This is a genomic window from Bradyrhizobium sp. MI1.7 (assembly GCF_055811795.1).
Map to the genome: position 1 here is coordinate 1 of NZ_JBVVPO010000049.1, position 57,671 is coordinate 57,671.

General features: G+C 58.6%; 29 protein-coding genes and 6 pseudogenes (1 of these 35 running past the window's edge). 11 read left to right on the forward strand and 24 right to left on the reverse strand.

Annotation, left to right across the window (positions count from 1 at the left end; translation table 11 throughout):
- Positions 1-141 precede the first annotated feature (141 nt).
- A pseudogene (locus AC0L3X_RS33005) lies at positions 142-1,231 on the forward strand (IS5 family transposase).
- A 403-nt stretch (positions 1,232-1,634) separates the two neighbouring features.
- On the opposite strand, the pseudogene AC0L3X_RS33010 reads toward AC0L3X_RS33005, so the two are convergent.
- A pseudogene (locus AC0L3X_RS33010) lies at positions 1,635-2,752 on the reverse strand (IS110 family RNA-guided transposase).
- A 292-nt stretch (positions 2,753-3,044) separates the two neighbouring features.
- Here AC0L3X_RS33010 and AC0L3X_RS33015 point away from each other — a divergent pair.
- A pseudogene (locus AC0L3X_RS33015) lies at positions 3,045-3,251 on the forward strand (FMN-binding negative transcriptional regulator); the annotation flags it as partial.
- A 355-nt stretch (positions 3,252-3,606) separates the two neighbouring features.
- Here AC0L3X_RS33015 and AC0L3X_RS33020 read toward each other — a convergent pair.
- Both AC0L3X_RS33020 and AC0L3X_RS33025 read right to left on the reverse strand, forming a co-directional pair.
- Positions 3,607-9,168 carry a trifunctional serine/threonine-protein kinase/ATP-binding protein/sensor histidine kinase gene (locus tag AC0L3X_RS33020; protein ID WP_439034082.1) on the reverse strand — a complete coding sequence of 1,854 codons (5,562 nt, stop codon included), beginning with the start codon at positions 9,166-9,168 and terminating at the stop codon, positions 3,607-3,609.
- Positions 9,169-10,623: 1,455 nt separating this feature from the next.
- Positions 10,624-10,752: a hypothetical protein gene (locus tag AC0L3X_RS33025; RefSeq protein ID WP_439034081.1), complete on the reverse strand. Its 129-nt coding sequence runs from the start codon at positions 10,750-10,752 to the stop codon at positions 10,624-10,626.
- 1,789 nt (positions 10,753-12,541) lie between these two features.
- Here AC0L3X_RS33025 and AC0L3X_RS33030 point away from each other — a divergent pair.
- From AC0L3X_RS33030 to nolL, 4 genes and pseudogenes are all read left to right on the forward strand, one after another.
- Positions 12,542-13,225 carry a response regulator transcription factor gene (locus tag AC0L3X_RS33030; protein WP_439034080.1) on the forward strand — a complete coding sequence of 228 codons (684 nt, stop codon included), beginning with the start codon at positions 12,542-12,544 and terminating at the stop codon, positions 13,223-13,225.
- 90 nt (positions 13,226-13,315) lie between these two features.
- Positions 13,316-13,705: a response regulator transcription factor gene (locus tag AC0L3X_RS33035; protein ID WP_439034079.1), complete on the forward strand. Its 390-nt coding sequence runs from the start codon at positions 13,316-13,318 to the stop codon at positions 13,703-13,705.
- 995 nt (positions 13,706-14,700) lie between these two features.
- Positions 14,701-15,964 (forward strand): annotated as a pseudogene (gene ectB / locus AC0L3X_RS33040) (diaminobutyrate--2-oxoglutarate transaminase).
- A gap of 921 nt (positions 15,965-16,885) precedes the next feature.
- Positions 16,886-18,007, forward strand: coding sequence for a nodulation factor fucose acetyltransferase NolL (nolL, locus tag AC0L3X_RS33045; protein ID WP_439034078.1), 1,122 nt, complete (start codon positions 16,886-16,888; stop codon positions 18,005-18,007).
- A gap of 6 nt (positions 18,008-18,013) precedes the next feature.
- Here nolL and AC0L3X_RS33050 read toward each other — a convergent pair.
- From AC0L3X_RS33050 to AC0L3X_RS33100, 11 genes and pseudogenes are all read right to left on the reverse strand, one after another.
- A protein-coding gene (locus AC0L3X_RS33050) for an IS630 family transposase (RefSeq protein ID WP_439035712.1) occupies positions 18,014-18,962 on the reverse strand; the annotation gives its coding sequence in 2 pieces (ribosomal slippage) (positions 18,014-18,625 and positions 18,627-18,962; 948 coding nt in all).
- Positions 18,963-19,380: 418 nt separating this feature from the next.
- Positions 19,381-20,570, reverse strand: a pseudogene (locus AC0L3X_RS33055) (IS91 family transposase).
- A gap of 56 nt (positions 20,571-20,626) precedes the next feature.
- A complete protein-coding gene (locus AC0L3X_RS33060) occupies positions 20,627-21,490 on the reverse strand; it encodes a site-specific integrase (protein WP_439034077.1) in 864 nt (287 codons plus the stop codon).
- A gap of 382 nt (positions 21,491-21,872) precedes the next feature.
- A complete protein-coding gene (locus tag AC0L3X_RS33065) occupies positions 21,873-22,412 on the reverse strand; it encodes a pantoate--beta-alanine ligase (protein WP_439034076.1) in 540 nt (179 codons plus the stop codon).
- A 204-nt stretch (positions 22,413-22,616) separates the two neighbouring features.
- Positions 22,617-23,489, reverse strand: coding sequence for a 3-methyl-2-oxobutanoate hydroxymethyltransferase (panB, locus tag AC0L3X_RS33070; protein WP_439034075.1), 873 nt, complete (start codon positions 23,487-23,489; stop codon positions 22,617-22,619).
- Positions 23,490-24,310: 821 nt separating this feature from the next.
- Positions 24,311-25,576: an adenosylmethionine--8-amino-7-oxononanoate transaminase gene (locus tag AC0L3X_RS33075; protein ID WP_439034074.1), complete on the reverse strand. Its 1,266-nt coding sequence runs from the start codon at positions 25,574-25,576 to the stop codon at positions 24,311-24,313.
- The gene (gene bioD, locus AC0L3X_RS33080) at positions 25,573-26,205 is read right to left on the reverse strand and encodes a dethiobiotin synthase (protein ID WP_439034073.1); all 633 of its coding nucleotides are present in this window, start codon (positions 26,203-26,205) and stop codon (positions 25,573-25,575) included. Before bioD ends, AC0L3X_RS33075 begins: the two co-directional genes overlap by 4 nt.
- Positions 26,202-27,356 carry an 8-amino-7-oxononanoate synthase gene (locus AC0L3X_RS33085; protein ID WP_439034072.1) on the reverse strand — a complete coding sequence of 385 codons (1,155 nt, stop codon included), beginning with the start codon at positions 27,354-27,356 and terminating at the stop codon, positions 26,202-26,204. The genes bioD and AC0L3X_RS33085 overlap by 4 nt, the downstream gene beginning before the upstream one ends.
- Before the next feature lie 84 nt (positions 27,357-27,440).
- Positions 27,441-27,794: an aspartate 1-decarboxylase gene (panD, locus tag AC0L3X_RS33090; RefSeq protein ID WP_231144112.1), complete on the reverse strand. Its 354-nt coding sequence runs from the start codon at positions 27,792-27,794 to the stop codon at positions 27,441-27,443.
- Between the two features lie 51 nt (positions 27,795-27,845).
- The gene (gene bioB / locus AC0L3X_RS33095; RefSeq protein ID WP_439035711.1) at positions 27,846-28,841 is read right to left on the reverse strand and encodes a biotin synthase BioB; all 996 of its coding nucleotides are present in this window, start codon (positions 28,839-28,841) and stop codon (positions 27,846-27,848) included.
- A 421-nt stretch (positions 28,842-29,262) separates the two neighbouring features.
- Positions 29,263-29,682, reverse strand: coding sequence for a DUF7694 domain-containing protein (locus AC0L3X_RS33100; protein WP_439034071.1), 420 nt, complete (start codon positions 29,680-29,682; stop codon positions 29,263-29,265).
- Positions 29,683-32,504: 2,822 nt separating this feature from the next.
- Here AC0L3X_RS33100 and AC0L3X_RS33105 point away from each other — a divergent pair.
- The 5 genes from AC0L3X_RS33105 to tcuC all read left to right on the forward strand — a co-directional run bounded on the left by AC0L3X_RS33105 (position 32,505) and on the right by tcuC (position 43,776).
- Positions 32,505-34,079, forward strand: coding sequence for a hypothetical protein (locus AC0L3X_RS33105; RefSeq protein WP_439034070.1), 1,575 nt, complete (start codon positions 32,505-32,507; stop codon positions 34,077-34,079).
- A gap of 3,684 nt (positions 34,080-37,763) precedes the next feature.
- Positions 37,764-38,849: a GDP-mannose 4,6-dehydratase gene (gmd, locus tag AC0L3X_RS33110; protein ID WP_439034069.1), complete on the forward strand. Its 1,086-nt coding sequence runs from the start codon at positions 37,764-37,766 to the stop codon at positions 38,847-38,849.
- Entirely contained in the window at positions 38,830-39,807 is a 978-nt protein-coding gene (gene fcl, locus AC0L3X_RS33115) for a GDP-L-fucose synthase (protein WP_439034068.1), read from the forward strand. The genes gmd and fcl overlap by 20 nt, the downstream gene beginning before the upstream one ends.
- Before the next feature lie 170 nt (positions 39,808-39,977).
- Positions 39,978-41,804: a glutamine--fructose-6-phosphate transaminase (isomerizing) gene (glmS, locus tag AC0L3X_RS33120; RefSeq protein ID WP_231144106.1), complete on the forward strand. Its 1,827-nt coding sequence runs from the start codon at positions 39,978-39,980 to the stop codon at positions 41,802-41,804.
- A gap of 622 nt (positions 41,805-42,426) precedes the next feature.
- A complete protein-coding gene (gene tcuC / locus AC0L3X_RS33125; protein WP_439034067.1) occupies positions 42,427-43,776 on the forward strand; it encodes an MFS transporter in 1,350 nt (449 codons plus the stop codon).
- Between the two features lie 599 nt (positions 43,777-44,375).
- Here tcuC and AC0L3X_RS33130 read toward each other — a convergent pair.
- The 10 genes and pseudogenes from AC0L3X_RS33130 to nodC all read right to left on the reverse strand — a co-directional run.
- The gene (locus AC0L3X_RS33130) at positions 44,376-45,242 is read right to left on the reverse strand and encodes an electron transfer flavoprotein subunit beta/FixA family protein (RefSeq protein WP_231144104.1); all 867 of its coding nucleotides are present in this window, start codon (positions 45,240-45,242) and stop codon (positions 44,376-44,378) included.
- Positions 45,243-45,650: 408 nt separating this feature from the next.
- On the reverse strand, positions 45,651-47,405 hold the full coding sequence (nifA, locus tag AC0L3X_RS33135; protein ID WP_439034066.1) for a nif-specific transcriptional activator NifA: 1,755 nt from the start codon (positions 47,403-47,405) through the stop codon (positions 45,651-45,653).
- A gap of 256 nt (positions 47,406-47,661) precedes the next feature.
- Positions 47,662-48,428 (reverse strand): annotated as a pseudogene (locus tag AC0L3X_RS33140) (SDR family NAD(P)-dependent oxidoreductase).
- A gap of 989 nt (positions 48,429-49,417) precedes the next feature.
- Positions 49,418-50,392 carry a nodulation protein NodZ gene (locus AC0L3X_RS33145; RefSeq protein WP_439034065.1) on the reverse strand — a complete coding sequence of 325 codons (975 nt, stop codon included), beginning with the start codon at positions 50,390-50,392 and terminating at the stop codon, positions 49,418-49,420.
- 193 nt (positions 50,393-50,585) lie between these two features.
- Positions 50,586-52,598: a carbamoyltransferase family protein gene (locus AC0L3X_RS33150; RefSeq protein WP_439034064.1), complete on the reverse strand. Its 2,013-nt coding sequence runs from the start codon at positions 52,596-52,598 to the stop codon at positions 50,586-50,588.
- Positions 52,599-52,791: 193 nt separating this feature from the next.
- Positions 52,792-53,580 (reverse strand): ABC transporter permease, encoded by a 789-nt coding sequence (locus AC0L3X_RS33155; RefSeq protein ID WP_231144100.1) that lies wholly within the window; start codon positions 53,578-53,580, stop codon positions 52,792-52,794.
- A gap of 3 nt (positions 53,581-53,583) precedes the next feature.
- The gene (nodI, locus tag AC0L3X_RS33160) at positions 53,584-54,498 is read right to left on the reverse strand and encodes a nodulation factor ABC transporter ATP-binding protein NodI (protein WP_231144099.1); all 915 of its coding nucleotides are present in this window, start codon (positions 54,496-54,498) and stop codon (positions 53,584-53,586) included.
- Between the two features lie 4 nt (positions 54,499-54,502).
- Positions 54,503-56,215 (reverse strand): nodulation protein NodU, encoded by a 1,713-nt coding sequence (gene nodU, locus AC0L3X_RS33165; RefSeq protein ID WP_439034063.1) that lies wholly within the window; start codon positions 56,213-56,215, stop codon positions 54,503-54,505.
- 12 nt (positions 56,216-56,227) lie between these two features.
- Entirely contained in the window at positions 56,228-56,857 is a 630-nt protein-coding gene (gene nodS / locus AC0L3X_RS33170) for a nodulation methyltransferase NodS (protein ID WP_439034062.1), read from the reverse strand.
- A 26-nt stretch (positions 56,858-56,883) separates the two neighbouring features.
- A protein-coding gene (gene nodC / locus AC0L3X_RS33175) for a chitooligosaccharide synthase NodC (RefSeq protein ID WP_439034061.1) crosses the window boundary here: on the reverse strand, positions 56,884-57,671 show its 3' portion. The gene runs 571 nt beyond the window's last position; the window shows 788 of its 1,359 coding nt (coding positions 572-1,359); its start codon lies off the right edge, out of view; it ends in the stop codon at positions 56,884-56,886.

Below are 57,671 nucleotides of genomic sequence, written 5' to 3' on the forward strand. Positions count from 1 at the left end.
AGAAGTGGAGGCGTCAAGCACCCCCACGATATGCCGCCTTCCCGATTCCCGCCGTCACCAACTTTCGGCGATAGCTCGAACCCATCGCCACGGAGGAGACTTGATGATTCACTTTGTCATCTCGAATCGGCGGAGGCGATCATGCGCGGCAGGTTTGCGGACCAGGGCGGCCTGTTTTCGTACATCGCGCCCGATAAGCGTGTGCCAGCGAACCATCCGCTGCGGAAGGTCCGGGAACTTGTCCGGAATGTTTTGAGTGATTTGAACCGCAGCCTTGGGAAGCTCTCCCCCAGCGAGGGGCGTCCTTCGATCCCGCCGGAGCAATTGTTGAGCGCCTTGCTGCTGCAGGTGTTCTACGGCATCCGCTCGGAACGCCAGTTGATGGAGCAACTGGACTTCAATCGTTTGTATCGCTGGTTCGTGGGACTGTCGCCGGACGATCCGGTCTGGGACCCGACCACCTTCACCAAGAACCGCGAGCGGCTGCAGAACGGCGATGTGTTCACGAAGTTCATGACCAGCCTTCTGAACCATCTGAAGGTCCAGCCACTGCTGTCGGACGAGCACTTCTCGTTGGATGGAACGCTGATCGAAGCCTGGGTTTCACAGAAGAGCTTTCGTCCCAAGGACGGTAGCGGTGATGATGATGACGGCGCCAACTTCCACGGCCGGAAGCGTAAGAACGACACCCATGCCAGCACCAGCGACCCGGACAGCAGGCTTTATCGCAAGGCGGCCGGACAGGAGGCCAAGCTTTGCTATATGGGCCACGCCACCATGGAGAACCGCCATGGGCTGGCGGTAGCCGGCAGGGTCACGCATGCCAATGGCACCGCCGAACGCCGGGCTTCGGAGACCACGCTGAAGGCCAGACGCAAAGCCGCGGGCCGTCGCATCACTGCCGGCGAGGACAAGGCGTCCGATACCGCCGATCATGTCGCCAACCTTCGCGCCATCGGCGTGACGCCGCATGTGACACAGAGCCAGGCCGTCACCAAAACCGGCAAAACCCGCAACAGCGCCATCGACGAACGAACAAACGAACCACACGGCGTCCCGGATATGGCATGTCGCAGTCGCGCCGGGCGATGGTCGAGTGCATCTCGGATGGGGCAAGCAGCACGGCACCATGCGCAAGACCAAACATCGCGGCATCGCTCGCGCCGCCGACTTCCTGCTCAATCTGATCGCCTACAACCTGATCCGAATCCCCAGACTGCTTGCCGCTTAGCCGCCCCGCATCAGGGTACACCAAACACCAGGCTAGAAATTACCTCCAACTCCGCCGCGCCGCCCCAACAACGACCGGTCAGAATAAGAAAAACTCTCAGTTTCAAGGTTTTTCAGCAGACTGCTCTCATGTTTGCTGTCAAGGGACTCGATCAAGCGGAGCCGCTTCCGGCTGAGCGCCCGGACGCTGGACTTCGAAGGTGCCCACGGTAGAGGCAGGGCCAAAGACGACGGTTGATCAAGCTCTCATGCGCGGGTTGGCTACCGCATGACCGTGGTTTCGTCTTGGGGCTGCCTCGGTCTAGGGGGCGAGCGTCGGCAATGCCGGCTCATAACAGGCCACGAGGATTTCCCACCGCGTCCCGCCTCCTGCCCTGGGCACCGATATGGTCGAGCAGCGCCCTTCAGGCGACCGGCCCGAGTTGTACTTGACGAGTGATCGCCCACAGGAAGCCGAACCATCTCGCGTGCAATGGCGGTGGTGACGATCACCTTACCTTGGGTTTGCCGACCGCCGACAAGCGGCGATAGCGGGCGCACAGCCTGACCTGGGCCTTCCAGGCGATATCGCGGATAGCTTGAGGCAGGCGCTCGTTACGGTCATGGAGCTTGCGACTGACGCGAGCTTACATGCGATAGGTCCATGCCCCCTCAATCAGAGCCCGCCTGGCCAGAGCGTTGCCAGCCTTGGTGATGCCGCCGCGTCGGATGGTTGCGCCGCTCGAATACTCCGACGGCACGAGGCCGAGAAAGGCCATCAACTGGCGGGGGTTGTCAAAGCGAGAGAAGTCGCCAACCTCGGCAACCACCGTTACGGCAACGATGAAGGCGACGCCGCGCATGGCCTGCACGGCCTCTACGAATGGCGTCATCGACCATTGTGGCGCCAGCTCCTCGATCCGCTTGGTCAAGCAGCCACACGGGCCTCAGCGTCGGTCACGGCATGAATGTAGTCCTGCAGAACGATTTGGCTCGCCGGGTGATCGAAGCGCACCGTGGTGAGCCAGCGACGATAAGCCAGAGTCCACCCCCTCTTCCCGGCATAGATGCGCCCATGGCGCAGCAGGAAGCCTTGGAGGTGTTGTCGCGCCTTGCCGAGCACACGCATCGCCGTGGCGCGGGCTCTCACCAAGTCGCGCATGGCCTCATGCGCCGCATCCGGAACCCACACGGCTGTCAGCTCGTCGCTCCGGTGCAGCTTGGCCAGCATCGCCGCATCGCGCCGGTCGGTTTTTACCCGATCCCCGGCTTTCGTCGGGATCAGCGAGGGGGCCACCACGATGCAGTTGTGCCCCAGTCCAGTCAGTTGTCGATGCAGGCCGTATCCGCAGGGGCCGGCTTCATAACAAAAACTTACCTGCCGGTCACCCTTGCCAAGCTTCTTTGCCAGCTTGGCGATTTGATCGGCGCGATTAGGGATGATCCCCAAGTTACGAACTTCCCCGCCGCGCAGCGCTTCGGCCACTGCAACCGAAATCGTCGCCTTGTGCACATCCAGCCCCACGAAAATGCTATCGTTCATCAGGCCCGCTCCCCATGCTTGAGGCTCGGCGCCGGACCATCCGGCGCAACCCTCGATAGGAGCTTGCCGCGGGGCGGGCCGCCCGTCACCTCACAGGGCAAACATAGGGTCTAGGTGACAACGCGCGGTTAAGGTCCGCGCCCCTGATGTTGTGTTGATAGCGTCGGCATGCTTTGATTGGAACAGCAAGGGGCCTATCCGCAGGATGCTTGCTTAAGTCATTGAAATGGACCCGCGGAACGGGACCACTTGAGCCGGTTTGTTAGTTGTAAACTGACCGCTCCTGATCAGCTGGACTGTCTCGGACGCCCCTGCCGATTTCATTAAAGCGGAGCTTAAGGGGGTTGTCGGTCTGCGAATGCAAATTACACGGCTCGATGGCACGCGCAAGATGAGCCAGAACCGCAACGCGGCGGATCGCGCCGGCGTCATTGATGGCTTGTCGAAGAGCGACCGTGACGAATCCCGTCGCGTGGCTCACCTCATTCCGAAAGGATGACCAACCCGCACGAGGTATTGTAAACGACCCCGTATCACGTGGATTTCCTCCATTTCCTCTATGGCGATTGCCGTCATTCTCGCGAACACTCCTTCTGCTGCTGTCGTCCGATTCCGCTTGACGGCCCTAGGCTTAGGAGATTTGCAAAGAGCCGGCGAAGCGTCTTGAATCTGACCACTGCGGCCAGATCCGGACTTTTCTGACAATTCGCGACAATTTGCGGTCGCTCCAACATCCCCGACGGGCAGCAAGAAGCGAATGTCTCAAATTCCCAAGTTCACGCCGCTCGCTTCTGTCACGATGATCGGGGCTCCCGGAGCATCCCTGCTCGACATCGAAATCGAGCCCAAGACGTTCAAGAGACCTGTTCCGCCCGATCCAGGCCCTCCGGCGCAACGGGCATGCTGAACTGAAAGACGGCCCCGCGGGGATCATTGGCGCCCGCCCACATCCGGCCCCCGTGCGCCTCAATAATAGAATGGCAAATGGCAAGCCCCATGCCCATGCCTTCGGATTTGGTGGTGTAAAACGCCTCGAACACGCGGTCTGCGCTGTTTGGATTGAGTCCTGGACCCGTATCCCGAAACGTGACCAATACGTTATTCGAGCTATCTGTCCGCGCAGTGATCAGTAGTTCGCGGTCGCCTTCCTTGAGATCGCTCATGGCCTCAATGGCGTTCGTGATCAAATTAAGAATCACCTGCCGGACCTGAACGCGATCTGCTCGAACAAGCGGCAGAGTCTCAGACCGTCGGGTTCGCACCCAGACATCATTTTTTGCGAGCTCCGCGCGAACTAGGGTCAGCACCTCTAAGATCAATTCGTCAAGTGCAAGAAGCTCCGTTTGTATCGGAGCCTTATTCATAAGAGCGCGGATCCGACGGATCACGTTACCTGCGCGCATACTGTCACGGACAATCAATCCGAAGGTCTGCCGAACTTCTTCCAGATTTGGCGGTTGAGCACCGAGCCAATTTAGCCCTGCCCCCGCATTGCTGCTGATCGCCGCAATCGGCTGGTTGACCTCATGCGCGATCGAGGCGGCCAGCTGTCCCATTGTCGTGATCCGATTGGCGTGTGCAAGGCCCATCAGAGTCTCGCGATACCGCCGTTCGCTTTCACGAGCTTCCGCTTCCGCTCTCTTTCGCTCTGTCAGGTCGAGGACGAAGCCAACACCTTGGTCCTGTCGCTCATCGAATACGGCGAGGCCAATTAGCACCGGCACGCGGCTGCCATCCTTCCGAACATACTCTTTCTCGAACTGCTGAACAGCTCCGGTCCTTTTTGCTTCTGTCCGAGCCTCCATTGTGCGCTCGTGCCATTCTGGCGGTGTCAGGTCCAGACCGTTCACCCGCCCTGCGACAAGATCCTCTTGGTCGTATCCAACCATTGTGAGGAAGGCCCGATTTGCCTCGATGATCTCGCCCCCTTCGCGGATGATAAAGATCCCGATGATGTTAGCGTCGAGTAAGCGACGGATTTTCGCCTCCCGTTGCTGCACTTCGCTGTACAACCGGCTGTTTTCCAGCGCGGTTGCAGCTTGAGAGGCAAGCATTTTCTGCAGGGAGCTGCGGGCAGCCGAGAATATGCGCGGGGCGAGATTGTTCTCCAGATAAAGTACGCCGATCAGCTTGCCCTGCGTGATCATTGGCAGGCAAAGAATAGAACGCGCTTTGCGCTCGCGGATATACGGATCTTCCGCAAATGAAGGCTGGGCAGCAGCATCTTCGAGAATGACGTTTTCGCGGACACGTAGGACGAAATGCAGCACGGACTCGGGAAGAGCCATCGGAGTCACGGGCTGTTCATCCACATTTACAAGCAGCGTATCCGCTACCGTTGTGGCTTCCGCCTGGATCCGTGGCTCGCCTCCATCCAGCAGAATCAACAAACCTCGTTCGGCGCCGGCCTGCTCAACGGCAGTCCGCATAAGCTTGTCGATTAGCTTCTGAAGCACAATCTCGCCGGAAATCGCCTGCGACACTTTTGTCACCGTCGCCAGATCAAGATGCTCAACCGGAGCTCCGATCCTCATGCCATTCACGGCAAGGGTGGTCTCCTCATGGCTGAGATGGTGATTCAGTTCGTCGAGTTGACGCACCTTACCATCTGCTCCCCAACGAAGGTAGCCGCGCCGCGCGTCCTGCAGGTAAACCCGGGAGATCCTGTCAAAACCGCGCGCAGCATAAAAGCGCGCTGCAAGTTCACAAGCGATCCCCTCGTGGTGGGGGAAACCGTTACGCCCGGCGGTCTGGATTGAGTGTTCGTACAGTCGCATTGCGTCTACATCCCGGCACTCCAGCCTCGCAATCTCAGCCCCGACCAAAGCAGCCCGATTCTCAAAGTTTTCGGGGCAATTCGTCGCCCATATCTGCAGCTGTCTGTAATGTGCATCAATGATATCTCGATGTTGCTGTTGTTCGCTTTCGCTCAGCCTGTCGCAATAACATGAGTGAGACAGCGCACCATAGAAGTGAAACTCCGCGATCAAGGACTCTGTTGGTATGGTCCATAGTTTGGGCTCGGCCTTCGAGCGAGCACCAACAGCCGCAGCATAGTCGCCGGATAGGAACCGCGCCTGAAGTTTGCGGATCCAGTAGACGGTTTCGCTAGGTGAAGGCTCCGGACTTCCTGCCAACGATCGTTCAACGTCTAGCTCGTCAAATTGCTGGTCATCGAAGCAACCGAGCGAGCGCGTGAGGCCGCGCATGGTTCTGATGACTGCGAGCTGAGCGGTTACGGCATCAGCAGCAAATTGGACCTTTCTGTTCCGGATCGTAGCAGCGCTTTTCTCTAACTCGTTCTGTACCTCTTTGAGGTGATCTCCGGCCAACATCATATTTGAGGTTAGATGAACCAAACTGTACGCCTCATAGATGACATCGCCGCTACTGACCGCAGCTTCGAGCGCTCGCCGGATCCAAACTCGGCCATCTCTAAGGGGCTTCGTCCACGGGATTACGTTGCATCCGACGGCCAAATAGACGGGAGCCCGAAAACGGGAGAACTCACCGCGATCAACCAGATCGCAAGCAAGACGACCAAATTTATCAGCCGCTTGGTAGTCACCGAAGCGTCCGGCCGAGATTCGGCCTAGCCATGCGTAATGGGCACAGGAAGCATCAGTGTTGCCGTATTCGAGGCTGATTCTGACGGCTCTGCAGATGACCAAAGCAGATAAATTGGCGTCCGTGAAACCTGCCGGCGGAAGAATCCGCGTCAAGACGGCAAGCGTGGCAAGCGAGGTCTGGTCTGTCATTCCAGGCAAACCAGCAAGATCCTCGATTGCGTCGGGCAGCTGTGACCACATCCGCTGATATTCGGCCAGTGTTTCCTGGTCCGTCGGACACTGCGACCACTCGATCCCGACGTCGCGAAGATATTCGAGACCTATGGCCACTGCCCGGCCGTGCTGACCGAGCGTCAAGTAAAGATCGACCCGCAAACATGCGACCGTTGCTCGTTGGGGCGCGTTCAAAGCCCGCTTCGACAGTGCGGATAGGAGGCTCTCTGCAATGTCAAGCTGGCCTACTAGGAATTCGCATTCGGCCCGGCTTGTCTCCAGTGCGAATGCGAGTTCGTGGCGCCTTTGCCACGAATCCTGCGCGAGCAGCGCAGCACCGACGGTGAAATATGTGAGTGCCGAGGCGTAGGCCGCCGACGCCCTGGCACGCTGTCCGGCGATTAAATTCAACTCCGCGAGCTGCTCTCGCTCCTGACCGGAAGCGATTAGCGCGACACCTCGATTGAGTTGACTGACAACATCGAAGCTAGTCTCTTCACGTTTGTGCGCAGGGACATGTGCCGCAAGCATCCGACCGATCCGCAAATGGGCAGGAGCGCGCGAGGATTCCGGCACCAGCAAGTAAGCCGCCTCTTGAACGCGATCGTGGACAAAGCGGTAGACTGTTCCCTGGCGCGCGATCAGTTCCTGCCGGATCGCTGGCCATAGCCTCGCATGTACCTGTTCCCGTGACGTTTCGAGCACGATCGCAAGCTCTGCCGTCTCGGCCATGTTGCCGAAACAGGCCAGCTGTTGCAGCGCGTCCTGCGTTTCCTCGGGCAGCCGGATGAGCTTGCCCAGCATCAGATCGACGACGTTCTCGGTGTACGCTTTTGCGTGAATGCGCTCGAGATCCCAACGCCAGCGCGCCGGCTCGTGATCGAACGTCAACAGCTGCTCTTCGGCCAGTTCAGACAAGAATTGAATAGCGAAGAACGGATTGCCCATCGTCTTTTGATGCACCAACTTTGCAAGCGGAGCGGCGCGTTTTGGTCCGCAGCGAAGGGTATCCGCGACCAACTGCGCGACATCGTCTGCAGTGAGCGGCGAAAGCGTTATCTCCTCTAGATTTACGCCGGCTCTCCTGATGGACTCGAGCTTACGTTTGAGTGGATGGCCTGCATCAACCTCGTTGCTGCGATAAGCTCCAATGAGCAGCAGGTGCAGGTCCGACTGCGTCAGAAGATCCTCGATCAGGTCGAGTGTTGCGGCGTCATGCCACTGCAAATCGTCGAGGAAGAGCACCAATGGATGGGTTCGCCGCGCGAACACACCAATAAAGCGGCGAAGCACCAGCTGGAAACGATTTTGCGCTTGCCGGGCTGGAAGCTCAGCAGGCGCGGGCTGCTCGCCAATGATCAGACTCAGATCGGGGATCAATTCGACCATCAGCCGTCCATTCGCGCCGAGCGCCTCCTGGAGCGCTTGCCGCCAGGTCGCGAGTTCACCCTCACTTTTGCTGAGAAGAGGACGCACAAGACTCTGAAAGGTCTGCACTAATGTCGCATAGGGAACATCGCGTTTCAGTTGGTCGAATTTGCCTGATGCCAACAGTCCGCGCGAGGGCACGAGTACTTTGTGTAGCTCCTGGACAAGCGAGGACTTACCGATGCCGGAGTAGCCGGCAACCAGCACCAACCTCGGCGCACCGCTGTTCACCGCGCGATCGAAAGAGCCAAGCAAGGTCTCGATCTCGCGGGCTCTGCCATAGAGCTTCTCGGGGATGAGCAACCGATCAGGTGTGTCGTCTGCGCCGAGCTCAAATGTGTCGATGCGACCGTGGTTGGCCCATGCTGCCAGACAGTGTTGCAGATCGTGCTCAAGGCCAGCGGCAGTCTGATAGCGTTCCTCGGCGGTTTTCGCGAGGAGTTTCATCACAATCTGAGAGATTGGCTCCGGGAGGTTTTGCGATTTCTCGACAGGCGGTGTTGCTTTTCTTGCGATATGACAATGGATCCACTCCAAGGGATCTGAGCCCGTGAACGGGAGCGCGCCGGTCAGCATCTGATAGAATATCACGCCAAGTGAATAGAGATCACTGCGACAGTCGACTGAGCGATTCATTCGTCCGGTCTGTTCGGGCGCCATGTAGGGCAGCGAGCCGGCGATGAACTCGGCAGGCTCAGGCGGCACGCGCTCGCGGGAAAGACGGGAAGCCAGACCAAACCCAGTGAGTCGCACCTGTTCGTCAGGACAATTGACCAGAATGTGAGCGGGTTTCAGGTCCTTGTGGACCAAGCCGTGCCGGTGAAGCTTGCCCACGGCCCTCGTGATACCAACAGCGAGGCGCAGGAAGCGCTTGGGTTCCATGCGGACCCCGAGTAAATTTAGCAGTGGCTCGCCGCATGGATCCTCCAGGACCAGCATAGTCCGACCAGCTTCCCGGATGAGTTCCAACGGCCGCACCGCCCATGCCTCCTCTAGCTCCTCCCTCAGCTCACACTCATGGGCGAGGCGGTCGAGCGTCGCTGGGTGTTCCGCGATGGGCCGCACCACAAGCACGACAGCCCTGCTGCCGTGGATTTGCCGGCGCCACGCACGGCAGAACGCGCGATCACCGTCCTGCCACAGGGGCTGGATGTCACTGTCGACATTTGAGCCGAACAGAGTTCGGTTGATGGGGTCCCGCGGCATTTGCCCGCCCAGTCAAGAGGATTGAGCCAAAATCTGACACATATGGGGCGAGCTTGTGAAGGGACTTCGCAAAACGGCTCGAGTACCGATCAAGGCCGCCAAAGACTGGGACGCGGCGACCAAGATGCGACTTACACACCCAATACGTCACAGCCCGATCGTGTCAATCCAGCCCAATCCTGCGCGCAGGCCGGGCCTGCACAGCATCGGCGGCGGGCGCTCCCGACTAGCACAGTGTGTGGCCGAGGGATTCTTTTTGATAGAGCGGCTCGTGGCCGTTACCGACCACCAGCGGCCCACTGCCCGACGTTCAGCAGTGCTCCAGATCGCGGCTACTGCTTAAGCAGGCAATGACGTATGAAAGCTGATCGGTTTGCCCATGTCGGCGCAACGCGCGAGGCCATTGGACGCCGGCTTCTGACGGCTGCATCGGCCTCAGCGGCCGGGGCGCGATGCGCAATGCCATCCCTATGAGCTATCGCGAAATCTCCTGGCGCGAACTGACCTCCCGAGCTCCACAACTTGCTTCGCACAACGTCGTTCGAGTATGTCTTTCGAGCAAGCGACCATACCGTCGACGCACACAGTCTTCAGCACCGAACTAACATGGCGTTGGGCCGAGAAACGAGTCTTCACAAGTTTTGAGCCGTCCCGGCGCGCGCTGTCGTGGCCTTAGCCGTGCGCCCGGTCCGTCCCGGCGTCACCTGTGAAATCTTGATCATGCTGTCCCCGTGAAACAGGTAGCGCGACGACACTGAGGTCGCCGTACCGAGCTAAGGAAGCACAGAGCCTGTGCATCCAACACGATATTGAAGGAGCTCACCGTACACAATTTTGCACTTGAGGAAGGCCGCCCCTTCGACAACGCCTCTCAGACACTAGTCACGAGCTTGATTCACAAATCGCAGGAGAGACTTAGCTCGAACGAGACGAATCCAATGATGCGGCGGCGCCGTTTGGACTTTGACGATCAACAAACCACAAGGCCTGATCGAGTGATTTGAGCCAAAGAACTGAGGCAGCTTCTTGGTAAGCTTGAGCCCCTCGAAATCGGTTATCCTAAGCTTAGAGCGCTCGGTCTATTGCGGCAAATCGGACAGCTGGACCTTTTCGCCGCCTCGATGGCTACCCCGCGGACATAAGCGCGACCGATATTGCTTTTTCGACCTGAAACTGCACTGGCGCAGTTTCAGCTCAGCCTATCGAGGCCTGCACCAAGCTGTCGATCCCCGGGCGGTCCATAGATCTGAGGTTGATGCCGGCCGAGGAATACCGGACGCCAGGGCGCGTGCCTCTTTACGCTGACCGGCGGAAATGTCGCTTCCCTGGTTGACTATGGTGCGAACCGCTCTGAATTTGATCAGACGATCAGTGAGCTCGGCGATCGCCTCGCTGATATCTGGCGTGTTGAACTACCCTTTCTCACAGAAGCCGGTCCCGAGAATTCGCCCACGCTTAACAGCACTGCCGCCAAAGAAGTTTGCTCCACAATCGGCCATTTTCTAAGCTGAACATAAACGCCGCAAGGACGCTCAGGCTAGAAATCCCGCCGACACCCGCCTTGATGTCGAGATCGACGTTCACTCCTGGCTCCTGGCTCCGTTGTTGGAAGGCGCCACGCAGTCATCGACTCTGAACCACAGCATCAAGGGCAGATCTGAGAGCCACCGTGAGCGAAACCGCGCCCATGACTATTCTCTTCATTCCTGCTCCCATTGATGGGGCAACTGACCCGCGACAACCGCACTCCTGATGCTCACAAAGCGCCCGTACAGGCCCTCACTGATCGGAATGCCGCTCGCTGCGGTTCGCAGGAGGGCGATTGCCGGCCATGCGAAGCCGATATTGCGGCACTAGTTTCTGGGTCGCGCGTCCTCCGCCAGACATAGGCGAGCATCGAAAGGCTTCGATGCTCGCCGAGAGAGTTCTCGCTGCTTAAATCGCTGTTCAAGCAAGACGTAAGCTATCCCAAAACCGGTGAAGAGAATTGCAATTAAAATGGAAAAACAGCGGAACGCCTTCTCCGCGCCACGCGCCCTGTGACAACATTTATCCAACCTTTGCCAACGAGAACTTTGCCGGATCGGACTTTGCCAATTCGATAGATCCACACTGGCATCGAACAACGTGACGCTACGGACGATTCAAGCCCTTCCTGACCGGTACGAAGTAGCAGGAAGTCACGACCTACTCTGCCTTGCTGAGCGAGCCTCAGTTTTGCCACGCTGCTTGCTTCATTGGAGGCAGCATCACCACGGATGTACTGGCGATGTGGGGCGAACCCGACGCACGTTCTCGGCGGAGTGCGTCGGGCCGCCTTTAATGACCCTGCCTGGGTCTCAGGCCCTTAGCGGATCGATAAGCTACTGGCAGGCCTGACAACAGATTCAGGTTGACCGCTCGCGGCGCGTTTTGTCGTTGCTATGTAGGTCAACGAGCGGAGCTTCAACTCCAGGCTGCCCGGCACGGACCCGTGATGTCCGCCAACTCTGGTAGGAGAATGATTCTTTGGCTGGATCAGCGGTTGTTGCCTGATGCAGGAGAGCAAGTGCAGCTGCCTCTTGCCGAGCTGGTCCGCAGCCGGACACCGAATGGAGTGTATCCCGCCTCTCCATTCAGATTACGCCGCCTTGATCTTGGGGTGCGAGCCTGGTGAAGGAAGCAACGAGGCGAACGAACGTGAGCGTCCCTGCAGCAGCTCGAGTTCGAGCATCTTTCCTACAAACATGACGGAAAGGACTTGAATCGCACCTTGCGTCAGGTTGTACGAGGTCGATGCAAGGATGGTTTCCCGAAGCTCGCAAAGACGCAACTCACAGGCGCTCTGACGGCGGAAAAGAAGAGTTCATGTGTTGATGCCGCTGCTACTTGTTCTGATTTCTATTTTCTCTAGTGCGGCTGCGATAGTCTACGCCGCTTGCCGCTCGCAACGCCGGCGTGATCGGCGCATGCACAATCGCGCCAATTCGTTCAGCTCGCGCCCCCGCGTTCAACTACCAAGGCGGCGGGCATTCTGAGCCTTCAGCCGCAAAATGAGTCGTTCGCTGCAGCCCCACTCGCGAAGGCCATGCGACACGCGCCGCCGTGCTAAAGCGAGCGTTTCAAGTCCTGGATTCGGTGCTTCTCGACCGGCTGTTGATCGATGCCGCGGGGCCGATCCAACGCGACGGCGGACAGACGCGAAAGGCAGTTCTCGACCACTCAGGCGGTTTTTGCTAGACTTTCCTGTAGTGGGTCACGCTGGCGCGAATGGCTGACCAGTCACATACCTGGAAAATCTCAAAGATTCGCACTGCGTGAAAGCCTGCGTATCAATCAAAGGTCGTCGTGACGCGACAATTCTACTGTAAATCGTAGAAAAGAGGCTCTTATCGTGACCCAGCGCTCTGAACCGCGGAAGGAAGCCGCAAATGTCGTAGGGCCGGAGGCGAGGCCGAGCGTCTTCGTCGTCGACGATGACATCTCCATGCGCGAATCGCTGGTCAACCTATTTCGTTCGATCGGTCTAGATGTCGTTGCTTACGGATCGGCCCAGGAACTGCTCCAGAGCGAGCTTCCTGATGTTCCTAGCTGCCTTGTGCTTGACATCAGGCTGCCAGGATCGAGCGGGCTAGAGCTCCAGAGTGAGTTAGCCAGACTGAAGATTCACATTCCCATCATTTTCATCACCGCTCATGGCGATATTCCGATGACCGTCAAAGCCATGAAGAGTGGAGCAATCGATTTTCTCAGCAAACCGTTTCGCGATCAGGAACTGCTCGATGGCGTAGTCGCAGCTATCGAACAAGATCGGAACAGGCGGGGTATAGACAAGGTGGTCAGGAGGCTGCAGTCCTTGTTTGAGGCCCTCAGTCCACGAGAGCAGGATGTCTTGAAACTGGTCGCCGCCGGCCTATTGAACAAACAGGTAGCCGCGGAACTCGGACTCGCCGAGATTACAGTTAAGATCTATCGCGGGCACGTGATGAAGAAGATGGGCGCTCGATCGCTAGCCGATTTGATCAGGATGGCTGAGAGGCTGGGAATTGGGACCGACCGTCTCAGGGTACAAACCTAAGTATGATTTTACAATTTCATCGCACACGCGCACCCTTCGACTGGCCGTCATGCTTCGGCCGCCGCCTTCACCCAACTAGAACGGGTCGTCTTGTCAAAGTATCCAACTGTTTCCGTTATCGACGACGATCCTTCGATTCGTGCCGCACTGAACAACCTTTTGAAATCGCAGGGCCACGTCGTTCATACGTTTGCGTCGGCTGAGGACTTCTTGCGGTCGTCTCAATTGAACGACACGTCCTGTGTCATTGCAGACGTGCACATGCCCATGATGAGCGGCTTTGAACTTTTGGAACATATGCGGGCCCAGGGTCACGCTGCGCCATTCATCTTGATTACTGCCTTCGCGGATGATCGCACGCGAGCCCGCGCGTTGAGCGCCGGCGTAACTGCCTTTTTCGCCAAACCCTTTGCCGGTCCGGAGTTGATAGCCTGCCTCGATGAAGCGCTACGCGAGCATCGTGGCGAAACGGACGCGTGAAAGATGGGGAAGCAGTCTGAACCAAACAGCGCCCGCGCAGCGCTTACGATATCGACCAATGTGCCGCTGCCAGTCCTTACCTCGTGCTGGTGGCGACCATCGCCTTTCCATCTTGCCGCATTCCTGTCGCTGTTGTTGTGCTTTCGGCATCTCATCGAAGCACTTGCAGCGGGGGACTCCTGACAAAGCACCTCATCTGGTATGATCGCGTAATCAGACGAGGCGAGGCCCTCCTCGCCCTAACGAGGGTGCGCGCCTGCGACGATGCTGAGCTTAGGTCGAAAGTACCACGGCAGCGGCTTGCCAGGCAGGACTTTGCCGAAAAGGGGTCACCCGACACTTTTGCGAATGCTCCAGCGAAGTCCGGCGCCGGAGCGTGTGGGAGGATGACGCGCCGATCACAGCCAAATCACGCAGCCTTTCAAGACGATCGCTGCATTCACAAAAGGCTGCAGGCCATGTTGGACTTCCGAACCATCCACAGTTTGCACCGCGAGATTCGTGCGATCGATTCCAGCAACCTTCGGCGGGCCGCATCACCCGAAACTTACGCATCCGTACCGCTGGTCGATGTGATCTCAAGCCATGCCTTTGCTACCGACGGGAGCGCATCGGACCATTTTGGGTAACAATGAAAGTTATTCCATTCTTTCTCCTCTCCAGAATCTATCCTAACGCAAGCTACCCGCACGGCATGCGCAAATTCCTCGCGCGCGGCTAAGCAAGCCTGTCCGCGAAAGACGACCTTAGTCAGTGGCGTTCGCTGGATCTGAACGACACTACTAGACATAGTAGCTTTGTTCCGCACGGTTCTCAGGTAAATCGCTGGAGCTGATTTTCAGACGCGCTACGCGCGACCCAAAGGACGTCGAGAGACGCGGAGCCGCGCGTTCACCGTTTGCCTCTCTTGTACGATGTTGGCCGCGCGCATGTTCGTCGGGCAGATTTTCTTGTCGAGGAGACGACCACATGGTTGAGTACACGGGCCGCGCAGAATGAAGACAATCGAAACGCTAGAGTCCAATGTGCGCTCGTACTCACGCTCCTTTCCTGCTGTCTTCGGTAGGGCGCGCGGCTCGATTATGTTCGCAGAGGGTGACCGAAAGGTCATTGACTTTCTGTCCGGCGCTGGAGCGCTAAACTATGGCCACAACAATCAGGAGATCAAAGCGGCTATCAGCCAGTATCTGGAATCAGACGGCGTCGTCCACGCCTTGGACATGGCCACTCCAGCAAAGGTCGAATTCATGGAGACCTTTAGCTCTGTCATCCTTCGTGAACGGAATCTTTCCTACCGCTTTCAATTTACGGGGCCCACGGGAGCTAACGCCGTTGAAGCCGCTCTAAAGCTCTCGCGTAAGATCACAGGGCGTCACAACGTCATTTCTTTCACGAATGGATATCACGGCCAAAGCCTTGGAGCCATAGCTGCGAGCGGAAACCGCTTTTACCGCAAAGCCAGCAGCAATCCCGTTATCCGGCACAACTTTCATGCCGTATGATGGGTATCTTGGCTCCGCTGACAGTCCGGCGGATTACGTGCGAAAGGTATTAATGGACGAGAGCAGTGGTATTGACCTTCCCGCCGCCATTCTCGTCGAAACCGTACCAGGAGAGGGAGGCATTAACGTCGCCGGTAAGGAATGGTTGCAGTCAATTCAGGCTTTGGCAAAAGAGGTCGGAGCTATCTTCATAGTTGACGATATTCAAATGGGCTGTGGTCGTACAGGCGAGTTCTTCAGTTTCGAATTCGCTGCCTTGTCGCCAGACATTGTTGTGATGTCGAAATCGCTGAGTGGGTACGGCTTGCCGTTGTCGATGCTCTTGATAAAAGAAGCGATCGACGCATGGGAACCAGGCGAGCACACGGGAACGTTTCGGGGAAACAACCTTGCACTCGTTTCTGGCAAAGCGGCTTTGACTCTGTATTGGCGCAACAAGACGTTCTCGCAACAGGTCCAACGCTTGGGCGAATTCATGCGGCGTCGACTCGATGCTATCGCGCATCAGCACGGAAACAGGTTTGGTGTTCGTGGACGGGGCATGGTATGCGGTTTCGATTGCAAAACGACCGAGATCGCGGAGGCGACGGCACATAAAGCGTTTGAGAAGGGATTGATTATCGAGCGATGCGGACCGACGGATCAGGTTGTGAAGTTCTTGCCCGCACTTACGATCGACCAAGAAACGTTGGGACAAGGCCTAGACATATTCGAGGAGTCATTGACCGAAACGTTGAATTCAGCCCGAGGAAGCTGATTTGTAGGCACACGAGAGAGAATGTGGCTAGCAACAACATCGCCGCACAAGTGACTGGCGCGAGTCCTCGCTTGCCGCCGGAACGTTCAGGATTTTTGAAGCCATGAATATGGACGTGACGCCTGAACGCCAATGCTATCTGTGATCCGACGAGTCGGCTGATGCGCGAAGAACGCCTGCTGCCCTCCTTGGTCCACAACACCGAGTGCGAGCAGCACCTTTGACCAAAGAACCTCGCAATCGCGAGCGACTCTGGTCGAGCAGGTTCGCTATCAGTCATCCTGCGAGTACGATCCAACTAAGGTCTTCGCGGATGCACACCAAGCCACGAGCTCCACTAAGAGATGGTCCGACGAAAATCGTCAAGGCACGCGCGGTTGACGGCGTCAGTTATACGAAACCGAACAAGCGTCTCAATCAGAAAGGTCGGTGCTCGGCTTTTGCGCCAGAACTGCAGAGCATCGCTATCGGCGTGCGCGCGTAGCACGCTGCCGTACCCCAATGTTGGCGTGATCGAGTTCAGCTATCAGAAGCCCCTATGGGCGTGAACACCTCGGCGTCAAGCGAAGGCGACGGACCAAATGTCGCCTATGCTGGGCCAACCGAGGAAGCCCGACGCATCTGCCGGGTCTGAGATGCGTCGGGCCGAGTGGAAGACTGAGAGGGACAGTCTTCCTCCCACAAAGGCGTCTGCAAGTAGTATGCCGTGCCGATGCTGCTACAGCCGTGTCTCAAATTAGATACCTTGTCGTTGCCACAAAGTTCCCAGGCATTCAGAGACGCTCGGCCCACACCTGGTTCTTGGAAGGCGCTGAGCCTATTCCCCTTCCAAAAACTCCCGCCATGACCTTTCGTTTGGATCAAAAATGAGGCAGAAGAAGCGGACAACGGGCCGCCGGCCCGTCAACAACAGATATCTAGATGTTTGATACATCGCTACCCCTGACTGGAACGATCGTCCCCAGTTCGCGCACCGCAGAGGCAAACGATCGAGATCTAAGTTTAGATTTCGCGAAAGGTGCACTCATTGTTTTGGTGATTGTTGGGCACCTGATCCAGTATGTCATCTACCGAGACGACGGGTTTTGGTATTCGCCGTACTACAAATCGATCTATATGTTTCACATGCCACTCTTTATGGCGATAAGCGGATATCTTTCTTCTCGATCGCTGCTGCAAAAGTCGTTCACTCAAGCCGCCAGCGACCGTGCGAAGCAGCTCTTGCTGCCGATGCTGTTTTGGTGGACGTTCATGGAGACAGCGAAGTTAGCGGCATTGTGGCGCGCGACCAGCCAAACGAGCGGACTTTTGGAATTTGTCGAAGATCTCGCTGGCACTTACTGGTTCATCTGGGCCACGTTTGTTTCCTACCTTCTCATCAAGATTTCTACCAGGCTCAACCACGGATCGTGGGTCATATCTGGCTCAGCCATATTGGTCGCACTCGCACCTCTGACATTCTCCATATCACCCCTGATCAGATTCACTTACCCGTTCTTCTGCTTCGGCTTCTTGCTTGCTCAGTCGCGAGAACGACGGACGAGTACATTGCGACATCACAAGCCGCTCCTGATTTTGTTTCTCTCGATAGTGACTTGCATGTCCTTTCTAACTTGGAGCAAGGACACTTATGTCTACAATAATCTTGGGGTAATTCACGATTTTCGGTCGGCTAAAGACGTGCTTCTGATGTTTGTTGGCTCCGCAGCTGCTTCAGCAATCGCTATCGAACTCCTGCTGCAATGCTGGAGCTTTGGCCATTCAAATCGAATGTCCCGCTTTATCGCTGTGGAGTTGGGCCAGACCACGCTGCTGCTCTACCTGGTCCAGGGGACTGTGTTCCGTCTCATGGATTACATACAGTTCGGAGAACTTTGGGATCTCACGACCCGGTTGATCATCGCGGGTATGCTCGGAGCGGCGATTATTGCGACCGCGCTAACGATCCGCTCGATTGTTCGCGGCGTTCCATATTTGTCTCAGCTCGTCCTAGGAATGCCGCCACGCTCAGGTCTCTCGCAAGCCAAACCTGCAATGAACTAGAGCGTTTCATTTTTTGATGGAAGCGTATCCGGCATTCACGAAGTAGTTGCTGCATTCGCCGGGCAGAATGCTTGTGACGAGGTGGCCGATGTGGTCGCAGGCGTCGTCGATCGTGCGTTTCTGTGCGATGCGCATCCAGTGCTTGATCTTGGCGAAGACTTGCTCGATCGGATTGAGGTCGGGTGAGTACGGCGGCAGGTACCACAGCCTTGCACCGGCTTTCCGGATCATCTGCCGGACGGCCGGCGACTTGTGGCTACCGAGATTATCCATGACGACGATGTCGCCCGGTTTGAGCACTTTGACGAGTTGCTGTACGACATAGGCGCGGAAGCTTTCGCCGTTGATCGGTCCGTCGAACACGCATGGCGCAGTGAGCTGGTCAGAGCGTAGGGCACCGAGGAAGGTCAGGGTTCGCCAGTGACCGTGCGGTGCAAAGCCGCGCAACCGCTCGCCCTTGGATCCCCAGCCGCGCAGCGGGGCCATGTTGGTCTTGATCCAGGTCTCGTCGATGAACACCAGGCGGTTTGGATCGAGGCGATCCTGCAAGCTGCGCCAGCGCTGCCGCCGCCGCGCGACGTCGGCGCGGCCCTGCTCAAGGGCGAACAGTGTTTTTTTTGAAGCTGAGACCTTCGCGTCGCAGAAAGGTCCATACTGCATGATGCGAGACTTTCACGCCTCGCGCGGCAAGTTCGTCCTTCAGCCCGTGCAGCGTGAGATGCGGCATCTGCCTGATCCGCTCCACGATGAACGTGCGATGCGGCTCCAGAACCGGCTTACGGTGACCGCCCATCTTGCCCGGCGCCACCGAACCCGTCGCGCGATAGCGCTGCCGCCACTTCACGACGGACCACACTGCAACATCGAACCGGGCCGCCACAGCATGGCAACTCTCGCCGGATTCCACCGCCTTTACAGCTCTTTCACGAAGATCATTCGAAAGAGGTCGGACCATCCGATACTGGCCTCCGATCCAGCCAGCATCTTGAATCACAAACCGCCGCCCGACGGAATCTGGAGGGTTCTGTGAGGTCGCGTTCACGCGATGGTGCGGCAGGTGCAGTTGTGCGACCTCATTGAAGCCGGATTGAACGAAGGCGCGGGCGGTTATGCGCGGTTTTGCAGCTATGGGGATTGTTGGAGATCGCGAGGTCCGGTCTGCCGGCTCGGCGTGTGCGGCAGCGACACGAGATGTGCGCATCGGCAATGGATTGGGATCAGACGCGCTTTGCGAGCGGTGGCGATCGGCGGAGCGCTGCATCGGGCGGTTGTTGTCGCACAATGTGGCAGCACGGATTCGACAGCGTCCACGATGATCGAGCCGCTGGGAGTGGGATGACACATGATGATTGTCGTACATGGCATGAGCTGGCTCACGATGTGTCGCACTGGAACGGTGATGTTCGAGGGCTGGAGCAATTGAAGCTGTGTCGAAAGCGCTCGACGATGCGCATGACGCCGCCACAATCGGGACAGGGAGGAACCTCGGCCCGCGTCGGAGGGTCCGAACTCACGGGCGACGCCTCAATATTGTTTGGCGCTGTCCGCTCATGATCAAGAAGGGCACGGCAAAGCGCGAGCCTGGCGGCGCGATGGCGGTTAGCCATGAAGCCGAAATGGCGGATGCGGTGGAAGCCGTCGGGCAACGTGTGAAGAAGGAAGCGGCGGATGAACTCGTCGGCCTTGAGCTTCATGATCTTTGTCGCGCCGTTCTGGCGGTAGTCCTTCCAGGTAAAGGCGACGTGATCCTCGTCGAGGGCTACGAGCCGGCTGTTGGCTATTGCAACGCGATGGGTATAGCGGCCGAGATAGGCCAGCACCTGCGCAGGGCCGCCGAACGGCCGCTTGGCGTAGACAACCCAGCTGATGCGCCGCAGAGCGACGAGATGAGCTGCGAAGGCAGCAGGCTCGGCCAGGGATGCGAGATCGCCGAAGAAGTTCAGGGTGCCGGCGTCGAAGGCGGCGGTCAGACGTTCGAGGAACAGGCGTCTGAACAGCCGGGCGAGCGGTTTGACGGCCAGGAAGAAGTTTGGTCGGCTGGCGATCCAGCGTGTTCCATCAGGTGACGGGCCGCCGCCCGGCACGACACAGTGGATGTGGGGATGATGCGTTAGCGCTTGTCCCCGGGTGTGCAGGACCGCGACGCCGCCGATCTCCGCGCCGAGCCGGCGCGGATTGGCAGCAAGCTCGTCATCGCCTGGGCGGCGGCCTTAAACAGGATGGCATAGACTACGGCCTTGTTTTGGAAAGCAATCGCGGCGATCGGTGCAGGAAGCGTAAAGACGACGTGGAAGTAGGGAACCGGCAGCAGGTCGGCTTCTCGCGCGGCACGGCACGCGGCTCGGGCTGGCCCCTGACACTTCGGACAATGCCGATTCCGGCAGGAATTATAGGCGATCCGCGTCATGCCGCAGTCATTGCGGGCCTCGACGTGGCCGCCGAGCGCCTCGGTTCGGCACCCAACAATGGCGCTCACCACCCGCCGCTCGACGCGACCGTGATGACCGGCATGGTCACGACGATAGGCGTCGCCATGCCGGCGCAAGATATCGGCAATGTCGATGGCGGGTCGGTGCGGGCGGACGTCGGGGGGTCATAAGCCGGATCCCGGAGCCGTTGTCATGCCGGTGGCGTCACCTCCAGCGACAGGCGGTCGAGCGGGCTCTGGGGCGCCCGGATCGTATGGGTGGCGACCTGCGTGTAGCGCGCCGTCGACGACGGATTATTTTGCCCGAGCAGAACCTGGATGATCCGGATGTCGATTCCGTTCTCCAGAAGATGTGTCGCGAAGCTGTGGCGCAGCGTGTGCAGCGTGAAGCGCTTGGTCAGGCCCGCAGCCTTGACCGCCGAGCGGCAGGCGGCATGCAACACGGTCGGATCAATCGGGTGACCTTCGTCACGCCCAGGGAACAGATAAAGCCGCGGCCGGGCGAGCCGCCAGTAGGTGCGCAGGATGCCGAGCAGTTGGGACGACAGCATCACGTTGCGATCCTTCGCGCCTTTGCCGTGGCGCACCTGGATGACACCGCGGGTGCTGTAGATGTCTTCGATCCGCAGTCCCGCGACCTCGGAGGCCCTGAGTCCGGCCGCATAGGCGGTGGTGAGCGCGGCGCGGCTCTTCAGGCTCGACACCGCCTCGAGGAACTGCACCACTTCGTCGGCGCTGAGAACGACCGGCAGCTTGCGGGGCTCTCGCGCATAGGGAATGCGCTCCGGGATGAGCGCCTCGCCGAGCGTGACGCCGTAGAAAAACCGTAGCGCACAGACGATGATCTGGTTCAGCGCCGGCCATGAGATGTCGGTCGAGACCAGATGCACCTGGAAGGCCCGGACGTCTTCCAGCTCCAACCGCTCAGGCGATCGGCCGAAATAGCGGCTGAACTTCGAAACCGCGCTGATGTAGGATCGCTGCGTCGCCGGCGACAGATTGCGGACTGTCATATCCTCGATCATGCGGCGGCGAAGAGGGCTCAAATCGGCCATCTCAATACCCTGTCTGAGGGGGGCTCCAACACCCACATCCTCTCCGCCAGGAGGCGATCTACGCTACCTTGCCCCTCACGCCGCGGCAGCGGCTTCGTTCAATCCCTCCCGATTCAATCAATCGATGAACCGCTCTAGCTGTATGCATTTGATCGTTCGAGTACGGCAGGGTGCCGATAGCATCGACTTGTGACGCCGCTCGAATAGCGTTCGAACCCAGATCCGGCGGCGACGGCGCGCCGTCGAGCCGGTGATCGGCAAAAGAGCAACCCGATCGAAGCGTGTATTGCTCGGGGTTTGTATTGCACCGGCGAACTCAGCCCATTGCCGTCCATCCAAATACGGTCGAGTGTCCTAAGATTCGCTTCGCTGTACCGGTCGTCTAGCTAGCCGCCAGTTTTCGACCCAGATCTGGCGATCGAACCCAATCCAACCACACTCGGCGAGATGGTTCTTTGAGTGCCGTACTGAACCCGAGACGTCCCAGTCGTTCGAATCTCCGTCTCGACCCGCAGCTGCCCGAAGTAAAGGGCCCTCGGCAACCAACAAGCCGTTCTTGTTCGATGAGATGGCGGTCCGATTGCTCATCGCGAGCCTGTCGGCTTCTCACCGTCTCGAAACGGTGAGGATCTCGATCGAAGGATTTAGATTCACGACCATGCGGCGCACGACCGCGCGTTGTTGAACCCTTTTCTCCAATGCACGCGACAATGGGCTGCACGATCCTGATCAGCTTGCACACGTACTTCGCAACGCCGCGAAAATGCAAGCGTGCAGAGGCTTGGCGAGTTCGCCGGTTCGACGAGGTCGCAATAAAGCCGGACAAGTCTCCCGGGATCCGGCGCAGAGACGATACCGACCGCTTCGCAGCGCGGCTTCTCACCGTTTGGGAAGTCACGAGACTATCTACCGAGATCCTCATTTGGTCTCAACTGGGGCGGGTGCGAGGAAGGTGCTCACCACGGGTGATATCGGAGGTCGTCGAGCTTTCGGCCAGGCTAGATGGCGCTCGTGCGGGCAACCTATTGTCGCAGCGGGCCCGCCTCGCTATCGGACTGGCGCTTCTCTGCATGGACGCCGCGCAGTCCCCCGACCGTACTTGCTAGTTTGCATGTTGGACCTTGCACTAGCTTGACTTGGAAGGCAACCAGTTAACGACCGCCTCGCGCAATCCGTCCGGAATCCGATATGACTCCTGCGGCGCAGGGAATGCTCCGCTGCGGACATCAACTGCCCAGCGCGAGAGGCCCTCCTGCAGCAGCTGATGGCCCTCTACATAGACACGCACGAATTTGGGATAATGACTTCCTGTGAGCCCCAACACGTCGTGGAACACTAGAACTTGGCCGGAGCAACTTGGACCCGCTCCGATCCCAATCGTTGGTATGGTCAGAGATTCAGTCGCTCGGGCAGCGAGCTCGGCCGGGATGCCTTCGAGGACAAGAGCAAAGCATCCGGCCTGCTGTAGCTGGTGCGCATCGTCAAGCAGACGTAGGGCATCGTTCGCGTTCCGACCTTGTACCTTGAAGCCACCCATCGCGTTGACGCTTTGTGGCGTGAGACCAAGATGGCCCATCACGGGAATTTCGCAATTCACCAAGGCTCGGATCATCTCGACACGCTTACTCCCTCCCTCAAGCTTGACGGCGTCGGCGCCACGCTGCAGGAAGCCTCCAGCGTTGCGTATCGTGTCGTCGGGACTGAGATGAAAGCTGAGAAACGGCATGTCAGCTACAAGCATGGCGCGAGGCCTTGTTCGCGCGACCGCCTCCAGGTGGTGATTCATCATCGCCATGCTGACCGGTAAAGTGTCGTCAAACCCAAGGCATACGTTGCCGACGCTATCGCCAACAAGAATGACGTCGACGACAGGATCGGCGATACGTGCCGTTACCGCATCATAAGCCGTGGTCATGACAATGGCGCGCCTTTCATCCTTGCATCGTTGCAGAACTGGAATCGTGACGCGCTCAACTGACAGCTGCGAAATGTCGCTCATGTTCGATCTGACCCGGCCCCGCATGTCTCTGGACATGGCCTTTCCCTTGGAAGAGCAAAAGATATCTGTCAATAGGGAGGCCGAACAGGCGCGTCACTGAGAAGTTGGAAGGCACAAAGTTTCCAATGATTGCGCAATCAGCAAATAAGATCTTTCAAGATGTTGCTCCGCGCCGTGGTTCTGGGACTCACCATCCGAACATTCTGCGCGTCAAAACGGCGGCCTGGAGACGACGCACGCGAGCGGCGACAGTAGATGTCCTTATGAGGCTTCGATCTACGTCTCAAAGCCCACGTCAAGGCGGCATGTCGATTTCTTATCGCTGCTGATTGGCTTATGGCGCTCAAAGGGCGGCTTCGGCACATTCCGAAGCCCGGGCGAGGGAAATAGGAAAGATGCACCAAGGCTCGCGCGGCTGCCGCAAACTCCAGAATGCGGATGACGTGTCCACCATCTTCGCGCCGTAGCCGCCTGATAAAACCTGCCGTCCAGGCAATCTCCTCTAATCGAAATAACGGAAGAACTTCCGCAATAGGCCGCCACCAATGGGCGCATAACTTCATCACCTTGTGCCGCATTCGCGCGGGTCATCCACACAGATGAACGGGTACCCAATCGCGATGACGCGATCGGATTGAAACCGAACGCACGGTGACACTGTGGACCGGCCTGCGGTCGCCCGGCCGTGCGGCACCCACATTGCAGGACGCGAGGCAACAATCGTCCATTTCGTATGCAGTCTATGGCAAGGTTCTCTCAAGTCGTTCGAGAAGCGGACGACAGCTCAGAATCCTTGATCTTGCGCCCCCGCGCGCGCGTCTTCAGACCAGCGCATCGGCAGCGTCACAGATGCCTGCATATATTTCGCCTAGGTCTCCTGCTGTTACGCAATACGGCGGCATCACGTAAATCGTATTACCGAGTGGGCGCAGCAAGAGATTGCGGTCTTTAAAGGAGGCGTGAAGCTTCGGGCCGACGCCTGCGAGATAGCCGGTATCTCTCGTTTTCAGATCGAGTGCTGTGATTGTGCCGCAACGGCGAACGTTTGCAAAGCGCGGATTGGCGCGCAATGCTTCAATTGCCTGCTCTTGCATGGTTGCGACCGCAGCGATGCGCTGGTGACATTCCTGATCTTTCCACAGATCCAGGTTAGCCTTGGCGGCGGCACAGGCGACCGGATTTGCCGTATACGAACTCGAGTGAAAGAATGTGCGCGTACGGTCTTTTGAATAATGAGCATCGAAAATCTCTGCCCGGCAGAGTGTCACGGCGAGCGGCAGCGCCCCTCCCGTGAGACCCTTCGAATAGCACGCTATATCCGGCACGACATTGGCCTGCTCACAGGCGAAGATCGTTCCGGTGCGGCCCCAGCCCGTCATGACCTCATCGGCAATGAACAGGACGTCCGACACCTCGCAGATCCGCTTCATCTCTCTTAGCACCCAAGCTGGATACATCAGCATTCCGCCTGCCCCTAACACCAGGGGCTCGACAATAAAGGCCGCGGGATTTTCGTTTCGACATGCTGACTCAAGCGCATCAAGCGTCGCCTGCTCACGACCGCTCGCAGGGAATGGGATTGAGGTCACGTCGAACAGGAGGGGTCCGTACGCCGCGTTGAAGACACCGCGGGCACCAACCGACATCGCGCCGAACGTGTCGCCGTGATAGGAGTGCTGCATGACAACGATGCGCGTTCGCGGTTCGCCTATATTGTGCCAAAAGCCGAGTGCCATCTTCAAGGCGACTTCTACGCTGGCTGAGCCACTATCCGAGTAAAACACATGGTCGACGCCTTGGGGTGCGAGTTTCAAAAGGAGCCGAGCGACCTCTTCAGCCGGATCGTGCGTGTAGCCGGCGAAAATGATTTGGTTCAGCTTGCCGGCCTGTTCCTGAATCGCGCTCACGATCTGCGGATGGCAATGGCCGTGAGTGACGACCCACCAGGATGAGATTGCATCTATGATTCGATGATCATCCGCAGTGTAGAGATAAGCACCGTCGCCACGCACAACCTTGGTCATCTCGTTGTCAAGAGCATGCTGCGTGAATGGATGCCAAATTGGCCACCTCTTGTTTGGCATCATCGCTTGAAATCGCCGGGGATAAACGAGCCCTTGAAGACAGCCTGTAGGCTGTCTGCCGTCAGAGGAGAAATCCAGGGCAGCCGTCCTAACCAACGCACCCGCGTGATGTCACAAATTGCGCTCTCAGTTTCAGCATTTCTTTCCCCGACGAATGCGATCCCAAGAATGTCGATCTGGCGCTTTCTCAAGGCCTCTATCGATAGCAGGGAGTGATTGATGGTCCCGAGTAGCGTGCGGGCGCAAAGCACGACGGGAAGCCGCCACCGCTCGAAGACGTCGACGTAGAGTGCGCTAGAACTCAGCGGCACCATCAGCCCGCCGGCGCCTTCGATGACGAGCGGTCGCTCCCCGGTATCCGGCACAACGAGCGAATCGGGATCGATGCGAATTGCGTCTATTTCGGCGGAATGATGCGGGGAAGCGGGCGTTCTAAGGCGGTAACGCTCCGGAACGATCCGATCGGCCGAGAGACCGCCCAGTCGAGCGACCAGTTGGCTATCGGTCTCATCTTCAAGACCGGCCTGAATTGGTTTCCAATAATTCGCGCCGAGAAGCTGGGCAAGGCCTGCCGAAAAGACAGTTTTGCCGATCCCTGTATCTGTGCCAGTCACCACGATCCGCTGACTCATCGAAACCCGCCCCTCGTCTCCTCAGCGAGCGCATCGAGCATCGCACGCACCTCATCCTCTCCGACGTTGAGCGTCAGTGAAATTCGTAAACGGGCCGTGCCGGCCGGCACGGTTGGCGGTCTGACTCCTCGGATGTCAAATCCGCGAGCCTGTAGGGCGGAGGCTAACCTCATGGCGCAGGCATTCTCGCCAACGATGTAGGGCAGGATCTGCGAGTTCGAAGGACTTCTCTCGCCTCGCGCAACCATCTCCCGATGCGTGAATGCGACAAGCATCGCCAACCGCTGTTGGCGCTCCGGCTCCTCCTGCAGGATCAACAGAGCCTCCCGTACGGCCGCTGCCATTAAGGGCGAAGGGGCAGTCGCGAAAATAAACGGGCGACAGCGATTGATTATGAAGTCGCGCAGCACGCCAGAGGCGGTGACAAGCGCGCCGGCAGCTCCCAGCGCCTTGCCGCAGGTATGAACAACGAGGAGATTTTCGCGTCCTTCATAGGGCGCAGCGAGCCCTCGTCCCTGCTCGCCGTAGACGCCGGTGGCATGAGCCTCGTCCACAATCAAGAACGCATCGTGCCGGTCCGCGATCGCGAGCAGGTCTTCAAGCGGTGCGAAATCGCCGTCCATGCTGTAGAGGCTCTCGACTACGATCCAGACCTGCCCGGCTCCGCCCGCAGTCCGCCAGTCGCAAATTGCGCTTTCGACAGCCTGCGGGTCGTTATGGGCACTGATTCGAAACGCAGCTCGGCCAGCACGCGCGCCTTCGCGAATACTGGCGTGAACCAGGGAATCAAGGACGAGCAGGTCGTCCCGTTGCGGCAGCGTTGTCAGCACCGCAAAATTTGCGACATAACCACCGCCGAAGAAGAGCGCGGTCTGCGCCCCGAAGAACCGCGCCGCTTCTGCTTCGAGGCATTCGTGCTCCTCGCAGTTGCCGCGCAGAAGCCGTGATCCGCCGGCTCCGATCGGAGTACCGGCTTCGAGCGCAGTGACGATGGCTTTTTTCATGCGCGGCGCGCTCGCCAGGGCCAGATAATCGTTTGATGAAAAGTCGATTCCGGTGCGCGGCCTGAGACTGCGCAGGCGGTCGTCTTCTTTAAGCGCATCCAAGCCTGCCATGTAGCTGGCGAATTTCGCGGCAATGATGGAATTCATTCTTCACTCGCTGAGCAACGATGGACGCCGCTAAACTCCAACCGGCGGCGAAGAACGGGGTCTTCCCACGTTGGCTGTTTGGATTCAAACCGGCAGGATACGATTGTCTCGATCAACCAGCACAATGCGCGGCCTGAAGATTCTTGCATCCTCCTCGTCAAATGACGCGTATGCGACGATACTTATCTTATCTCCGGGCATCGCGAGTCGGGCCGCCGCACCGTTCACGTCTACGGTGCCGGATCCTTGTGGCGCTTCTGTCACAAACGTTGCAAAGCGTGCCCCCGTCTCGAGATTGTAGAGCTCGACGCGTTCGTTGATCAAGATATCGGCCGCGTCCAGCAGTGCGCGATCAATCGAGATCGAGCCTTCATAGTGCAGGTCGGAGTCAGTTACGGAGGCGCAATGAATCGTTCCCTTCATCAAGACAATCTGCATTTCTCACCTACGTTGATCGCTTGCACGCAGCACCTCTATTGTTCCGACAATCTAAGCGAGTCCAGACGTAATGCCGAGCCGGGCGAACAAACTTGCGTCACGGTCAAGTTGAGGGTTTTTGGTAGTCAGCAACACATCGCCGACAAAGATGGAATTTGCCCCCGCCAAGAAGCATAGCCCTTGGAGTTCATCAGTCATGTACTGGCGCCCGGCAGCCAACCGTACGACGCTCTCGGGCATCATGATCCGCGCGGTCGCGACCAGGCGCACCAGGGCAATCGGATCTGGACGCTCCGCCGTGACCTTCACCGGCACGCCATTCACCTCGTTCCAGAGGTTGATCGGTATGCTTTCCGGATGGTTGGGAAGATTGGCGAGCAGTACCAGCATGCCGAGACGGTCCTCGACCTGCTCACCCATGCCAATAATGCCGCCGCAGCAGACTTTGATGCCCACCTCGCGCACGTGTGTAAGAGTGTCGATCCGATCCTGCAAGGTCCGGGTAGTAATGATGCTGCGATAGAACTCCGGCGACGAGTCCACGTTGTGATTGTAAAAGTCGAGGCCGGCGTCGGCGAGCCGTGCGGCTTGCTTTGGCGTGAGCATGCCGAGCGTTACACACGTCTCCATGCCAACACGTTTAATGGCGGCAATCATGTCGCAGACCTGATCGAGGTCGCGGTCCTTTGGACTGCGCCAGGCCGCGGCCATGCAGAAGCGAGTCGCCCCGGCCGCCTTGGCGCGCTGCGCGGCGGCGACCACCTCAGCGCGATCCATCAAGCGAGTCGCCTTCAGGCCAGTGTCGTAATGCACGCTCTGTGCGCAGTAGGCGCAGTCTTCAGGACAACCGCCGGTCTTGATGCTGAGCAGGCTCGCGGCTTCGACGTGGTTTGGGTCGAAATTGCCACGATGAACGGCCTGGGCCCGAAATAGGAGGTCGGCAAATGGCAGCGCGTAAAGCCCTTCCGCCTCGGCACGTTCCCAGTCGCGGCGGACCGGCGCGCCGTTGCGGCCGCTATTGCCTTCGACTTCCACAGCATCCCCCAAGACTTTCGCTCGATCTACAGACGAAGCCATCGTGCGCAGCTCCGCAAAAGCAACACTCTTGCCCGGTATTAAACGAGAATTATCGCCGAGTTGCGCCGGGATGGCGCTCATATCAGGCTTAATAGCCGCCTCTCACGCAGGATTTCCTCGCAGCATCGAGGCACGCGCAACAACATTCCTCGACGCGCCTCACTCGGGCAACTAGCCAATGCGTACAGTGGTTGCGCCCCATAGGTCCTTTGTTGCCTCCCGCCGCCTTCTTGGCGGGTCTGTCCATCATTAGGTCACCTGGGCTCCATCGACGGTGTGCTCGTCGCCCATGACTGTGGTGAGCAAATCCGTCTGGAGTCTCGAAGATGCTCTGCGGGAACAGCAGAGTACTTTGCCGCCGCTCGATTTAACACCGACGCGGCGAGATCCACTATGACACCGCACTCATCTGCGCAAACAGAATTGCGGCTTCAGACGGTCCGAGCCCGACGATGCCCACGAAGGCTGCCGGAGGCATCGGAATGACCTGACGTGTCGGCCTCCAGAGATGCAGGCAATAGCGACTATTGTTTACATACTGCGAACGAGGAGGATGCAGCTGCATCACGCATTCCTCCTGATCCCAAAACAGATCTTTGACGAGGCACATTTCATCCCAGTTTGGAGAACGCCTTGGCGTCGACACAGAGACATGCTCCCATCCCGGACGGACGAAGCCGATGATCTTGAGTTGACAGCCACAAGGCCCCTGCACGTAGAAGAGACCGGAAGGACCAGATCCCGGTGCGGTGGCAAATCGGCCGTCGCGGACGCGCCCCGCCTCGAGTCTTTCTGCAATTTGGCTCCTCACGCGTTCTCCTTCTTTTGGCCGATAGAGTGGACTCCGGCACCACTCGTGTCGTCCGAATCATACATCGAGCGGCTGCCACCCCGGCATGGGAAACCCCAAATACTCCTGATCATCTGCACCGAACTTATCTGGATGAAGAACATCGGCTCTGTCCGGAATCGTCCACCGGAGAGTTCTCTTGCGGTTGGTCTTTCGACTATGATTTCTACTTGTATTTTCTCGTCATGCGTGACTTCGTTGCGAACTTGCCTCATGCAGACGATCCGTGCAGACACCTACGATGGTTTCGCTACGCAAGCCGCGTCAGCGGGAGCTGACGCTCGCCTCTTCGCCTAAACAAGTCCGCAACGTTATGGCGTTGAGCTAACCGTGTTTGGTGCAAGATGCCAGAACTCGACTAAAACGCCTCACAGCCAAACGGCGGCGGAAGCCAATTCGCTTGGGATGATCCGGCGAACCTACTTTGTCACCCAAAGACACGTCGCCGGCTTCAGCAGATGATGCAAAGCGACGCCAATGCTTCGCCAATTCGTCGAGCGAGAAGCATGTAATTTCGCTCTTGCGACGATCCGACGGTGGGCTTTCATCTCATTCCTTATGTCTGACGGTTAGCCGGCTTGCCGCCTCAGACACCGTCAATGCGTCATCTATGTGGCCGGCGAGACTGATTTACAATTGATTCACGGCCAGAGGCTCGGACGCGCGGACGCGCGGACCGCACGCATTCAGCAGCCTCCCTCTTTGGCGTTACCGCATGAGGGGCGTTTCGCAGTTCAGCCCTAGAGCCGTCCAACGGAAATGCTTCCGCTGCGATCACAACGCCTTTGACCTACGATGCAATCGTCCGCTCCCGCGGCGATCAGAACTGCCCGTCAACCTCATTTCTTTGCCGCCCCTCCGCGAGGCGAGCCAGCTTATCATATTCCTCAGCGACCTTGAGGAGCCTGCATCTGGATGTGTCGTCCTCGAGCGACTCCGCTTTTATTCGCGTCGCTTCCGCACGGCCTCGCCAATGTTTGGCGTCTGAGAATGGCTTTTTCTGCTTCATGCGGAAGACGATGCAATTTTTAGATCAAGAAAATGCGACACACGCCCTACGTAGGATCCCGTAGGCTGGCTTTCGCAAAAGCACCTCATTTGCCGTTATCTGCCATCCGCTCTGTCAATGTCTGAGATGCGACAAGCCGCTCGCAACAAACGCAAGCGGGAGTAAGCTTCATTGCAGCCTTCTCAGTTAAGAACGCCCGATTGGAAACGCCACGCGGACCGAGGATGATAGGCGAGATTGGGCTTCACTAGTGGTTCGCGTCAAATTCTGCGCGACATGCGCGACTCTCGACATAAGGGGCTTGAATCGTACGTGGCGTCAGATTGTAGAGTCTTCTTGTAGCTGGCGACCGTGCCTGGTCGCACAACAGCTTCCGGGCGACACAATTGAGAGTGTGCCATTTTTGGAGTTCAGATCGCAGAACGCCCGCGTTCCCCAAACGCCGCAGGCCGCCTCCACGGTATGTGTCGCGATGAAACCAGGGCTGCAGGAGAACCGGATGCTAAGATCGGAGCAGCATCGTCGCGTGACGATTGCTCGATTTGAGAGATTGCGCACGACGAGGTCGCCATTCCGGAGATCGGCGCCTCGCAGCCCAGAGTGGAATGGAAATGATCCCCGCCGCGAACCTGCAAATGGCTTTCCCACACCGAAACGGGGCAGCTGTAGGCATACGCTACGCCTCCTCCTATCGCGATGTTTTCGCCATGCCTTGCTGGAACGATTGGGCCATCCTACGAAAGCTGGTCGGATTGTGAGCTGCCTCACAGCTTGGTGAGCGATCCCAGGAGTGTTCCGGACTTAGAAATTACCAACGCTTCGTCGATATTCGGATCGAAAACTCAAGGAGCCGGACTCCATGCCCGCGTCATTCGCGACGCAACGATCGGCTCTTGCATGGGTCGCATGTCGGATGACGGCTCCCCTATGGTTGTCCTGCGGCCCTGAGCGAGCAAAGCATCAATTCAATTGCGCACAGGGTCGCCTTGGCAGCTTTTGACGATTGAACAATTCCGTCCCGGTTCCGATAGCAGGTCATATTGCGTGCCGTGGCAGGAATGACAAGACCGCGGATCTACGAACTGAAAAAGGACCGCGTGAACCGAAGGCAGAATACGTATGGATCCTGGATTCTCGACACTGAGCGCTACCCGATAGCCATCGTTCGTGCCGTTGCGACGCCTACCACTTTAATTCCTGCGCGGGCGAGCGTCCACGATCGCCTGCCGATGGCTTGGGAGCGACATGCTTGCACACCGGACGAACTTCGCCTCTGTCGCGGACCGCGTGAGGCCATCGCTGCAGCCAGCTTGAGTGAGCAAGGTCGCCATTTGATTTCAGTTCGATATCCTGGTCAGGGAGGGGTCGGCAGATGACACGCTCTGGACAAGCAGCCTCGCTCGACCGGCTCCCGTTGGAGCAGCACGTTCGCGTTGAACACTCAGAACCACCAAATCGAACGATGGCCACACTCGATGAGCTTCTCGCAAGGATCGGCCATGCATGCTGTGGTCACGACGTCTGTGCATTCTCACGTTCACTACTAGACGATACCCAGCAGCTCACGAGATCAAATCGACCGCGCTTCCTGCGAAAGGCCGCGACTGCCTTCAGAATCGCATTTGTTCCACGGTTTGAGGTAGACATCCGCCTCAAGCAAGCATCGGGATACGCCACGATATGTAATGAGCTCAGCCGCCAGTCTGGAGGTCAGGCAGGCGCGGAACTTTGCAAAGCTTTGGCAGCTCGGCTCTCGCGCCTTGATCACGCACTGATGGAACAAGTCGGCTTCAGATCGCTTTCGCTTTTCGCATGTTCATTTGGTCGCCACTCTGCCTCTTCCGAATGCAGGGATGGCACGATCAGAATTGCTGAACTTTGTCGCGATACGAGCGAGACCCTCCATGACCTTACCGGCCTGCACTTGTCGTTGCTGGTAAACGGCTTTAGCAAGTGGCCGGATCAACCGGCGCTTCGTGAAGCCGCGGTCAAGATCGCGACTGAGATCATTTGCCGGATGCGTTCCGACGATCGTCTCTCAGCGTTCACTCAGCAGCATCTCGCAACGCTCGTGAACGGCTTCGGAAAATGGCGAGGAGCTGAATGCTTTCACGCGGCCGTTGCCACGATCGCAGATGAGCTTCTGCGCCGAAGCGATCGACTCTCTGATTTTACTCAGCAACAGCTGGCGAGTCTGGTCAACGTCTTCAGCAAATGGCCGGAAGCGTCGAGTTGTCGCAAAGCAGCGATCGCTATCAGCAACGAGCTTCTGCGCCGCTCCGATCAGCTCTCCGATTTCAGTCAGCAGCGACTGGCTAAGCTCGTAAACGGATTCAGCAGGTGGCCGGGCGAGTTCGCGCCTCGGCAAGCCACAGTCAAGCTCGCAGGTGAACTCGTTCACCGCGCGCTTTCCGTCGGTCAGCTCGGTGACTTCACTCGCCATGAACTGGCGAGTTTGGTCAACGGCTTCAGCAAGTGGACGAACGAGGCTGCCTGTCTAACGGCTACCGTTGCCATCGCGGATGAGGTCATCCGTCATACTCGCCGTGCCGAGCGCCTCTCTTGTTTTCGCTACCAGGAACTCGGCATGCTGGTAAACGGTTTCAGCAAATGGCGGCAGGACACGACCTGCCGCCGAGCCACAATTGAAATTGCCGATGAAGTGCTCGCGCGCAGTCGCGTCGCCGACGGAGTCTCCTGCATTACTGACCAGGGACTGGCGAACCTCGTAAACGGCTTCAGCAAGTGGCCACAACAAGCGTCTCTTCGCGATGCAACGGCCGTGATCGCCCAGGAGGTCGTTTGCCGCGCCCGCCGCGCGGGTCAGCTCTCTGAATTTACGCCGCAGGGACTGGCTATTCTCTTGAACGGCTTCAGTAAATGGCCAACAACGGTTCCACTGCGCGAAGCTTCGACTGCAATCGCCTACGAGGTCCTTGGTCGGGCTTGCCGTACCGACGGGCTTTCTCATTTTACGCATCGAGGACTGGCGATCCTCGCCAACGGCTTCAGCAAGTGGCGGCAAGAGGCGAGCTCTCGCCATGCGACAGTAGCCATCGCGGAGGAGATTCTTCGCCGCACCTACCAGATTCGTGATTTTAGCGAGCAGGAGCTTGCCCAGCTCGTGCGAGCGTTCGGCAGCCGGCCGGAAGAGGTCACCTCTCGCGAAGTCGTAGTCGTGATCTCCGAGGAGGTCCTCCGCCGTCTTACCGAGACTGCTCGTTTCACCGAGCAAGAGTTCGCATACCTGGGGAACGGGTTGACCAAGTGGCCCGAAGTGGCGATCTGTCGTCGAGCCGCTGCGGCTATCGGCGATTTGAGAGCGCTGCGTGACGGACAACGAACATAATGTCATCCGTCGTCTTACAAAGAGAGAACACGGCACCGCTCTTGTGAATGCGGAAAGGACCGCGCCGCTCCAAAGGATGACAATTCAATGCGGGACCACGCGAGCAAGTCCCGCAACCAACGGCAGCACACCTTTATGAGCGAGGCGATCGTGATAGGCGGAAAGATCTGTTCGCAACTTCGTTCAGCGGAGCGGATTTCCGATGGTACTTTCAGCCATTAAGGCGAATGATCCGGAAAGCTTTTCGCACAGCGGGCGGGGCTATCGGAGCGCCCTTGCTCCTGAGATCTTCGGCGGGCCGGCGGCAGTAAGGCCATGCGGATTGTGTGCGGCCTCGATACTCTGGAAGACGCCATTGTCGGGACGCGTATTGAGAGCGCGGTCCCTGGGGCAGCCGGCTCTACGTCGAACGATACATTGGACGGCCGCGGCATATCGATGTGCAGATGCTCGCCGTGATCCGTTCAACGTCGGTTCGAGAAGCGCACCGAGGCGGCGCCATCGAAGGCATTGTCGCCAGAGATGCGTCAACTGGTCGCTCACGCCGGACCCCCCTTCGGGTGCCTGGATTGCCTCCGTGCGCGTCTCGATCGTGGTTTTCGTTTCCGGGACTGGCGACACGGCCTTCGGGGTATCAATGGCTTCTGCAGCTTTGGCTACCAAGTAGAATGTTCAACTGATGACCACGTAGTGTGCGAGCTCAGACCTCAAGGAAGTCTCGATCTATGCTCTGCCCGAAATGTCACATAGAAAGCTGGTGCGAGATCGCAATGCACGTGGACTGGCCGGCCGGTGATCACCTGCAATACCTGCGGTGAGTATGCCGAGTACGATTGCCTCCAGCGCAAAACGGCGCACGCGATCATCGCCGCCACGTTGGCCTGTAACGTGAGCATAGAGGACCAGCGCGATCCGCGGGCGGTTGCTGATAGACTTTTGGATGCGCTGGAGAATGCCGGCCTAACAATCGCTCGCGTCCCAAGATGAATGGGAGGAACGCCGATCGGCGCCGCTACGAGGCCCTGGCGGCCCATCAGAGAGCATGGCCAACTGCGCCGCTCGTTCCATCAGCCGTCTGATTGCCTCCAGAACCGCCGTCTTTCCCCTCGGCCGATCTGGAGTTGCACCCCACATAGCAACTCTTTGGTACCAACCACGATTGTAGCAAACACGCCAATCGGGACCCAAGCCGCGATACTCAACGGGACCAGGGCTGAGCACCGCTTGGGCGGCCTTTCCAACGTATGACGGCCAGGCAGATCTTCCCACAAGTATCGAACCTGCAATGATCGTTGACCTGACGTAGCCTGGACCTGACGGCGCATTTCGAGGTCGACAGTTCAAAGTTGTCGAGAACGGTCGGAATTGGCTCATTGACCAGAATAGCGCGCTGCCGTTTGTCTCATTCTGCCCAGCCGCCGCGGCCCGATAAATCGATAAATCCCGGGAAGCAGCCCCATTGAGATGGTGACAGCGGACAGCTCGGCTGGGGAGGCGAAGCCAATTCGCACAGACGCGAGAGAGCATTCTAGCCACGGACGATTGATTCCGCCGGCGAGGCAGCTCCTATCCCATAGACATTCCAAGAACTTCATTGGCTCGCGTGGTCACTCGTTGCCGGTGACGAGCAGCCTCACTCTGAGTGCGTCGCTAAGCGCGCACATCTGAGCGGACCTGAGCTGCGCGGTTCCGCAGACGACGAATACCGAAAGCCAGCTGCTTTTGGTGAAGCGCCTACCGCCCTCCTCGCTTTGCGGTCGGCTCCTGGCGAACGAATACGAGTTTGACATATTCACGCGATAAGACCGCAGGGGGATTGAACCGCACGTAGCGTCAGATTGTAGAGTGCGCAGCCAGGTAGCACCAATCTTCGGTCGCTTCGGAATTCCTGTGGACAAAAGCGGACCAGGCCGATCGCGTGCGATGAGAGGTCTTCTGCCAAAGCGGCCGAGGATCGCGCTCTGTGCGAAGGACGCTGTCTCTGTTCTGTCCACGCAGATCGCCGAGCCGTATGAAGACACGATCGCCCACATGTAAGAAGGACCAATCCAGCTTTGGAGGCTTCGAAATACGTTTGCGGGCGCCGAGTGCCCAACGAGCCGCCGCGCAGTTGATGCGCTACCCCGGAGCGGTAATGTGAGAAGTCCCGATGGATCCAACAGGGTCCTGCTCGTCGATCACTGTGAGGGCCAATGCCGGGCCATTGTTGGCTTCAAGAATGGCGATCCTGGAACCGCGTATATGTGCGGCGAGCCTGTTGTGACGGGACCGCGCCACAAGCTGTCATCCTGGTGCGATTATCACTATGCCCGAATGCACGTCGTGCCATGGTCGGACGGACGCCGCGTCCTTGAAGGAAAGCAGACTAGATGACCAACAGTAATCCGAGACGACCGCGCGCAATTGTTGGGCATGGGTAACGGTCATCGCGCGAGCAAGAGAGCTACCGACAGGTCCGCGAGCCGGACCTGCTCGACATGCCAGCCTGACGGTTGCCCCGGGGCCGCACGCCCATCCAGGCAATGAGGCACAATCAAGACCTGACGAACGAGTATCGAGAAGCTCATGTGAGCGCCTCGGAAAGGAAATGATGTGGAAGTCTAGACCCGCGAGCGACTGAAGATTTGATCTCGGCACCTTGATTGAGCGCAACGCGACATTCGAACCCGATAAGCCGGCGATCCAGTTCGAGGGCGCGCCTCTAAGCTTACGCTGCTTTTGACGCATTCGAGCAGGCGGCGTGTGGCTAAAAGGCCCGGGTCGACTCCCTCCGCGAGTAGCTCATCCCAACTCTTTCTGCCGAGCGGCTGCAGATCAAGTGCGATAATTAAGGTAGAACGCAGTTGATTCAGTTCAGGCTGGTGCCCCCCGAAAGCTTGCTCAAGAACCGGGATTATGCCGCCGGTATTGATAACAGAAGGGACGCTCGGGATCAGCAAACCGCCAGTTTCAATGACACTGGCATGTGCTCAAGGCGGTTTGTTCGCGCGAGCAATGAACCGCCAGATTCTTTCCGAATTCGTGGTTAGGGGGCACCGAGCACAGTGCTCGTCGCGGTAATCTCCCTTGAGGTCCGGTATAGCAGGTGCACTGGCCTCAATCGTGCAGCGTTTTGCTGTGAACTCAAACAGCACAAAGCTAATATGCACGCCTTCACTTTTGCTTGCCCGACCAAAACATGATTGTCCAGAAATGGATCGATGATGATAAGGACTGCGCGACAGAGAACGAATTTCAAGGCTTTGTTTGCCGGGCTTGCTCGCAGTGCACTGGATGAACAGCAAGACTGGCAAACTCTTAGGCAAGGACAAGAAATGAGGAGAGACTGCCTGGCGCGAAGCGCGAGTTAAGCACGCAGAGACTGCGGAACGCTTCTCGGCCCGACGGGTCTGCTTATGTCCTATCCGCGCCGCATTTCCATTGGTCGCACCCAAGCAATAGAGAAACGCCTTAGCCTAGGACGAAGGCCGAACGAAATCCGCCGAATTGCAAACTTTCGTATAGTCCCTTAAAACCCTTTCGATGTGGAAGGTTTACCTCCGTACAGTTGAGCGATCGATGCAATGCCTCTACACGGTTCAGAATTCGGTGCTTCGAGAGCGTGACGCTTGCGCATTCGAAGAGGCCAGACGCGATTGATGGTCGTCGATCGCGGAACGACATTAGCCTGGGTAGAGAATCGATTTGTCAAACCAAGAGAGCAAACGGCGGGTCGCTCTAATCACCGGCGTGACCGGGCAGGACGGCGCGTATTTGGCCGAACATCTGCTCTCGCTCGGCTACGTCGTACACGGCATCAAGCGGCGCTCGTCCTCATTCAACACCGCGCGGGTCGATCATCTCTACCAGGACCCGCATGTCGGCAACGTGCCGTTCCTGATGCATTATGGCGACATGACCGATTCGACTAATCTGATCCGTCTGGTGCAGCAGATCCGGCCGACCGAAATCTACAATCTCGCCGCCCAAAGCCACGTCGCCGTCAGTTTCGAGAGCCCGGAATACACCGCGAATGCCGACGGCATCGGCGTGCTGCGGCTTCTGGAGGCGATCCGCATCCTCGGCATGGAGAAGGAGACGCGGTTCTACCAGGCCTCGACCTCCGAGCTCTATGGCCTGGTGCAGGAGATTCCGCAGAAGGAGACCACGCCGTTCTATCCGCGCTCGCCTTACGGCGTCGCCAAGCTCTACGGCTACTGGATCACGGTGAACTACCGCGAAGCCTACGGCATGTTCGCGGCCAACGGCATCTTGTTCAACCATGAGAGCCCGATCCGCGGCGAGACCTTCGTCACCCGAAAGATCACCCGCGGCGTCGCCCGCATCGAGGTCGGGCTGGAGCAGACGCTCTATCTCGGCAATCTGGCGGCCAAGCGCGACTGGGGCCATGCGAGGGATTATGTCGAGGGCATGCACATGATCCTACAGGCCGACAAGCCCGACGATTTCGTGCTCGCCACGGGCGAGACGCGCTCGGTGCGCGAGATGGTCGAATTGTCGTTCGCGCAAGTCGGCCGCCGCATCGAATGGTGCGGTGAGGCCGTCGAGGAGACCGGAATCGACGTCAAGAGCGGCAAGACCGTGGTGAAGATCGACCCGACCTATTTTCGCCCGACCGAGGTCGATCTCCTCGTCGGCGACGCCAGCAAGGCGCGCGCGGTGCTGGGCTGGAAGCCGAAGCGAAATTTTGCCGAGCTCGTCGCGGAGATGATGGCGAGCGATCTTGCCGAGGCCAAACGGGATGCGGCCGGTGGCAAACGCACCGTTTGAGCTGAAGGGTAGAAGCGTCTACGTCGCCGGCCATCGCGGCATGGTCGGAGCCGCGATTGCGCGCCGGCTGGCGCGGGAGGACGTGAGGCTCGTCACGGTGGACCGGCGCGAGGTCGATCTCTGCAACCAGGCCGCGGTGTTCGACTGGTTCGCGAAGGCGCGGCCGCAGGTGATCTTCCTCGCCGCAGCAAAAGTCGGCGGCATCGTCGCCAACAACACGCTGCGCGCCGAGTTCATCTACGACAACATCGCGATCGCCGCGAACGTGATCCACGCCGCGCATGTGAACCGCGCCGAGAAGCTGATGTTCCTCGGCTCGTCCTGCATCTATCCAAAGCTCGCACCGCAGCCCTTGCGCGAGGACAGCGTGCTGACCGGCCCGCTGGAGCCGACCAACGAGCCTTATGCGATTGCCAAGATCGCCGGCATCAAGATGGCGGAGGCCTATCGCAGCCAGTACGGCAGCGACTTCATCAGCGTGATGCCGACCAACCTCTACGGCCCCGGCGACAATTATCATCCCGAATACAGCCACGTGGTCGCCGCCCTGATCAGGCGCTTCCATGAGGCAAAGGTTTCGGGCGCAAGAAGCGTCGTGGTCTGGGGCACCGGCACGCCGCGGCGCGAGTTCCTCTATGTCGACGACATGGCCGATGCCTGCGTGCATCTGATGAAGACCTATTCGGGTGCGGAGCTGATCAACATCGGCACCGGCGAGGATATCACCATTGCCGAGTTTGCCCGCATCGTCGCCGAGGTCGTCGGCTACGTCGGCGAGATCACGTTCGACACTTCACGCCCCGACGGCACGCCGCGCAAGCTGCTCGACGTCAGCCGTCTCGCGAGCCTCGGCTGGCGCGCGAGGACATGGCTCGCACATGGAATGCGGAAGGCCTACCAGGCCTTCTTGGCGGCATCAGCTACACCGGACAAAAGGAGCGAATCATGCAGCTGCTAGCAGCTGACGGCGTTGATTGATCGGTTGCCAGAAAGTTGTTCGGCTCGCGCACCGCGGGGTGACGCGTGCCCGATGGAGGGCAGGCACGGCTAGACTGGCCGATAGCTAGAGCGAGTGACAGGCGCGCCTTGCGGCATGCTCTGTTTTGAACTTGAGGTAAACTGATTAGCATGTGCGGAATTGTCGGCATCTTGGGGCGCGGTCCGGTCGCGGATCGACTCATCGATTCACTTAAGCGACTTGAATATCGCGGCTACGACTCAGCAGGCATCGGAACGCTCAAAGGAAATCATATCGAGCTTCGGCGCGCCGAGGGCAAGCTGAGGAACCTTGAGACACGCGTTCGCTGCCATCCGCTCTCAGGCCATGTTGGGATCGGGCATACGCGCTGGGCTACTCATGGCAAGCCGACCGAGCACAATGCGCATCCGCATGCAACGGACAATGTTGCAGTCGTCCATAACGGCATTATCGAGAATTTCCGCGAGCTGCGCGCGGAGCTGAAACAGCATGGCGCCTGTTTCGCCTCTGAAACAGACACCGAGGTGGTGGCGCACCTCATCGACTCTTATCTGAAAAATGGCTGCTCGCCGCAGGACGCAGTAAAAGCGTCGCTGCCGCGGCTAGCGGGCGCGTTTGCGCTTGCAATCCTGTTTAAGGGTCAACACGACCTCATGATCGGCGCGCGCAAGGGCTCACCGCTCGCGATCGGCCATGGCGAAGGCGAAATGTATCTCGGATCGGATGCTATCGCGCTCTCGCCCCTTACCGATTTGATCACCTACCTTGAGGACGGCGATTGGGCTGTGCTCAACCGCAACTTCAGCGTGGTTTACGACGCGCAAGGCACAGTCGCCCGCCGCGAGGTGGTGAAATCTGGCGCCTCGTCGGTTCTCGTCGACAAAGCAAACTACCGCCACTTCATGGCAAAGGAAATCCACGAACAGCCAGAGGTGATCGGGCAGACACTGGCGCGTTACGTTGATATCGCGACCGAGAGCGTGGCACTGCAGCAGGAGCTTCCGTTCGATTTCAACGAGATCGGACATATCTCGATCACGGCCTGCGGTACGGCAGGCTATGCCGGCCATATCGCCAAATACTGGTTCGAGCAGCTGGCCCGTATTCCGGTCGAGCTCGATGTCGCCTCGGAATTTCGCTATCGTGAGGCACCGATGCGCAAGGGAGATCTTGCTATCTTCATCTCGCAGTCCGGCGAGACGGCCGATACGCTGGCCGCGCTCCGCTATGCCAAATCGCAAGGCCTGCATACGCTCTCGATCGTGAACGTTCTGAGTTCGACCATTGCGCGCGAAAGCGGGACAGTGTTGCAGACACTCGCCGGACCTGAAATCGGCGTTGCCTCAACCAAGGCGTTCACATGCCAGTTGGTCGTCCTGGCGGCGCTTGCGGTCGCTGCTGGCAAGGCGCGCGGTGAATTGTCGGAGAGCGACGACATCGATCTGGTGCGAGCGCTGATCGAAATTCCCCGGCTAGTTACAGCGGCGCTTGCCAGCGAGCCGCAGATCGAGAAGCTCGCACGCGACATCGCCAAATCGCGTGACGTACTATATCTTGGTCGCGGCACGTCGTTTCCACTGGCGCTGGAAGGGGCACTGAAGCTGAAGGAGATCTCCTATATTCACGCCGAGGGCTATGCGGCCGGAGAGCTCAAGCACGGCCCGATCGCCTTGGTCGACGAGAGCGTTCCCGTAATCGTCATTGCTCCTTCCGACCGGGTGTTCGAAAAGACCATCTCGAACATGCAGGAGGTCGCCGCACGCGGTGGCAAAATTATCTTGATAACGGACGCTCGGGGAGCCGCAGAGGCGTCCACGGAGTCACTCGCGACGATTGTGCTGCCGCAGATGGGTGCGACATTTACATCGATTGTCTATGCGATTCCGGTGCAGCTTCTGGCCTATCACACGGCCATCCTCATGGGCACGGACGTCGACCAACCGCGAAATCTCGCGAAATCGGTAACCGTCGAATAAGGTGACGCCACCTGGACTTGTCGTGAGTCAGATACCGAATGCGCGCAAGCCCCGGTCAAGATCTCGTCACGATGTGCCGCCCAGCTCCAGGCCCGATGCCACCGCATGGTTTGTGCCGGTTCATGGCCCTTGTTTACGGAGGCTGAGACTCATATGCAAAATCTGCGGCCAATCAGGTTGCGAGGCTGGCGTGGCGTTGCCTCCGCCAAGCAAGGAGTCACATATGACTTATCGCGGCATTCCGATTGCTTCGACCTGGCGAGCTGCTCTAGCGCGACCTATCTCACGAAGCTCTTCCTGCCGCGCGGCGTATTCCGCGCATCTCGTGCTCCCCTTTCATTCCAGGTCGGTGCGCTCGATGAGAAATTCCGCCACGCCGCAAGCAACAACACCGAGAATCACCCGAGGTTTCAGTAGATTGAGAGTCACTCCTGCCGCGCGAGCGGAATAAGGCCGGAAAATCCATGCGACATTGCGGCAATTGCCGAAAATAAGCCGGAAACGTCAGGCGCTTACGGGTTGGTCGATAGTGCCCTGACGGCAGATTCGCGGCCATGAACTTCAATCGGCTGGCGTGAGATTTTCTCCGGGACCGGCCATTTCAAACCGAGAGGAACCTTGCATGTCACCAGCGTCCATTGCGCACGGGTCAAATGTCAAATCGCGCATTGGCGCCATCTTACGTGCGACGAGCGGCAACTTCCTCGAGCAGTTCGACTTCTTCTTGTTCGGGTTCTACGCCAGTGCCATCGGAAATGCGTTCTTTCCATCAGGAAGTGAAACGGCTTCACTGCTTAACACCTTCGGTGTGTTCTGGCTCGGTGCCTTGATGCGACCTGTTGGCGCGATCGTGCTTGGAGCCTATATTGACCAGATTGGCCGTCGGCAAGGCCTGATCATCACGCTTTCGATCATGGCCATTGGCACCATCATCATCGCCTTTTGTCCCGGCTATGCGACGATCGGCATTGCCGCACCTGTGATCGTGCTGTTCGGACGGCTTTTGCAGGGCTTTTCTGCCGGCGTTGAGGTTGGCGGCGTTTCCGTCTACCTCTCCGAGATTGCCACTCCGGGTAACCGCGGTTTTTACACATCGTTTCAGTCCTCGAGCCAGCAGGTTGCGATCTTTGTCGCGGCTCTTATCGGATATTTTTTAAGCGAAGCACTCCCGGCCGAAATGGTTGCCGCCTGGGGTTGGCGGATCCCGTTCTTCCTTGGCTGCTTGATCGTTCCGCTTATCTTCTTCCTGCGCCGGACGCTGGAAGAAACTCCGGAGTTTCTGGTCATGAAGAACCACCCAACGGCCCGCGAGGTCTTCGCCTCCACAGTTGCGAACTGGCGCATTGTCATTCTCGGCATGATGATCGCGATGCTGACGACCACGACCTTCTATTTCGTCACGGTGTACACGCCGACGTTCGGCAAGCACGTATTGCAGCTGTCCTCGCAGAACACGCTCTTGGTGACGCTTTTGGTCGCCGTGACGAACTTCATCTGGAACCCAATTGGCGGCGCGATTTCCGACAAAATCGGCCGTAAGCCGGTCTTGCTGACGATTGCCGGCCTCGCCTTGGTGACCGTATATCCGGCGTTGTCTTGGCTTGTGACCGACCCAAGCTTTGGCAAGATGCTGGCAGTGGAGATGATGTTCTCGTTCTACTTTGGCACCTATAGCGGCGCCATGTTGGGCGCTCTGGTCGAAATCGTGCCGAAGCACGTTCGCACAACCTGCTTTTCTTTAGCCTTCGCACTCGCAGCAGCTCTCTTTGGCACGTTTACGCCGCTCGCATCGACTTGGCTGATCGAACGGACCAATGATAAGGCGTCCCCCGGTTTCTGGTTGATGTTTGCAGCTTTGCTCGGCATCATCGCCGCACTGACGATCTATCCAGGAAACACCAAGAGAGTTGCGAAGCCGTCGCGGCTCGATCGGTCTAACAGGGCCCTAACCGCGCAATTTCTCACGCATTAGCATGCGCGGCCACCGGGACGTTGACGGCCCAAGACTCAATTGAACTTGGTGCGTGAGGGTCCTTCGGATGATCTCACGGTGGCGCGCGGGCCACTCTGCCGGTCACGGTTCTTCCTATCGATCCGGGGCAGTATCGGGACGAGCTGGCGATGATGTTGACCGGGAATGGCTGAGCATGATCAGCTAACCTCGATTCCGTCCTGTGGTCGAACCTCGCGATGATAATGCCCGCACGTTGCAGGCACGTGAAATGCGGCGGATCTCGTGCGAGGGGATAGATCCCTCGCGCGAACTTCACGCGGTGAATTCAGCGGGCGCTCTGTCCGGCTGCCACACAAACTGAACGGGCACGACTTCAGGCTCCATGAATTCTCCAGCGAACTGGTGTCTCGCAAGTCGCCAAACCTTACGAGAGGTCTGGTATATTGATCCGATACCTGCCGCTCGGCGCTCAGATACGCAAGTTGAATGCTCACCCTTCTTATCGTATTTGGAGAGGAGCAGCCGACAACGCCGATGCGGCCTCGTGCGATCGAGCGACGGGCCAATGCAAGACCACGACCCGGGCCATCGCTGGCTCTGCTAGATCAGCCGCGACTTCACGCGCCGGTCGCTTGTGCGGATGAGGTACCGCGCGCGAGCTGTGCGAGTTCCGTTTCGAGCATAGGGTTGCGCTTGAACATGGCGTCGATCAGTGCTTGCGCCGGCTGCTCGACCGCCTCCACCCAGACCGCCTTCTCCGCTCGCGCGGAGGGCGCGAAAACACGTTTGACCACGGTCGGCGACCCCCTCAGACCGCATTTGGCCATGTCATCCACGCCAGCATTTTGGGCGCTCCATTTTACGATTGTGGCACGGGCGGCACGCAACGCATCTATCATTGCTCCGCGGCGAATTTGATTGGTTGCCTCTAACATGCTGACGAGACACGGCAGCTTGGAGCGCAACACCTGGACGCCGCCTTCGCAGCGCCGTTCCGCCTCGATTGTGCGTACTTTGAAGTCCAACGCTTTGATTGTGGAAACATAAGTAAGCTGCTGGACCCCGAGCCGCTTTGCAATGCCAGGTCCCACCTGCGCCGTATCGCCGTCGATAGTCTGCTTGCCAGTGAATATGATGTCGGGTGGGCCATATTCCCTCCCGATATTGCGAATCGCACATGCCAGCGCGTAACTCGTCGCCAGCGTATCGGAGCCCGCGAAGCTACGATCGGTGAGCAGGACAGCGCGATCGGCACCAAATGTCAGTGCCTTTCGGAGAGATTCTTCGGCCGACGGCGGCCCCATTGTCAGGGCGGTAATTTCGCCGCCGAACTTATCTCTTAGCTCGAGTGCAGCTTCCAGTGCGAAGAGATCATATGGGTTGATGATTGTCGGCACGCCCTGGCGCATGATTGTATTCGTAACGGGGTGCACCCGGATTTGTGCGGAATCGGGCACCTGTTTGATGCAGACGATGCTGTGCATAAGCTTCTCCTAAGATGTTGAGCAGGCTCCCCACGAATAGCAAGTGTCATACCACCCAGGCATTTCGCCGATGAGGAACGCATGCAATGACTGACGACAGACGGCGAGCCGATTGTCGCGACTGCGACGGGCTGCGCAGCGGGCGTGATCTCAAATTGGGACGGCCAGCAACGTAGCCGCAGCGATCACGAGCCGGTTCGACGCCACGCTATTTTTCAGGCGAATACGTTGTAAGCAGACGATGACACGACCGGCCGACGCGAAGAGGCCCCTGCGCTTCGCCGGCGGGTGAATCCGAGCCAAGGAAGGCAGCATCCGCATCATCCACCAGAGCTGGCAACCGCCTCTTGTCACGCACTCCTATTCCATCAGCCGAGGCACGGGAGAGAAGCGAGCCCGACGCTTTGTTCAGAAGCGCTTGATCTCGATACCGTGTCTTCTCAAGGCATAGCCAATCTGGCGCGGGGTAAGTCCGAGCAGGCGCGCCGCCTTCGCCTGTACCCACCCGGATCTTTCCATGGCCGCGATGACGCGCTCGCGATCGGTGACTTTCGCAGCACCCACTACGGGTCGCCCGGGCGGCCCTAGCGGTGTCAGCTCGCTACTGACCGGCTGAACGGGTGTCACAGCTTCTGTTGGCGGCATGCTTAGCCTCGCGGGCAGTGAGATTGTCGGGCTCGGCTGTCGCGCCATTTCCTCCGGTCCACACTTCCATAGCATGGCCGACAGGCATTGCCCGTGGCAGCACGCAAAATCATGTCTTGCGATCGACGATCCTTGCGCGAGCGTCGCGGTCCGCTGCACGCAGTTCTCGAGCTCGCGGACATTGCCGGGAAATCCGCAACTCATGAGGACCTCAATCGCACTTGGATCGAACACTAGAGCCCGGCCGTTCTCATTATTGAAGTTCTTCAAGAACCGAGCGGCGAGAAGCGGAATATCAGTGCGTCTTTCGCGCAGCGGCGGCAGTAGCAGAGGAACCACGCTGATGCGATAATAGAGATCGGCACGAAACTCCTTCCTTGCCACCGCCTCTTCAAGATTCTTATTCGTGGCCGCGATCACGCGGACGTCGACTTTGACCGTCTGATTGCCGCCCACGCGCTCGAATTCCTGCTCCTGAAGTACGCGCAGGAGCTTCGCCTGGAACGACGCCGAGATCTCTCCAATCTCATCCAGAAACAACGTTCCCTTGTCGGCGAGCTCGAAGCGCCCCTTGCGCGTGTTGAATGCGCCCGTAAACGCCCCCTTCTCGTGACCGAACAATTCTGATTCCAGCACCGTCTCGGTGAGGGCTGCGCAATTCAGCTTGATAAAGGGGCGTTTGGCGCGCGCTGAGCGCTCGTGAATCGCCTTCGCGACCAGCTCTTTGCCGGTACCCGATTCGCCACGCAACAGAACCGTGCTGTTCGATTTTGCGATCACCTCGATCTTCTCAAGTAGCGCGCGGAGCGCCGGGCTGTCGCCTATGATTCCGTCGACTTGAACCTTCTTGCGCTCCCGCCCATGAGGCTTGAGTTCGGAGAGCTGCTTCTGCAGGCGGAACTCCTCGTCCATAAGGCGCCCGCGATCGCGGACAAAAAGGCAATGCAGCTTCGCCGTCTGGCCCAGAAGGCTAGCGACCATCGTCAGCAGGCGGAGGTCGTCCTCGAGCTGCGCACGCGTCCCGTTGTCCGCTATGCGGTCGATGCTCAGCGTACCCATAACTTTTTCGTCCATGTCTATGGGAACGCCGATGAACGCAACACGCGTATTACCCGCGGCATCTAGCATCTCGACGTCCGAAGGACTGAAGGCCGAATGCAGCGCTACGTCTTCGACGATGAGCGGCCGCCCCGTCGTCACAATTTGATCAATTGCTCCTTGCGGCAAGCGCACCCCGCAGCGCGCATCGCGACCTTCGCTCCTGCCGTCGTCTACGATGATCTCCGGCCCGCCGTCATGATCGAACAGACATACGATGCCACGCCGCATCTGCACGAGCGATGGCAGACGCTCGATGACGCTCGCCAGCTTGGCTTCGAGCCGGCATAGGCCGGAGAGCGTGTGCGCTATTTCAAAGATCGTGTTTAGCGATTTCTCTTGCGATGGCACAATATAACCGGAAGGGACTACCTCGGAGGTTGAGTTTGGTTTTTCGCGCAAGGAAACGCTGTCCAGCATAACGACTTCTCCTTTCCTTTCTTGATCCTCCCCATCACCTTGATCGGACTAGTTGGGCGCGTGTTGCATGCCCCCCTCGATCTGACATCCAGTTCTCCGGGCGGGGCGTGAGATGACGCCTCTTCATGGCACGTCGACAGCACCTACAGTGACCAGATTTTCTGCTTTATTCTTTCCAACTCCCTGCGCGCCCCGGCCAACATGACTTCCATCGATGAAGCTCAGATTAGCCGGGGTTCGCCAGGGGCGGATTCACTCACAAGTGCTGTCCGCCATTGATCGGCACTTCGGCGCCAGTGACATAACTTGCCGCATCTGAACATAGGAAGAAAATGACCTTGGCGACCTCTTCGGGTGTACCCACCCGGCGAAGTGGGATCTTTGGCACAAAATGCGCTTCCGTGTCAGGCGACATAATGTCCGTCTTGATTTCGCCGAGCGCATCGCATTGACGCGAATGCCGTGTGAGGCCTAATCGTGCGCCATTTCGCGCGTAAGACAAGCGAGCGCAGCTTTCGAAGTTGCATATGCCGTGCCTGCAAATGGATGCACCATCGAGCCGGCGATCGAGGTCACATTGCCGATCGAGCCTGACGCCGCTTTTAGCTCATCGAATAGACCTTGAGCGAGCAGGATCGGCGCCACCAGATTGAGGTGGAACACGCTCATCCAGGTATCGACTGAGGTCGCCAGCGACGTCAGGCGGGTACCGTTCGGCGCTTTTGGTGGGTTTCCGGCATTGTTTATCGGTCCGTGCAGCGGTGCGCCGGCTAGGCACTCCTTGATCTCGGCAATCACGCGCGGCAGCGTCCGATGATCGCTCAGGTCGACTTCGATATAGCTGTCGTCCTCTGAGGCCCATGGGCAGCGCACCGCGTCGAATGGTTGGCGCGCGCAAGAAATGACGCGCCAACCAGCTTCCGAAAACAATTTTCCGGTGGCGCGACCGATACCGCGCGATGCCCCGGTCAAAACCAGCGTCTTCCGCGCACGCAGCGGGCGGCCCGTTCGATCAGCGTGAATTGGACCGCCAAGGTCCGTTTCCGACGATTGAGCTGCGGCCGCGTTGTCATCTGGTAGACCTAGACTCACACGCGCTCCCTTCCGCTCCCCTCGCCTGCCCACCTGGTGCAGGATCCGGGCCAGAACGATGCAGGTCACAATGGGCGCACTTTTGCGACCCAAATGGCAGGTTCCGAACATCTGGCCTGTTTGCTTTTCGACAGCAGCAACGCCGCAGCAATTGTCGTCGAGCTTCCGGGCGCGCCGCCCAATGCGTGCCGCTACGTCTTGGAGCCGAGAGGCTTGAGTGCTCCCAGGGCGAGCTGACTGCGTCGCACTCCACGGGTGGTCGGTGGCTCATTCGGGCTGGCGGAGATAGATCAGCCGCCTTTGGCGGAGATCAGGACCGATGGCCAGTTCGTCCAAGTTGCTCTTGACCGTTGGACGCGCGGGCGCACATGCGGCCTATCGATGGGCTGCCGGTCGTGCTGTTCATGAACTGTGACCGAAAGGATTTCTGCAACCGGCGCATGAATAAGGCTGTCGTCAAGATAACGAGCTGGCCGCAAAGGGATTGCCCAGCAAAGGCCATCCATCTACCGGACGCGCCTCCTTCCTGCTGGGACATTCTGACGTGATTATCTGCTACGTCAGATTTCCTCGGCAGCCCGGAACTCCATTGGCGTGCTCTTCACCGTCTGGCCAGCGATGGCGGTTTGGGCCGGATCATGACAGGACCATAACCCTTCCGCGCGACTCGACTTACACAGGACAGCCCGAAGCATTGGGGGCAAGGCCGCCGGCGCTCGCCGGCATTGGCCTACGTCTCGCGGACGTTCGCGCTCCTACCCGCACCGCATCCGTGCTAGTGCGCCGGTCAGCCGTCGCCTGCGGACGGACGTCACCATGCACCGTTTCTGCGAGAGGTTGCGAAACTCGATGATGTCCTAGCCAGCAGTGTCAGCCTGATGATCTAGCCGACCATTGCTCAGGCTCAGATTCGTGGCACTTCATGAAGCCGCAAAATGCTCGTATGGGTTATCGATCATGGTCAGATGCTCCGGATTGCTCAGATCGAATTCAATAATGCGTGGCACGAGCAGACGGGCATAGCGCGTGAAGGCGCTGGTGGGGGGAAAGCGGATCACGGTAGCGCATCGCGCAAGAAGATACATGTCGACGAGAGCGGAAACTCCACCTTCAATTCCCATTTCCGCACTATGCAACGGCCCTGCCCGATCGGCCTGGAAACGTTTCGGTACGGCGAAGACATCGGGAAACAAGCCCGATACCTGATCGAGCACCTGTGCACTATCCGTGCACAGGAAGACCTTGACAGGCTTTGGATATGGCAAAGCCTTGGCTTTACGGATTGCCATGCCCACCTGACGAAGGGCGAGCTCTGAATCGGCCCAGTACGGCGCATGCCCCATGATATCTTCGCCATTGCCGTGGCGAACATGAACGCCGATGACGCTATAACCGCTAAAGTGCTCCTCATATAACGCGTCGATCCGCGCTCGAATCTCAGACCTGAGCTTGATGTTCCGAAAGATCAGCCGTTCGGCTTCCTCGCTACAACGCCACATCAGGCAAGCGTCACAGACAATGGTGTTGGCTTCGTTATCTTCTCTTGCCTGGAACAGCTCGGTTAGTTCGTCACGTTCTCGGAAGATCTGCTCGTCCGGACGATTGATGCAGTCGATCGATGGCCTATTCCACCAGCGCGGAAAGAACGGTCCGGGAAACGAGAGCTGGTTGACCCGGTCATCGCAAATCACCGGCACTCCAGCGATGTCATCAACCGGTTCGAAGAACACCGGAAAGGCGTTGCTGAACGGTTGGCCGACGTAACAGGAACCGCGCCAGTCAATGACGAGCGTCCGTCCGGTCCGCTGCGCGTACGACCAGGCTGACGCCAGCGACCAGAGGCAATCACCAAAGCCGGTACGCCTCCGAGAAATAACAAAGCGTTCCTTCGTCAAGTTGTCAAACCCTTCTCGTTGCGCAAGATCAGTCTTGTGTGGCGCACCTACTCACCTGCGATTCCGATCCTTTCAATGGACCGGTGGTGATCCGGACGCGAGGCGATCAACCCGCAAGCCCATCCTCCACGGCACCGCGATTGGCAGGTCAGCAAGAGGCGTCCACGGAGTCCTCTTCCACATTGCCCACCTTTTACGACAGCGCAGTCTGTGACGGACGCAGCCGAATACGGCGCTGATCCCAGAGCCCGCGCAGTTCGTTCACGAGAGCTTCTCGCCTCGTCCCGTCAGAGGTGACCCCGGCGAGAAGATCGCCAACAACAGCTTCCTTCTCAATTTGCATCAGCATGTCGAACAGGTCATGCGAGACGCGCACGCTGTCATGGCTGGAGTGACCCATGCGGATCTCGCAGACTGTCTCCTGGCGTTCTCGGCCCGCATGAGCGCGAACCCGGTAAAGAGATACATGGGGTGGCAGTGATACAGCGAGTGCGGTCCAGCTCTCGAGCGTTGTTGCCCGCTTCTTGACGAGGAATGACCCGACCACAAGGCCATCCAGCTCGGTCGACAAAAACGCCGTAATCGCATCGGCAACGGAATCTACGATCGGTTCGGCATTGTTGTTGAATGACGTGTTTAGCAGAATCGGTACGCCTGTCCGGCTCTTGAACGCATGGATGAGTTCCCAATAGGCGGCATTGCTCGTTCGGGAAACCGTTTGCAGCCGGGCCGTACCATCGATATGCGTGATCGCGCCCAGCAAAGCACGCTTGGATTCGCGCACGCGAACGACGAAATTCATGAAGGGATATTCTGCGCGTCCATCCGGCAACTCAAAGAACGCGCCCGCATCCTCCTCCAGGACCGATGGTGCAAACGGTCGATAACTCTCGCGCTTCTTGACCATCGCGTTGATCCGGTCCTTGTTTGCCGCGGGTCTCGGGTCCGCAAGAATACTGCGGTTGCCGAGCGCACGAGGGCCGAACTCGGAGCGGCCCTGTACCCACCCGATCACGGCGCCGTCAGCGATCCACTCGGCTGCTCTGGCTGCGACGTCAGCGGTTCGTTCAATTTCGAGGTGTCCGGCCCATCCCTTCAGTTCCTGTTCGATGCTGTCGTCGCCGCCGACATCGGGCCCCCAATAAACCGCCTGCAGTCGCTCGCGCGGCGCCGGCTGCCCGGCCTCGTTCGACACCATCAGTGCCGCGCCCAATGCGCATCCGGCATCATGCGCAGCGGGCTGCACGAAGATATCTTCGAACAGGCCCGAATAGAGGAGTTTTCCGTTCAGAGTGCAGTTGTGGGCCACCCCGCCGGCCAGGCACAACCGCTTCATTCCGGTCGACTCACGGTAATGCCGAAGAATGTGAAACACGATCCGCTCCAGCGCCTCCTGCAACGATGCGCTCACATCGCGATGCTGTTGCGTGAACGGCATTCCCTTTCGCCGGACCTCGATATTGCGCAGCAATGCAGGGCCGATACGGTCGAGGTGAACGCGGTATCCACCGTTTTCGGAGAGCTCATAGAATTGCGCAAAGAGCTCACGATAGCGAGCGGGATCTCCGTAAGGAGCCAGTCCCATAACCTTATACTCGTCGAACAGGCCGTAGCCGAGATATCGGATCGTCTCCAGATAGAACAGTCCGAGAGAGTTATTTTCTGGAAACGTCGCAAGCTCGGTCATTTGGGTGCCCGACCCGACCGCCAAGAGACCCGACAGGAAGTCGCCACAACCGTCGATCGCGAGAACCAGGCTTTCTTCAAAACCCGACATCGCCAGAGCGCTCACGGCATGCGCCTGATGGTGGCCTACGAATGACACCCGCGAGGGATCAATTTCGGTGCCGAACTCCGCCGCTAGAAGGTGCCGTAATAGCAGATTGGCATTTAGCGGAATTGAGATCTCAGGTTGTGAGATGAACAGCCGTTCGAGCATCGCGTTGCAATAGGCTTCGGTGGCGTAGAACGCAATGCGATCGACGTCGCGCAGCTCCACACCCGCGGCTGCAAGACAGTATTCAATCGCACTGCTCGGGAGCTTGTTCGAGTGTTTGATCCGGTTGAGACGCTCCTCTTCGACGGCAGCGATGACGCGCCCGTCCTTGACAAGTACTGCGGCGCCGTCGTGCAGAAACGTGTTCGGTAGTTCAAGCGGGTTTTCATAGACCCTGTCGAGTCCGCCACTCAATCCTAGACACAGCATCTTGTTCTCCGTTCATACTGAAGGCCTGTTGGCCTATTTCGTATCGCTTGCCTTGCGAGTAGACCGCACATCGCCACGGCGCAGATCAGGCATAGCTATCGTAACGAGGCTCACATAAGCGTCGCACGCAAATCGCGTTACGCCCGATATCTGATCTCGCACACGCGATGCTTCGCTTGAGGTCTTGTTCCTCTCACCGCATCAGCCGTTGCCGAAGCAGCGCGGCCGAGACGAGGAAGGGAAACGCTGCGTAAATGCAAAGTGCGCCCACATGCAAGCCGACGCTGTCGACCGGCCGACCCAGCATTACCGGACGAATGAGATCGACCGAATGAGCGAGCGGCAAGAAGGCGGCTATGCGTTGAAATGGCCCTGGCAACTGGCTCATTGGGAAGATCGTCCCGCTCAAATACATCATGGGCGTGAGAATGAGTGACTGGTAGAAGATGAAATAGTCGTGGCTCGGTGCAAGTGCTGAAACGACCATTGCGAGGCTCGCGAACGTAACGCCAGTGAGGGCGATGGCTGGTAACGCATAGGGGATGGATGACCACTCCGCATAACCCAGTGCAACGGCAACAATCGTAATCGCCGTCCCGGCGAGCAAGGCCTTGCTCGCTGCCCATGCCACTTCACCGAGAACAATGTCGCCGAGCGTAAGTGGCGTACAGAGTACTGCCTCCCACGTGCAACCTGTCTGCATGCGAGCGTAAGCTGCATAGATCGTTTCGAAGGTTGCGGAGACCATCGCGCTTGTGGCCACCATGCCTGCCGCCAGAAACGAGATGTATGAGGTCCCCTCAACGCCACCTATGATCATTCCAAGGCCAAAACCGAGACCGAACAGAGAGCTCATCGGCTCGGCCAGATTCCCAAGAATCGATGCCAGAGCGACTTTCCGCCAGACTAGAAAATTTCGGCGCCATACCGCGATCCAGTTCCATGGATTAGCAGGGAGCGCCGGCGCAAAACGTTGCCACATCGTTCAGTCCTTCATCTCTCGCCCGGTTAGCCGCAAGAAGACATCCTCCAGATTTGGAGGACGCTGCAGAAGGCGGAGATCCGTGCGGTTAGCGAGCCGCAGGCGCACTTGCTCTGGATCCGTGACATAGCAGAACAGCGTCTCCCCGCTCACCTCAGCGCGCTGCACCTGGGGTTTGACCAGCGGCAGCAGTTCATGCGGATTACCACCGTAAATCTCGATCACTTGGCAGCCGATCTGCTCCTCGATCAGCGCGTGAGGCCGGCCTTCGGCGATCTTACGGCCGTGCTCAAGAACGCACAGGCGGTCGCACAATCGCTCCGCCTCTTCCATGAAATGGGTGGTGAGAAGAATCGTTTTGCCGCGCCCTAATAGCGAGCGCAAGCGTTCCCAAATCAGGTGACGGCCGTGCGGATCGAGGCCGGTCGTCGGCTCATCAAGCACCAAGAGCTGCGGGTCGTTAATGAGGGCACGAGCCAGCGTCAGGCGCCGCTTCATGCCACCGGACAGTTCCGCGACGCGGGCATCCGCCTTGTTCTCCAGGCGAGCGAATTCGAGCAGTGACGGCGTGACCGCTTTGACCTCGGTCGCGTTCATGGCGAAGTAGCGTCCGAAAACGAGCAAGTTTTCGCGCACCGTGAGCTGAAGATCAAGGTTGTCGAATTGTGGGACAACCCCGATGCCCCTGCGTGCCAAGCGCGCACGTGCCGGCACCGGCTCGCCAAGCACTCGGATCTTACCCGCGTCGGGCGATGCAACACCCAGGATCAAACGCGCAAGCGTACTTTTACCCGCGCCGTTTGGTCCCAGGAGACCGAAGCACTCTCCCGGCGAGACCGTAAACGAAAGAGCGTCCACGACGACCCTGTCGGTGTAGGACTTGCTTACCTCGAATAGGTCGACTGCCGCGGTTGACATTTGCTTACGCCATCGCGACGGATGTTGTTCGCGCCGCTTCCCCGCTCGCGCGCTGTTTTGTCCAAAGCAGGCCGTCACACCAGACGTGATCGACGCGTCCCCACTGGCACGCGGCGGCAGCATCCGGGAAGAAGCCGCGTCCATGCAGATTGGCGCTGGTATTGCAAAGCAGCGGAATGGCTGTGAGCTTCTCGTACTCGACGAGAAGTTCGGCCACTTTATGCTGAGAGGTTCTGGAAACCGTCTGTAGGCGAGCAGATCCATCGAGATGCACGACGGCGGGAATTTTGTCCCGCCATTCGGGTCGCGTCTGGTGATCGAACAGCATGTACGGATCGGGTATTCCAGGGCTAAAAATCTCCGCCGCGCGATCCTCCAGGCATATCGGCGCTACCGGCCTGAAATGCTCGCGAAGTTTGATGTCGTTGAGATGATCTTTCATTCCTTCCCAGCTCGCAGCCGCGAGAATGCTTCTGCCACCCAAGGCTCGTGGTCCGAGCTCGGCACGCCCTGCAAGGAAGACCACGGGCTTGTCGCTCGCGAGGATTGCCGCAAGTTCGCCCATAGTGCAGGGCGCGCACTCCCATTCGGGCGGGACTTCGCTCGGACGAACGGCCGGACCACTGTAGACCGACCATTCGAGAGCTTTAAAGCCTTGCTGTGCCGCCAGTGCAGAGCAAGCAGCACCTATGGCTGAGCCGCTGTCGTTCGGAAAGGGCGGCACCCACACAACATCGAACAGGCCGGTCGCACGAAATGCGCTATTCCACTTAATATTCAGGCCACAGCCGCCGGCTATACAGAGGTTACGCACCCCCGCAAGACCCGAATGCCGCTGCACAACGTCAGCAATTGTGCGAACCAGCAGACGCTCTAGAAAAACGTGAAATGACGCAAGGATGTCTTCGGCTTGCTTGGCCTTCAATCGCAGTGCGCACGCATCGAAGAAGTCGTGCAGAGCTTCGAGTGGCGATTGTGAGCTATTGATATCTTCAAGCTCAGGACAAGCGCCGTCAGCATCCGCGGCAAAGTGCGCCTCGTAAAGTTCCTGAAACGTCTTAATAATGTCCTCGTCGGGCGATCCCAGCGCGATATAAGCCATCAGCTTGCCGGCAATACCGAGATCCCAGCTGGTCCGGTCTGCCCGCCTGTAAGGTCCAAAGTGATGTCCTGCCGTCGCATAGGCGTGACCTATCATCGGAAACAGGCACTCGATGAATCGGATGCCGTGGGGCTCTACATAGTAGAGGCGTGGAAACATGCAGCCGTCCCACACCAAGCAGAAAGCAGATTGTGCGGATTGGGCAAACGAGCTGGCGCAGTACGCGGACGCTATGTGCCCGGTGACATGGGGATAGCTTTGATAGGGATATAGCTTGCCAGCAAGCATGAGGCCGATGCGATCGCGGGACGTCAGGGGGCTGTCGCCTTGCCGTTCGACATACGGCGCGCCCTTGAGCTTGATGGTCGTCGTCCCACTAAGGACCTCAAACTGCGATTCGAACTCTCCATCCCAGCCATCAATGACGAACTGATCAACATCGCTCGGATCCAGCCCGTGCTCCGCCAAGGCGTTAACGACGGCATCCAGGTTGTCTATGGTTTGATAACGCGGATTGTTGTTCAGCTTCTCCTGTTCGACACAAAACACCACCCGGCCGTCCTCGATCAGAGCGACTGCCCCGTCATGCGTCAGCTTGATACCGCAGATACGCATAGTGACTCCCTTTCAAGCTCGCCCGTTGGGGCGGATCGAAGATCGCTCCGGATTGCGAAAGCGGGCCAACAAGCAGTCTTCGTCAGCCGACTGCCCCTGGCACTGCACGCGCTCGATCTCAGTGAGCGCTTCAGTCAAAATCGTGATGACCGTCTCGGCGCCAGCGACATGCCCCCATCGCCTGCAGGTGGCATCACGTGCAGATCCGAAGACCAGATGCCCACCTGGAGCAAGCATCTTCACCATGTTGTCGATTGCGGTACGCATCCGTGTTAGGTCCTCGAGATAGTAGAGAACTTCGGCGACCACGATCAGATCGAACAGCTCCGCGGTCGAGAACTGCAAAATGTCAGTCGCGGCCCAGCTGATATGCGACCACCTCTTGGTCCGCTGGCACGCGCGACCGATCGCTCGCGGCATAACATCGATGACCGTGAGCCGTTTGCAGTGAGGAGCAAGCTTCTCTGTGAATGCACCGGCCGCGCACCCGATCTCAAGACCGTTTGACACAGCACCGCTCAACAGCGATAGCCGCAGCAATTGGGTGTGACGCTCACGTTCAAACGGATTGTCGTCAAGCCGCCACGGGTCGTCGTTAGCCAGCTCACGTTCCAGCGATTGATATGTGTTATCTACGCTCACGAGTTGATTCCCCCTACAAAAACTGCTCAGTCAGTCTCGGCCGCAATGCCATCCGACGCGATCAGCCGCGAGGAGGCGCGCGAAAGGCCTGCCCTGCGAATTGGGCCAGGCGTTTCCGATGCCGGGTTAAGGCTTGGCCCAGTTGTCGCGCCTTCGACGGAGGGCTTCGAATCATCAACGTCTGATGATTTCGCTATTGTGCGCGAGAGCCAATCGCTGTTGCTCAAGGTACAGAGCGCATAGACTTTCATCGGGAGCAGGAGGAAAATGTTGATCGGGGTGTGCAGCGAGAAGCCGAGAAATCGAAGCTCGCCGGCACGAAGGGCCGCTACGCTGCATCGAATCATGGTCATCGCGACGATGGTCAGACCGGTCCACCACGGCACGCTGTCCGTGAGCGCGAGCTGTGCGAGCGCGGCAATCGATGAGATGGCGAGCAGCAGCGGCCCGAGGTTCTGTCCGAGCACATCGAGCGTGAGGTACCGATCGAGGCCGGGCAGCAGGTGCAAACCGAGCAGCGTGTCACGGTAGGTGCTCCGCGCCCAGCGGAGCTGTTGGCGCAGATAGGGCAAGAGCCTATCCGGGACCACCGTTGCGGCGATGGCGTCAGGAACGTACTCGGTTCGAAACCCTGCCTTGAGCATGAGGATCGTCAGATGACGGTCCTCACCGAAGTCGCTCGGCTTTCCCCGGAAGAACTGCGTCTCGTACTGGTCGAGCAGCAACATGAGCGCGGAGCGGCGGTACATGGCGCAGGGCCCGCAGCAGCACATGACGGCACCAAAGCGCGTCTGGGCTGCGCGCTCCTCGTTGC

Excerpts from the sequence above, each read along its gene's own strand:
- AC0L3X_RS33020 (WP_439034082.1), bottom strand. The coding sequence starts at position 9,168 with ATGCCGCGGGACCCCATCAACCGAACTCTGTTCGGCTCAAATGTCGAC.
- nolL (WP_439034078.1), top strand. The coding sequence starts at position 16,886 with ATGTTTGATACATCGCTACCCCTGACTGGAACGATCGTCCCCAGTTCG.
- AC0L3X_RS33060 (WP_439034077.1), bottom strand. The coding sequence starts at position 21,490 with ATGGCCGATTTGAGCCCTCTTCGCCGCCGCATGATCGAGGATATGACA.
- AC0L3X_RS33065 (WP_439034076.1), bottom strand. The coding sequence starts at position 22,412 with ATGAGGATCTCGGTAGATAGTCTCGTGACTTCCCAAACGGTGAGAAGC.
- panB (WP_439034075.1), bottom strand. The coding sequence starts at position 23,489 with ATGAGCGACATTTCGCAGCTGTCAGTTGAGCGCGTCACGATTCCAGTT.
- AC0L3X_RS33075 (WP_439034074.1), bottom strand. The coding sequence starts at position 25,576 with ATGATGCCAAACAAGAGGTGGCCAATTTGGCATCCATTCACGCAGCAT.
- bioD (WP_439034073.1), bottom strand. The coding sequence starts at position 26,205 with ATGAGTCAGCGGATCGTGGTGACTGGCACAGATACAGGGATCGGCAAA.
- AC0L3X_RS33085 (WP_439034072.1), bottom strand. The coding sequence starts at position 27,356 with ATGAATTCCATCATTGCCGCGAAATTCGCCAGCTACATGGCAGGCTTG.
- panD (WP_231144112.1), bottom strand. The coding sequence starts at position 27,794 with ATGCAGATTGTCTTGATGAAGGGAACGATTCATTGCGCCTCCGTAACT.
- AC0L3X_RS33105 (WP_439034070.1), top strand. The coding sequence starts at position 32,505 with ATGGAACAAGTCGGCTTCAGATCGCTTTCGCTTTTCGCATGTTCATTT.
- glmS (WP_231144106.1), top strand. The coding sequence starts at position 39,978 with ATGTGCGGAATTGTCGGCATCTTGGGGCGCGGTCCGGTCGCGGATCGA.
- tcuC (WP_439034067.1), top strand. The coding sequence starts at position 42,427 with ATGTCACCAGCGTCCATTGCGCACGGGTCAAATGTCAAATCGCGCATT.
- AC0L3X_RS33130 (WP_231144104.1), bottom strand. The coding sequence starts at position 45,242 with ATGCACAGCATCGTCTGCATCAAACAGGTGCCCGATTCCGCACAAATC.
- nifA (WP_439034066.1), bottom strand. The coding sequence starts at position 47,405 with ATGCTGGACAGCGTTTCCTTGCGCGAAAAACCAAACTCAACCTCCGAG.
- AC0L3X_RS33150 (WP_439034064.1), bottom strand. The coding sequence starts at position 52,598 with ATGCTGTGTCTAGGATTGAGTGGCGGACTCGACAGGGTCTATGAAAAC.
- AC0L3X_RS33155 (WP_231144100.1), bottom strand. The coding sequence starts at position 53,580 with ATGTGGCAACGTTTTGCGCCGGCGCTCCCTGCTAATCCATGGAACTGG.
- nodI (WP_231144099.1), bottom strand. The coding sequence starts at position 54,498 with ATGTCAACCGCGGCAGTCGACCTATTCGAGGTAAGCAAGTCCTACACC.
- nodU (WP_439034063.1), bottom strand. The coding sequence starts at position 56,215 with ATGCGTATCTGCGGTATCAAGCTGACGCATGACGGGGCAGTCGCTCTG.